The 57,465-nt window shown below is 52.4% G+C and carries 62 protein-coding genes (2 of these 62 only partly in view); 50 read left to right on the top strand and 12 right to left on the bottom strand.

Annotated elements, in window-relative coordinates; translation table 11 throughout:
- A protein-coding gene (locus tag KNP75_RS09180; RefSeq protein WP_215190412.1) for an alpha/beta hydrolase crosses the window boundary here: on the bottom strand, positions 1-1,456 show its 5' portion. Its footprint begins 170 nt before the window's first position; 1,456 of the gene's 1,626 nt are visible here — the first part of the coding sequence; the start codon lies at positions 1,454-1,456; its stop codon lies beyond the left edge, outside the window.
- A 1-nt stretch (position 1,457) separates the two neighbouring features.
- Positions 1,458-1,997 carry a peptide deformylase gene (gene def, locus KNP75_RS09175; protein WP_021066993.1) on the bottom strand — a complete coding sequence of 180 codons (540 nt, stop codon included), beginning with the start codon at positions 1,995-1,997 and terminating at the stop codon, positions 1,458-1,460.
- 330 nt (positions 1,998-2,327) lie between these two features.
- Here def and pdhA point away from each other — a divergent pair, with 330 nt between their 5' ends.
- The 4 genes from pdhA (at position 2,328) to lpdA (ending at position 7,180) form a co-directional block, all read left to right on the top strand.
- Complete coding sequence (gene pdhA, locus KNP75_RS09170) at positions 2,328-3,413, top strand: pyruvate dehydrogenase (acetyl-transferring) E1 component subunit alpha (protein ID WP_034777009.1); 1,086 nt, start codon at positions 2,328-2,330, stop codon at positions 3,411-3,413.
- Positions 3,414-3,416: 3 nt separating this feature from the next.
- Positions 3,417-4,394 carry an alpha-ketoacid dehydrogenase subunit beta gene (locus KNP75_RS09165; RefSeq protein ID WP_034777010.1) on the top strand — a complete coding sequence of 326 codons (978 nt, stop codon included), beginning with the start codon at positions 3,417-3,419 and terminating at the stop codon, positions 4,392-4,394.
- Between the two features lie 76 nt (positions 4,395-4,470).
- The gene (locus KNP75_RS09160; protein ID WP_113930475.1) at positions 4,471-5,763 is read left to right on the top strand and encodes a dihydrolipoamide acetyltransferase family protein; all 1,293 of its coding nucleotides are present in this window, start codon (positions 4,471-4,473) and stop codon (positions 5,761-5,763) included.
- Positions 5,764-5,767: 4 nt separating this feature from the next.
- A complete protein-coding gene (gene lpdA / locus KNP75_RS09155) occupies positions 5,768-7,180 on the top strand; it encodes a dihydrolipoyl dehydrogenase (protein WP_034777014.1) in 1,413 nt (470 codons plus the stop codon).
- Between the two features lie 17 nt (positions 7,181-7,197).
- Here the strand turns inward: lpdA and aac(6') are convergent, their stop codons facing one another.
- Positions 7,198-7,641: an aminoglycoside 6'-N-acetyltransferase gene (aac(6'), locus tag KNP75_RS09150; RefSeq protein ID WP_215190245.1), complete on the bottom strand. Its 444-nt coding sequence runs from the start codon at positions 7,639-7,641 to the stop codon at positions 7,198-7,200.
- Between the two features lie 75 nt (positions 7,642-7,716).
- Between aac(6') and KNP75_RS09145 the strand changes: the two genes are divergently transcribed.
- The gene (locus tag KNP75_RS09145) at positions 7,717-8,040 is read left to right on the top strand and encodes a DUF3055 domain-containing protein (protein ID WP_052090094.1); all 324 of its coding nucleotides are present in this window, start codon (positions 7,717-7,719) and stop codon (positions 8,038-8,040) included.
- A 107-nt stretch (positions 8,041-8,147) separates the two neighbouring features.
- Here the strand turns inward: KNP75_RS09145 and KNP75_RS09140 are convergent, their stop codons facing one another.
- On the bottom strand, positions 8,148-9,629 hold the full coding sequence (locus KNP75_RS09140; RefSeq protein ID WP_034777019.1) for an aminotransferase class I/II-fold pyridoxal phosphate-dependent enzyme: 1,482 nt from the start codon (positions 9,627-9,629) through the stop codon (positions 8,148-8,150).
- A 172-nt stretch (positions 9,630-9,801) separates the two neighbouring features.
- On the opposite strand from KNP75_RS09140, the gene KNP75_RS09135 reads away from it, so the two are divergent.
- The 3 genes from KNP75_RS09135 to KNP75_RS09125 all read left to right on the top strand — a co-directional run bounded on the left by KNP75_RS09135 (position 9,802) and on the right by KNP75_RS09125 (position 11,836).
- A complete protein-coding gene (locus KNP75_RS09135; RefSeq protein ID WP_034777021.1) occupies positions 9,802-10,068 on the top strand; it encodes a UPF0223 family protein in 267 nt (88 codons plus the stop codon).
- Positions 10,069-10,314: 246 nt separating this feature from the next.
- Positions 10,315-10,503 carry a hypothetical protein gene (locus KNP75_RS09130; RefSeq protein ID WP_015881266.1) on the top strand — a complete coding sequence of 63 codons (189 nt, stop codon included), beginning with the start codon at positions 10,315-10,317 and terminating at the stop codon, positions 10,501-10,503.
- Between the two features lie 79 nt (positions 10,504-10,582).
- Positions 10,583-11,836, top strand: a complete 1,254-nt coding sequence (locus KNP75_RS09125; protein ID WP_034777023.1) for an inositol monophosphatase family protein — start codon at positions 10,583-10,585, stop codon at positions 11,834-11,836.
- A gap of 61 nt (positions 11,837-11,897) precedes the next feature.
- On the opposite strand, the gene KNP75_RS09120 is transcribed toward KNP75_RS09125, so the two are convergent.
- The gene (locus tag KNP75_RS09120) at positions 11,898-12,074 is read right to left on the bottom strand and encodes a YlaF family protein (RefSeq protein ID WP_215190244.1); all 177 of its coding nucleotides are present in this window, start codon (positions 12,072-12,074) and stop codon (positions 11,898-11,900) included.
- Positions 12,075-12,237: 163 nt separating this feature from the next.
- On the opposite strand from KNP75_RS09120, the gene typA reads away from it, so the two are divergent.
- Complete coding sequence (gene typA / locus KNP75_RS09115) at positions 12,238-14,082, top strand: translational GTPase TypA (RefSeq protein WP_034777027.1); 1,845 nt, start codon at positions 12,238-12,240, stop codon at positions 14,080-14,082.
- Positions 14,083-14,169: 87 nt separating this feature from the next.
- Entirely contained in the window at positions 14,170-14,514 is a 345-nt protein-coding gene (locus KNP75_RS09110) for a YlaH-like family protein (protein WP_232939276.1), read from the top strand.
- Between the two features lie 42 nt (positions 14,515-14,556).
- On the opposite strand, the gene KNP75_RS09105 is transcribed toward KNP75_RS09110, so the two are convergent.
- Positions 14,557-14,757, bottom strand: a complete 201-nt coding sequence (locus KNP75_RS09105; protein WP_021067006.1) for a YlaI family protein — start codon at positions 14,755-14,757, stop codon at positions 14,557-14,559.
- Between the two features lie 112 nt (positions 14,758-14,869).
- Here KNP75_RS09105 and KNP75_RS09100 point away from each other — a divergent pair, with 112 nt between their 5' ends.
- Both KNP75_RS09100 and KNP75_RS09095 read left to right on the top strand, forming a co-directional pair.
- Positions 14,870-15,319: a PNPOx family protein gene (locus tag KNP75_RS09100; protein ID WP_034777031.1), complete on the top strand. Its 450-nt coding sequence runs from the start codon at positions 14,870-14,872 to the stop codon at positions 15,317-15,319.
- Positions 15,320-15,352: 33 nt separating this feature from the next.
- Positions 15,353-16,669 (top strand): PhoH family protein, encoded by a 1,317-nt coding sequence (locus tag KNP75_RS09095; protein ID WP_034777033.1) that lies wholly within the window; start codon positions 15,353-15,355, stop codon positions 16,667-16,669.
- A gap of 28 nt (positions 16,670-16,697) precedes the next feature.
- Here KNP75_RS09095 and KNP75_RS09090 read toward each other — a convergent pair whose 3' ends face one another.
- Positions 16,698-17,909, bottom strand: a complete 1,212-nt coding sequence (locus KNP75_RS09090; RefSeq protein WP_034777035.1) for a multidrug efflux MFS transporter — start codon at positions 17,907-17,909, stop codon at positions 16,698-16,700.
- 94 nt (positions 17,910-18,003) lie between these two features.
- The gene (locus tag KNP75_RS09085; protein WP_215190243.1) at positions 18,004-18,471 is read right to left on the bottom strand and encodes a hypothetical protein; all 468 of its coding nucleotides are present in this window, start codon (positions 18,469-18,471) and stop codon (positions 18,004-18,006) included.
- A gap of 172 nt (positions 18,472-18,643) precedes the next feature.
- Here KNP75_RS09085 and KNP75_RS09080 point away from each other — a divergent pair, with 172 nt between their 5' ends.
- The 4 genes from KNP75_RS09080 (at position 18,644) to KNP75_RS09065 (ending at position 25,121) form a co-directional block, all read left to right on the top strand.
- Positions 18,644-18,922 carry an Fpa/YlaN family protein gene (locus KNP75_RS09080; protein ID WP_021067011.1) on the top strand — a complete coding sequence of 93 codons (279 nt, stop codon included), beginning with the start codon at positions 18,644-18,646 and terminating at the stop codon, positions 18,920-18,922.
- Between the two features lie 86 nt (positions 18,923-19,008).
- Positions 19,009-20,244, top strand: coding sequence for an FtsW/RodA/SpoVE family cell cycle protein (locus tag KNP75_RS09075; protein WP_214832368.1), 1,236 nt, complete (start codon positions 19,009-19,011; stop codon positions 20,242-20,244).
- 31 nt (positions 20,245-20,275) lie between these two features.
- On the top strand, positions 20,276-23,713 hold the full coding sequence (locus KNP75_RS09070) for a pyruvate carboxylase (protein WP_138859662.1): 3,438 nt from the start codon (positions 20,276-20,278) through the stop codon (positions 23,711-23,713).
- Positions 23,714-23,765: 52 nt separating this feature from the next.
- On the top strand, positions 23,766-25,121 hold the full coding sequence (locus KNP75_RS09065) for a cryptochrome/photolyase family protein (protein ID WP_215190242.1): 1,356 nt from the start codon (positions 23,766-23,768) through the stop codon (positions 25,119-25,121).
- Positions 25,122-25,172: 51 nt separating this feature from the next.
- On the opposite strand, the gene KNP75_RS09060 is transcribed toward KNP75_RS09065, so the two are convergent.
- The gene (locus KNP75_RS09060) at positions 25,173-26,075 is read right to left on the bottom strand and encodes a COX15/CtaA family protein (protein WP_034777041.1); all 903 of its coding nucleotides are present in this window, start codon (positions 26,073-26,075) and stop codon (positions 25,173-25,175) included.
- 331 nt (positions 26,076-26,406) lie between these two features.
- Here KNP75_RS09060 and cyoE point away from each other — a divergent pair, with 331 nt between their 5' ends.
- The 10 genes from cyoE to KNP75_RS09010 all read left to right on the top strand — a co-directional run bounded on the left by cyoE (position 26,407) and on the right by KNP75_RS09010 (position 34,359).
- Positions 26,407-27,327 carry a heme o synthase gene (cyoE, locus tag KNP75_RS09055; RefSeq protein WP_034777042.1) on the top strand — a complete coding sequence of 307 codons (921 nt, stop codon included), beginning with the start codon at positions 26,407-26,409 and terminating at the stop codon, positions 27,325-27,327.
- Between the two features lie 60 nt (positions 27,328-27,387).
- A complete protein-coding gene (gene coxB, locus KNP75_RS09050) occupies positions 27,388-28,404 on the top strand; it encodes a cytochrome c oxidase subunit II (RefSeq protein ID WP_214791563.1) in 1,017 nt (338 codons plus the stop codon).
- A gap of 38 nt (positions 28,405-28,442) precedes the next feature.
- Positions 28,443-30,311: a cytochrome c oxidase subunit I gene (gene ctaD / locus KNP75_RS09045; protein ID WP_034777043.1), complete on the top strand. Its 1,869-nt coding sequence runs from the start codon at positions 28,443-28,445 to the stop codon at positions 30,309-30,311.
- Positions 30,312-30,938 carry a cytochrome (ubi)quinol oxidase subunit III gene (locus KNP75_RS09040; protein WP_034777044.1) on the top strand — a complete coding sequence of 209 codons (627 nt, stop codon included), beginning with the start codon at positions 30,312-30,314 and terminating at the stop codon, positions 30,936-30,938.
- A 1-nt stretch (position 30,939) separates the two neighbouring features.
- Complete coding sequence (locus KNP75_RS09035; RefSeq protein ID WP_034777045.1) at positions 30,940-31,269, top strand: cytochrome C oxidase subunit IV family protein; 330 nt, start codon at positions 30,940-30,942, stop codon at positions 31,267-31,269.
- Between the two features lie 134 nt (positions 31,270-31,403).
- A complete protein-coding gene (locus KNP75_RS09030) occupies positions 31,404-32,327 on the top strand; it encodes a cytochrome c oxidase assembly protein (RefSeq protein WP_034777047.1) in 924 nt (307 codons plus the stop codon).
- A 23-nt stretch (positions 32,328-32,350) separates the two neighbouring features.
- Positions 32,351-32,812 (top strand): DUF420 domain-containing protein, encoded by a 462-nt coding sequence (locus tag KNP75_RS09025; protein WP_034777049.1) that lies wholly within the window; start codon positions 32,351-32,353, stop codon positions 32,810-32,812.
- A 20-nt stretch (positions 32,813-32,832) separates the two neighbouring features.
- The gene (locus KNP75_RS09020; RefSeq protein ID WP_034777051.1) at positions 32,833-33,447 is read left to right on the top strand and encodes an SCO family protein; all 615 of its coding nucleotides are present in this window, start codon (positions 32,833-32,835) and stop codon (positions 33,445-33,447) included.
- A gap of 5 nt (positions 33,448-33,452) precedes the next feature.
- A complete protein-coding gene (locus KNP75_RS09015) occupies positions 33,453-33,725 on the top strand; it encodes a hypothetical protein (protein WP_034777053.1) in 273 nt (90 codons plus the stop codon).
- A 142-nt stretch (positions 33,726-33,867) separates the two neighbouring features.
- The gene (locus tag KNP75_RS09010; protein WP_215190241.1) at positions 33,868-34,359 is read left to right on the top strand and encodes a cysteine hydrolase family protein; all 492 of its coding nucleotides are present in this window, start codon (positions 33,868-33,870) and stop codon (positions 34,357-34,359) included.
- A 54-nt stretch (positions 34,360-34,413) separates the two neighbouring features.
- On the opposite strand, the gene KNP75_RS09005 is transcribed toward KNP75_RS09010, so the two are convergent.
- Positions 34,414-34,776, bottom strand: a complete 363-nt coding sequence (locus tag KNP75_RS09005) for a YugN family protein (protein ID WP_021067026.1) — start codon at positions 34,774-34,776, stop codon at positions 34,414-34,416.
- A 103-nt stretch (positions 34,777-34,879) separates the two neighbouring features.
- A complete protein-coding gene (locus KNP75_RS09000; RefSeq protein ID WP_214797049.1) occupies positions 34,880-35,635 on the bottom strand; it encodes an ATP-grasp domain-containing protein in 756 nt (251 codons plus the stop codon).
- A 130-nt stretch (positions 35,636-35,765) separates the two neighbouring features.
- Here KNP75_RS09000 and KNP75_RS08995 point away from each other — a divergent pair, with 130 nt between their 5' ends.
- The 5 genes from KNP75_RS08995 to KNP75_RS08975 are packed head-to-tail and all read left to right on the top strand — an operon-like array spanning position 35,766 to position 38,570.
- Positions 35,766-36,212, top strand: coding sequence for a YlbF/YmcA family competence regulator (locus tag KNP75_RS08995; RefSeq protein WP_034777059.1), 447 nt, complete (start codon positions 35,766-35,768; stop codon positions 36,210-36,212).
- On the top strand, positions 36,196-36,459 hold the full coding sequence (locus KNP75_RS08990) for a DUF2129 domain-containing protein (RefSeq protein ID WP_021067029.1): 264 nt from the start codon (positions 36,196-36,198) through the stop codon (positions 36,457-36,459). The genes KNP75_RS08995 and KNP75_RS08990 overlap by 17 nt, the downstream gene beginning before the upstream one ends.
- Before the next feature lie 53 nt (positions 36,460-36,512).
- Positions 36,513-37,079 (top strand): 16S rRNA (guanine(966)-N(2))-methyltransferase RsmD, encoded by a 567-nt coding sequence (gene rsmD, locus KNP75_RS08985; RefSeq protein ID WP_034777060.1) that lies wholly within the window; start codon positions 36,513-36,515, stop codon positions 37,077-37,079.
- 4 nt (positions 37,080-37,083) lie between these two features.
- Positions 37,084-37,581 (top strand): pantetheine-phosphate adenylyltransferase, encoded by a 498-nt coding sequence (gene coaD, locus KNP75_RS08980; protein ID WP_034777061.1) that lies wholly within the window; start codon positions 37,084-37,086, stop codon positions 37,579-37,581.
- On the top strand, positions 37,578-38,570 hold the full coding sequence (locus KNP75_RS08975; RefSeq protein WP_214707387.1) for a SepM family pheromone-processing serine protease: 993 nt from the start codon (positions 37,578-37,580) through the stop codon (positions 38,568-38,570). Before coaD ends, KNP75_RS08975 begins: the two co-directional genes overlap by 4 nt.
- Here KNP75_RS08975 and KNP75_RS08970 read toward each other — a convergent pair.
- Complete coding sequence (locus KNP75_RS08970) at positions 38,549-39,679, bottom strand: tRNA(Met) cytidine acetate ligase (protein WP_215190240.1); 1,131 nt, start codon at positions 39,677-39,679, stop codon at positions 38,549-38,551. The two genes, KNP75_RS08975 and KNP75_RS08970, sit on opposite strands and share 22 nt — an antisense overlap.
- Positions 39,680-39,836: 157 nt before the next feature.
- Between KNP75_RS08970 and KNP75_RS08965 the strand changes: the two genes are divergently transcribed.
- The 19 genes from KNP75_RS08965 to KNP75_RS08875 all read left to right on the top strand — a co-directional run.
- The gene (locus KNP75_RS08965) at positions 39,837-40,364 is read left to right on the top strand and encodes a YceD family protein (RefSeq protein ID WP_034777064.1); all 528 of its coding nucleotides are present in this window, start codon (positions 39,837-39,839) and stop codon (positions 40,362-40,364) included.
- Between the two features lie 22 nt (positions 40,365-40,386).
- Positions 40,387-40,560: a 50S ribosomal protein L32 gene (rpmF, locus tag KNP75_RS08960; protein ID WP_015881300.1), complete on the top strand. Its 174-nt coding sequence runs from the start codon at positions 40,387-40,389 to the stop codon at positions 40,558-40,560.
- A 106-nt stretch (positions 40,561-40,666) separates the two neighbouring features.
- On the top strand, positions 40,667-41,506 hold the full coding sequence (locus tag KNP75_RS08955; RefSeq protein WP_215190239.1) for a 2-dehydropantoate 2-reductase: 840 nt from the start codon (positions 40,667-40,669) through the stop codon (positions 41,504-41,506).
- Positions 41,500-41,859 carry a DUF3397 domain-containing protein gene (locus KNP75_RS08950; protein WP_084592783.1) on the top strand — a complete coding sequence of 120 codons (360 nt, stop codon included), beginning with the start codon at positions 41,500-41,502 and terminating at the stop codon, positions 41,857-41,859. Before KNP75_RS08955 ends, KNP75_RS08950 begins: the two co-directional genes overlap by 7 nt.
- A gap of 24 nt (positions 41,860-41,883) precedes the next feature.
- On the top strand, positions 41,884-43,440 hold the full coding sequence (gene bshC, locus KNP75_RS08945; RefSeq protein ID WP_034777066.1) for a bacillithiol biosynthesis cysteine-adding enzyme BshC: 1,557 nt from the start codon (positions 41,884-41,886) through the stop codon (positions 43,438-43,440).
- Positions 43,441-43,608: 168 nt separating this feature from the next.
- A complete protein-coding gene (gene rsmH, locus KNP75_RS08940) occupies positions 43,609-44,541 on the top strand; it encodes a 16S rRNA (cytosine(1402)-N(4))-methyltransferase RsmH (protein ID WP_034777067.1) in 933 nt (310 codons plus the stop codon).
- Between the two features lie 23 nt (positions 44,542-44,564).
- Positions 44,565-44,927, top strand: a complete 363-nt coding sequence (gene ftsL / locus KNP75_RS08935) for a cell division protein FtsL (protein ID WP_235420168.1) — start codon at positions 44,565-44,567, stop codon at positions 44,925-44,927.
- A 38-nt stretch (positions 44,928-44,965) separates the two neighbouring features.
- Positions 44,966-47,074 (top strand): penicillin-binding transpeptidase domain-containing protein, encoded by a 2,109-nt coding sequence (locus KNP75_RS08930; RefSeq protein WP_353049025.1) that lies wholly within the window; start codon positions 44,966-44,968, stop codon positions 47,072-47,074.
- 58 nt (positions 47,075-47,132) lie between these two features.
- Positions 47,133-48,440, top strand: a complete 1,308-nt coding sequence (locus KNP75_RS08925) for a UDP-N-acetylmuramoyl-tripeptide--D-alanyl-D-alanine ligase (RefSeq protein ID WP_251128223.1) — start codon at positions 47,133-47,135, stop codon at positions 48,438-48,440.
- A 21-nt stretch (positions 48,441-48,461) separates the two neighbouring features.
- Complete coding sequence (gene mraY, locus KNP75_RS08920) at positions 48,462-49,421, top strand: phospho-N-acetylmuramoyl-pentapeptide-transferase (RefSeq protein ID WP_034777072.1); 960 nt, start codon at positions 48,462-48,464, stop codon at positions 49,419-49,421.
- Positions 49,422-49,436: 15 nt separating this feature from the next.
- Positions 49,437-50,774, top strand: coding sequence for a UDP-N-acetylmuramoyl-L-alanine--D-glutamate ligase (gene murD, locus KNP75_RS08915; RefSeq protein ID WP_251128222.1), 1,338 nt, complete (start codon positions 49,437-49,439; stop codon positions 50,772-50,774).
- Entirely contained in the window at positions 50,771-51,847 is a 1,077-nt protein-coding gene (murG, locus tag KNP75_RS08910; protein ID WP_215190237.1) for an undecaprenyldiphospho-muramoylpentapeptide beta-N-acetylglucosaminyltransferase, read from the top strand. The genes murD and murG overlap by 4 nt, the downstream gene beginning before the upstream one ends.
- Positions 51,848-51,859: 12 nt before the next feature.
- The gene (locus tag KNP75_RS08905; RefSeq protein WP_215190236.1) at positions 51,860-52,630 is read left to right on the top strand and encodes a cell division protein FtsQ/DivIB; all 771 of its coding nucleotides are present in this window, start codon (positions 51,860-51,862) and stop codon (positions 52,628-52,630) included.
- A 227-nt stretch (positions 52,631-52,857) separates the two neighbouring features.
- Positions 52,858-54,147, top strand: a complete 1,290-nt coding sequence (gene ftsA, locus KNP75_RS08900) for a cell division protein FtsA (RefSeq protein WP_034777079.1) — start codon at positions 52,858-52,860, stop codon at positions 54,145-54,147.
- Between the two features lie 48 nt (positions 54,148-54,195).
- Positions 54,196-55,341, top strand: a complete 1,146-nt coding sequence (gene ftsZ / locus KNP75_RS08895) for a cell division protein FtsZ (protein ID WP_034777081.1) — start codon at positions 54,196-54,198, stop codon at positions 55,339-55,341.
- A gap of 54 nt (positions 55,342-55,395) precedes the next feature.
- Positions 55,396-56,157, top strand: coding sequence for a peptidoglycan editing factor PgeF (gene pgeF, locus KNP75_RS08890; RefSeq protein ID WP_215190235.1), 762 nt, complete (start codon positions 55,396-55,398; stop codon positions 56,155-56,157).
- A complete protein-coding gene (locus KNP75_RS08885; protein WP_034777085.1) occupies positions 56,154-56,807 on the top strand; it encodes a YggS family pyridoxal phosphate-dependent enzyme in 654 nt (217 codons plus the stop codon). Before pgeF ends, KNP75_RS08885 begins: the two co-directional genes overlap by 4 nt.
- 23 nt (positions 56,808-56,830) lie before the next feature.
- Positions 56,831-57,298, top strand: a complete 468-nt coding sequence (locus tag KNP75_RS08880) for a cell division protein SepF (RefSeq protein ID WP_029595732.1) — start codon at positions 56,831-56,833, stop codon at positions 57,296-57,298.
- 4 nt (positions 57,299-57,302) lie between these two features.
- Positions 57,303-57,465 carry the 5' portion of a YggT family protein gene (locus KNP75_RS08875; protein WP_021067051.1) on the top strand. The gene runs 110 nt beyond the window's last position, so the window shows 163 of its 273 coding nt (coding positions 1-163); the start codon lies at positions 57,303-57,305; its stop codon lies off the right edge, out of view.

Here is a 57,465-nt window from a genome sequence, read left to right as displayed (position 1 = left end):
AGTTGAACTCGCCACCGCGTCCCGAGAAGGAGAACACTTGGACGGAGCGTGGCCACGTCTCAAGTTTTTCTTGGAACGCCTGCAACCCGTCAGAACTCGGGGACAAATCCCGGATGGCAGGACTGCCGGTATTGATCCCGAAATTACTGGCGGACAGACCGAAGTTGGCAAGTCGTGTTCCGGCGAACGGACTATCATACGTCACGAACTTATCGACGATGTATTCGTCTTGATTCAAGATATAGTTCGCTGCCGCCACACCGCCCATGCTGTGACCGATCAAATACATCCGGTCGAACGAACGGTTTCGTTCCTGTTTATAGCGTTCGATCGCCGCATTCAACCACTTCGTCTGGTTGTTGAGCGATGCCTCGGCATCCTCATATTCAATCCGGACAATCGGTCGGTTCGAGCTGTAGTCATTGATGACGCAATCGGCCGCGCCTTTCACCGTCACGGTACAGAGGGCACCATCTTTCGCCAGCCCACGCTGTTCCATATACTGCGAGAAGCGGAGGAATGTGCGGTCGGTCCCGAGCAAGCCGTGAACGGCGAACGTCGGGATGAACTCGTCCGTCTGCGCCGCTTGGCGAATCGCCTCAGATTTCCGTTCCGTCGTCAACTCTTCTCGAATCGTCACGATAATCAACGCGAGGGTCAAGACGAGGATGAAGCCGCCGAAGATGCGAGAACGAATCGACGTCTTGTCCGGATTACCGACGTTTTGACGATATTTCCGCCAAACAAAGAAAGCGACTAGGCCAAGGACGACGATGATGACGCCTGTGATAATCCACGCCTTGACGTTCGGCACGTGGGCGACGAGCGTCATGTTGTTTTGACGGCCACCGTACACTTGCCACTCGACATGTTTCATCGACCGTACATCGAGTCCAGTACCGTCTTCGACGAACACCCCGGTCGGCACGGTCAGATTGAACCGGATATCGGCTTGACGAACGTAACGTTCGGCCAGTTGTTTCGGGGAGCCGCTTAAATTCAGACCTGGCAAATCGACGCGGTCGAGCCGCAGGTCGAGGTTCGTGTTCATGACGTATGAGTCAAACCAAATCCCATCTTCTTTGTCGACATCAAACTTCATATCAGGTGGGACGAGGATACCGGCCGGACCGGTCTTCCACTCCTCTTTAATGTTTTGGAGGTCATCGACGTTGTCGAACGTCTTCTTGAGCACCATGCCTTCATAGTCGTCTTGACTCGAGTAGTCACGTGTCGCATATCCGTTCTCATTCGCCTGTTGTTTCCATGTATCCCAATCGAGCCGCAAATTGAGCAGCTTCATGACCGGATGGTCGCGGAAAGCATACGTCGTCTCTAACGTGACCGATTGGTCGTAGTGGACGGTCGCATCATATTCGATTCGGACACATCCCCCGATTAAAAGAAACAGAAATGGGAATACTAACAACAGTGCCTTTTTCTTCAAGCTCGTCACCTCAAATCGGCTCACCGTAGGTCTCTAACGGGTTGGTCGTGTTGATGCGGTCGTAAAAGAGCACCCCATCTAAATGGTCGAGCTCATGTTGACAGACGATGGCGCGCATACCGCGGAGCCGCAATTTAATCGGGGCGCCGTCACGGTCGAACCCTTCAATCGTGATGCGTCGGTATCGGGGCACGTTGCCTTTGACGACACGGTCGACAGATAGACAGCCTTCACCGCCATTCAAGTACGTCTGTTCGACCGAGTGGCTCGTAATCTTCGGATTGAAGATGGATAGTTTGAACGTCTCTTCTTCTTCGTGGAGCAGGACCGTGAAAAAGCGGCGATTGACGCCGAGTTGTGGTGCGGCGATGCCGACACCGCCCCGAAGTTCATACTTCGCGCTCATCTCTGGATCCTGGCTATTGACGAGGAACGTCTCCATCTCGTCGAGTAGCGCGAGGTCTTCTGCCGTCGGTGGGACCGGCACTTCGATTGAGCGGGCGCGGAGCCGCTCGTCTCCTTCACGAATCACATCTTTCATCGTTAACATGCAAAACTTCCTTTCCCATTGCGATATGACCAATTATATCATATTTATTAGTCATTTCGCTTAGATGGTACAGAAGGTGAAATGAAAATGATACAGAGGCGAAATAAGGGAAAAGACGTGTTGATGTAAGCGTTTTTATAAAGTGAGCATATTTTTTGCGTTATTATAACAACCCGTTTTATACTGACTAGGAAACGGCAGGATAAGTGTAACTTTCCTGAATCACGTTAATACAGATTGCTTTTTTGGACAGATACACTTAAGATTTGAGGTAGTGTTTGATCACAAAAAAGACAATTGTCTCATAGTTGAAAGGATGAGGTGAAACGAATGAACAACGTTCAGGTACTTCAAAACGTGGAAGAAAACTTCCAAACGTTCCGTATTCTCGACGAGAAGGGCGAGGTCGTCAACCAAGACGCAATGCCAGATGTAACGGACGAGCAACTTCAGGAGCTTATGCGCCGCATGGTTTATACACGAATCTGGGACCAACGTGCCATCTCGCTCAACCGTCAAGGACGCCTAGGTTTCTACGCGCCAGTGGCTGGTCAAGAAGCAACGATGATCGGGACGCAATATGCGCTCGACAAACAAGACTGGATTCTTCCAGGCTACCGTGATATCCCGCAACTCGTATTCCACGGACTTCCGCTTTATCAAGCGTTCTTGTTCTCACGTGGTCACGTCGCAGGTAACCGTATTCCTGAAGACGTTAACGTCTTGATGCCGCAAATCATCATCGGGGCACAAATCATTCAAACTGCGGGTGTGGCAATGGGCCTCAAACGCAACGGCAACACAAACGTCGCCATTACTTACACGGGTGACGGTGGTTCATCACAAGGTGACTTCTACGAAGGATTGAACTTCGCAGGTGCATTCAAATCACCAGCCATCTTCGTCGTTCAAAACAACCGCTTCGCCATCTCGACACCTGTTGAGAAGCAAACTGCAGCTAAAACGATCGCGCAAAAAGCTGTCGCAGCGGGAATCAACGGAATTCAAGTTGACGGAATGGACGTTCTTGCTGTCCTCGCCGCAACACAACAAGCGCGTAAAGACGCACTTGATGGAACTCCGACGCTCATCGAAGCACTCACATACCGTTACGGACCACATACGCTCGCTGGGGATGACCCAACACGTTACCGTACGAAAGAACTCGATACAGAGTACCAAGAGAAAGATCCGCTCGTACGTTTCCGCCTCTTCCTCGAAGGCAAGAAGCTTTGGAACGAAGACATGGAAAACGAAGTCATCGAGCAAGCGAAAGCAGACGTGAAAGAAGCGATCAGCCTCGCCGACAAAGAACCAAAACAAAAAGTTTCGGACTTCATCAACAACATGTACGAAACACTTCCTTCAAACTTGAAAGAGCAGCTTGAAGAATATACAGCAAAGGAGTCGAAGTAAGTTATGGCTCAAATGACAATGATCCAAGCGATTACTGATGCGATGCGCGTAGAAATGAAGCGCGACGAGAAAGTACTTCTCTTCGGAGAAGACGTTGGTAAAAACGGTGGGGTCTTCCGTGCGACGGAAGGACTTCAAGATGAGTTCGGCGAAGACCGTGTCTTCGATACGCCACTCGCTGAGTCGGGTATCGGTGGTCTTGCAATCGGTCTTGGTCTCACAGGCTTCCGTCCAATCATGGAAGTTCAGTTCTTCGGATTCGTTTTCGAAGTCTTCGACTCGGTTGCTGCTCAAATGGCACGTATGCGTTACCGTTCAGGCGGCGCTTACAGCCAACCGGTTACAATCCGTTCACCATTCGGTGGCGGTGTTAAAACACCAGAACTTCACGCGGACAGCCTTGAAGGCTTGATGGCTCAGACACCTGGTCTTAAAGTCGTCATCCCGTCAACGCCTTACGATGCTAAAGGTCTTTTGATCGCATCGATCCGTGACAACGACCCAGTCGTATTCCTCGAGCACATGAAACTTTACCGTTCATTCCGTGGCGAAGTTCCTGAAGGCGACTACACGATCGAGCTTGGAAAAGCAGACGTGAAACGCGAAGGAACTGACGTTTCGATCATCACTTACGGTGCAATGGTCCACACGTCACTCAAAGCGGCAGAAGAGCTTGAGAAAGAAGACATCAACGTCGAAGTCATCGACCTTATGACAGTTAGCCCGCTTGATATCGACACAATCGTCGAATCAGTCAAAAAGACTGGTCGCGCCATCGTCGTTCAAGAAGCACAACGTCAAGCAGGTATTGCGGCAAACGTCGTAACTGAAATTCAAGAACGCGCAATTCTTCACCTCGAGGCACCAGTGCTTCGTGTAACTGCACCAGACACGGTCTTCGCTTTCGCACAAGGGGAAGACGCATGGTTACCTGACCATAAAGATGTCGTTGCAAAAGTTAAGGAAGTTATCAACTTCTGATCGTGTTCAAGTAACGATGAGGGAGAATTGTCTCCCTCGTTGTGTTTACATGATGAATTGATGGGAGGAAAAACCAGTGGCAGTATTTGAATTTAAATTACCAGACATCGGTGAAGGAATTCACGAAGGTGAAATCGTCAAGTGGTTCGTAAAAGCAGGGGACACAGTAAAAGAAGATGACATTCTTCTTGAAGTTCAAAACGACAAAGCCGTCGTTGAAATCCCTGCTCCAGTTGATGGAACAGTTAAAGACGTTAAAGTCTCTGAAGGTACAGTTGCGGTCGTCGGTGACGTCCTCATCACGTTCGATATCGAAGGTGACGCGCCAGCAGGCGAAGAGGAAGCAGCTCCTGAACAGCCAAAAGCTGAAGAGAAGACGGAAGACGTGAAAGAAGACGTAAAAGAAGACGGCCCGCGTGAAGTACAACTTCACAAATCGGAGCGCGTCATCGCTATGCCTTCAATCCGCAAGTACGCTCGTGAAAAAGGCGTCGACATCCGTGAAGTCAAAGGTTCTGGCGACAACGGCCGCGTCTTGAAAGAAGACATCGATGCATTCGCAAACGGTGAAGCACCAACAGCCGAAGCTACAACAGAGAAAACAGAATCTGTAGCTCCAGCAGCAGCTGCTAAAACGGAAATCAAGCCTTACGAGTCAGCGACGCCTGAACTCGAAACGCGTGAGAAAATCCGTGGAATCCGTAAAGCGATCTCGAAAGCAATGGTCAACTCGAAGCATACAGCTCCACACGTTACACTCATGGACGAAGTCGACGTCACGAAACTCGTCGCACTCCGTAAAGAGTTCAAACAAGTGGCTGCTGACCAAGGCGTGAAACTCACGTACTTGCCATTCGTCGTTAAAGCATTGACAGCTGCAGCGAAAGCTTACCCAGCCATCAACGCATCAATCGATGATGTCAACGAAGAGATCGTCTACAAAAACTACTACAACATCGGTATCGCTGCCGATACGGACAACGGTCTCGTTGTTCCTGTCGTCAAAGAAGCGGACCGTAAGTCAATCTACGCACTCGCTACAAACATCAATGAGCTTGCCGGTAAAGCACGTGAAGGCAAACTTGCTGGGGACGACATGAAAGGCGGATCGATCACAATCACGAACATCGGTTCTGCTGGCGGACAATGGTTCACACCTGTCATCAACCACCCAGAAGTTGCGATTCTCGGTATCGGCCGTATCGCTGAAAAAGCTGTCGTTAAAGACGGTGAGATCGTCGCGGCACCAGTCCTCGCCCTCTCATTCAGCTTTGACCACCGCCTCATCGACGGTGCGACTGCTCAAAACGCACTCAACATGGTGAAACGCTTGCTTCAAGATCCAGCACTTCTAATGATGGAGGGATAAGAACATGGTAGTAGGAGAATTCGCACAAGAAACTGATTTGCTTGTCATCGGCGCCGGTCCTGGTGGATACGTCGCAGCCATCCGTGGCGCACAACTCGGCCTCAAAGTCACAATCGTCGAAAAAGGTAACTTTGGTGGCGTCTGCTTGAACGTCGGTTGTATCCCATCAAAAGCGTTGATCACGGCTGGTCACAACTTCCAGCACGCAAAAGGTCACTCGTCAATGGGTATCACGTCTGACAACGTATCAGTCGACTTCACAAAAGTCCAAGACTGGAAACAGTCGGTCGTCAACAAATTGACTGGCGGCGTCAAAGGCCTTTTGAAAGGTAACAAGATTGACATCGTTCAAGGTGAGGCTTTCTTCGCATCTGAAGACACAGTTCGTGTTATCACAGAAGACAGCTCGACTCCTTACAAGTTCAAAAAAGCGATCATCGCGACTGGTTCGACACCAATCGAGATCCCATCGTTTAAATGGTCAAAACGCGTCCTTTCTTCAACTGGCGCATTGGCTCTTCCTGAAGTACCGAAGAAACTTGTCGTCATCGGCGGCGGTTACATCGGTATGGAGCTTGGCACAGCGTACGCGAACTTCGATACAGAAGTCGTTGTCGTTGAAGGCGCAAGCGACATCTTGTCTGGCTTCGAGCCGCAAATGACGCAAATCGTCAAGAAGAAACTCAAACAAAAAGGTAACGTCACGATTCACACGAACGCTCTTGCAAAAGGCGTCGAGGAAACAGAAGACGGCGTAACAGTTAAGTTTGAAGTGAACGGTGAAGAGCAGTCTGTTGAAGCGGACTACGTTCTCGTCACAGTCGGCCGTCGTCCAAACACTGGCGACATCGGTCTCGAAAACGCGGAAGTTAAAATCAGCGACCGCGGCATCATCGAAATCGACGACCAGTGCAAGACGTCGAACGAAAACATCTACGCAATCGGCGACATCGTACCAGGACCACCGCTCGCGCACAAAGCTTCTTACGAAGCGAAAGTTGCGGCGGAGGCAGCTGCCGGTAAGCCAGCATACCTCGACTACTCAGCAATCCCAGCGGTCGTCTTCACTGACCCTGAACTTGCAACAGTCGGTTACACAGAGCCACTCGCAAAAGAAGAAGGACTTGAGATCACTGTATCGAAATTCCCATTCGCAGCGAACGGCCGTGCCCTCGCTCTCGACGAGCCAGACGGCTTCATGAAGCTCATCACGCGTAAAGAGGACGGTCTCTTGATCGGTGCTCAAATCGCGGGTACAGGCGCTTCAGATATGATTGCCGAGCTTGGTCTCGCCATCGAAGCAGGCATGACTGCAGAAGATATCGCGCTTACAATCCACGCTCACCCATCACTCGGTGAGATGGCAATGGAAGCGGCAGAAATCGCAATGGGTATGCCAATCCACGTCGTTAAATAAGTCAAAAGCTCTCTCGCTTACTCGCGAGAGAGCTTTTTCACGTAATGAACGGTCCGTTCGACTTCTTGAAAGCCGATCCGTTCATGGAATTGTTGGCTGCCGACGTTTTCGATTTCCGTATCCGAAGCGAGCTCGTCGCATCCTTTCGACCGGGCGAACGCGGAGGCTGCTTCGACGAGGCGTGTCGCCACGTCCTGTTGCCGCGCGGCTTCGACGACGTAAATCCCTTCTATAAACGCGGTCGGGGAGGTGGAGGTGCCAGGGACATAGTCATGACGGAAGCTGAGCTGACAAAATCCGACCGGTTCATCCGTTTCCGCGATAAAATAGTGCATCTTGCCGGAGCGGATCCCGAGCCGGACCTCAGGGGTCAGTTCAGCAACGGGTGCGTCTGGCCATAGTTGTCGCATGAGAGCTACCAGTTCAAGGCAATCTTGTTCATTCGCTTTTCGAATCTTCATCAGTCGTCCTCCTTATGTTTCGTACGTTCAGTATAAAGGAAAATAAAGAATGAAGTGAGAAAGGAGGGAACGATGATGGCGTTCGATGAAGAATTGTTATACACCGTCTCTGAGACGAGCCGCGTCCGATTCACGGGGATCGAGACAGAGACGTCACGTTATGATTTCGGTTTTGTGTATACACATCAATTTATGGGGAAAGTGCTCGTCGTCTGCATGCAGACCGGACAGTCTGCCCTTCTTGACGTCCATGCGCTCGAAGAACCGAGACAGCTCTATCCAATGCTCGGCATCGCCTTGCGAGACACCGGACACGTCGCCGAGTTTTTACGCCTTTGTCTAACTGAAAATGAGACTGAATCCAACCAAACTGAAAATTCACCCCTTGAAAAAATGTAAGCGTTTTCTTATAATGGAACGTAGGGGAAGCAATTCGATCATCATAAGCCACCTTTTCTTCTGATGACACAAAGCGAGCCGGTCCATTGGACCGGCTCGCTTTCGTCTTAGCGGATAGCTTTTGTTTGTTGGATGACTTTAATCATTTGGAGCGACTCGTCTTCTAGACCTTGGACCGGTAGACCGGCCTCGATGTTGGCCATAATATATTCGAGCGTCGATGTCGTGATGAGCTCTCCCGGAATAATGATTGGGATTCCTGGGGGATATACCATGATGAACTCGGCCGAGATACGTCCGACGGCGTTCTCGAGTGGAATCGTCTCCGTTTCCTCGTAGAAGGCGTCACGCGGGCTGAGCGCGAGTGGCGGGATCTCAGGGAGCATGATCGACAACGAATCGTTTCCAGACTGGTCGTAGACCGATACGACGTCACGCATCCCGTCAATCAACGCTTGAATCGTCGACTCGTCGTCGGCGCTCGTCACGATGAACAAGACGTTCAACAGATCTGACATCTCGACTTCGATGCGGTGCGTCTCGCGCAAGTACTTCTCGACTTCAAAGCCGGTAATCCCGAGCTCGCGGACCGAGACGAGGATTTTCGTCTCATCGAGCGCGTACGTCGACTCTGAATGAAGTTCGGCGTGACCGTATACCGACAAGTGCGGCATGTTGTCGATGGCCACTCGAGCCAATCGTGCGAGCGTGAGGGCACGTTCGTTCATCGCCTCTCCTTTTGTCGCCAATTGGCGACGGGCCGCATCGAGCGACGCGAGGAGGAGGTAAGACGTCGATGTCGTCGTGATCATCGAGAGCATCGCGTGAATCCGTTCTGGTGAGACGAGTCCGCGGCGGACGTTCAAAATGGAACTCCCGGTCATCGAGCCGCCGAGTTTGTGCACACTCGTTGCCGCGACGTCCGCGCCGGCCTGCATCGCCGAGAGCGGGAGTTCGTCGTGGAACGGCAAGTGGACACCGTGTGCCTCATCGACGAGGACAGGTACGTCTTGGGCATGGGCGACGGCGACGATCCGTTCTAAATCACCAGCGATCCCGAAGTAAGTCGGGTTGATGACGAGGACGGCTTTCGTGTCAGGGTGCATCTCGAGGGCGCGTTCGACGGCACTTGCCGTGATTCCGTGGGCGATTCCGTATGTCTCATCATATTCAGGGTGAATGAAGACAGGGTGGGCCCCGGTCAAGACGAGCGCGGACATAACAGATTTATGGACGTTGCGCGGCACAATGATCTTCTCGTTCGGTCCGACGACGCCCATGATCATTGCCATGATGGCGCTTGATGTCCCTTGAACTGAGAAGAACGTCTCGTCGGCACGGAACGCTTCGGCTGCGAGGCGCTCGGCCTCGGCAATCGACGCTTTCGGATGATGAAGGTCATCGAGCGGGGCGATGTTGATCAGGTCGATCTTCAAAGCGTTCTCGCCGATGAAGTCGCGGAACTCAGGGTCCATTCCTTTCCCGCCTTTATGGCCTGGGATGTGGAATGCGATCGGATTCGTGTCCACGTGCGTGAGCAACGTGTCAAAGAGCGGTGTCTCGAGCTGTGTAGCACCTTTAAGTTTCAATAGTAAGTCCTCCTTGATAGCAGTGTGTATATGGGTTGTCGGTTTAGGTTCAATCTCATGTCATTTTAGACGTTTCGTTTTAAAAAACAATGCAACAAAAAAACTATAGTGATTTCTATCCCAACTTGCAATAGTTTTTTTTGTTGATACAATGGTTGTCGAGGTGAAGAATATGCAAATCAACTATCCGATTAATCCGGACTGGACGACGGATGAGCTCATAGAAGTCGTCGAGTTCTACAATCAAGTCGCCCTTGCCAATGAAGGCGGTGTCGACCGCGAAACGTTTTTGGATGCGTATCGGTCGTTCAAACAAATCGTGACATCGAAATCAGAAGAAAAACAACTGAGCGCCGTGCACGACGAACAGACCGGATACTCTACCTATCGTACGGTCCAAGCGGCCCTAAAATCAAATGCAAAGATTATAAAATTGTAACTGCTGGAAAGCATGGGAGAACAGAACAGTTTTCTCATGCTTTTTTTGTTATTTGTCTTTTAAATAGGGTACATATTATTAACAGTTATTTCAGGTTTAGCGTCAGTTGAAATGGGAATATACTCACTAAGATAAAAAATTCAAAATAGTCAGACAATTCTCTTTCCTTTTTGAATCTCATCTGATATACTCAATTCAACTCACTAAACCGTAACTTGTAGCCCAACTAAAGGAGTGTGGCATCTCATGAAACAAGTGATCGAGGCATTCAAAAGAAAAGACGCAGAAAAACGGATTCCGGTGCTGCGCTTAGAGATTGATTATGAATTGGCAACTCTCTTCGATGCGATGGCGTCACAAGACGATGCCACTGTCCAGGCTAGCAAGCATCGGTTAGAGAAATATCGCCAAGAACTTTTGCGTCTCGAAGCCTGACCCACAACCACTCATTCAACCAGTATTCCATGCGGATACTGGTTTTTGTTTGGTACAATACATAGTAGAGGTGATAAACATGTTGGAATGGTTCGCGATTGACTTGATTAAACAAGCAGGGGAATATATTCGGCAAAAAATCGATGAGAGCTATCGCATCGAACGAAAGACAGGTAAAGGGGATTTGGTCACAGAAATCGATCGAGCCGTCGAACAGTTGATTGTCGACCGTATCCGTGAAACGTACCCCGAGCATCACATCATCGGGGAAGAAGGAATCTCGACAGGACCGGACGACTTGTCCGGAACGGTCTGGTTTGTCGATCCGATCGATGGGACGTTGAACTTCATCCATCAGAAGCGCATGTTCGCCATCTCAGTGGCCGTCATGATCGATGGGGTCGTCGAATACGGCTTCGTCTATGATGTGATGGCGGATGAGCTGTTCGTGGCACGTCGCGGCGTTGGGACGACGCTGAACGGTCGTAAGCTTCCGGCCATCCAAGAACATCATGTCCGTGACGCCTTCCTGAGCATGAACGCGACTTGGGTCACACCGAATCAGCAGATCGCTCCGGAAGTACTCGCCCCAATCGTGCGCGACTCGGTCGGCACGCGGGCCCATGGCGCCGCGTCGCTCGAACTCGCGTGGCTCGCCGCGGGTCGGGTCGACGGGTACATCACGATGCGGAATATGCCGTGGGATTATGCGGCTGGAAAACTGCTCGTCGAGGAAGTCGGAGGCAGAGTCGTCTCAATTTACGGGGAACCGGTCCGTTATGACGGGAAGACGTCGGTCCTTGCCGGTAGCGAGACGTTCGTCAAAGATGTCGTCAAACACTATGTCATCGCCAAAGGGGCGGCGCCGGAAGTGAGACCTGATCTTCAGATTGGGATTAACGGCTCCTACGACCGTGTCCGGGACTTGCTCGTCTTGGCCAATCCGAACGAGGCGATGGTGCGTGAGCAGTATGAAGCGGGGGAGACATATGAAGCGACGCTCGGCGGAGAACGCGTCGGAGCGTATATGTTGGTGCGGCGCAGTGAAACGCTGCTCGAGCTCGTCAATATCGCCGTCAAGCCGGAGCGGCAAAACCAGACGATCGGACAACGGCTGCTCCAAGACGCGATTCGTCGGGCCGAGCAAAGCGGTGCGAAGCAGATGCTCGTCTGTACGGGCAACTCGAGCATCGTCCAGTTGCGATTTTATCAACAAGCTGGCTTCCGCTTCGACTCGGTCGAGCGCGACTACTTCCCGAGCCATGGTTATCCGCCAATCGAAGAGGACGGGCTCGCCTTGCGTGACCGCATCTGTCTGACACGCGACTTATAAGCGTGTCAGACAGAAGGACAAGCTCATAAACAAGGCCCGGGCGCAGCGCCCGGGCCTTCTGTTATGGACGTCGGTCAGAGAGGACGCGACGGCGTAAGTTGATACCGAAGAACGTGGCGATGCCGTTCAAGGCGAGACTGCCGATGATGATGGCGGCACTTCCTTCGGCCACCCCAATTCCGATGCCGACGAAACCGGCGACGACCGCGGTCGCGATTAAAACGAACATGAGTTGCATGGAGATTCCCCCTTTTTTCTCTAGTCTTCTTTATTGTAGTCAAAAATGATGCGTTTGGAAACGTTAACAGTTGATAACACTCGACAAAGGTGGTGGGACGTGTGCTATACTCTTAAAGTTGAATAAAAGATGAAACTTTTTTAAATAAGAGAGGACTAACTACATGAATGTAAGAACTAACCTTCGGAACGTAGCCATCATCGCCCACGTTGACCACGGTAAAACAACGCTTGTCGATGAATTATTGAAACAGTCTGGTACTTTCCGGACAAACGAAATGGTCGCAGAACGCGCCATGGACTCGAACGACATCGAACGTGAGCGCGGAATCACGATTCTCGCGAAAAACACGGCAATCGATTATAAAGATACACGCATCAACATCGTTGATACACCAGGTCACGCCGACTTCGGTGGTGAAGTTGAGCGGATCATGCGTATGGTTGACGGCGTTATCCTCGTCGTCGATGCACGTGAAGGCTGCATGCCACAAACGCGTTTCGTATTGAAGAAAGCACTCGACCAAGGTCTCCGTCCAATCGTTGTCGTTAACAAAATCGACAAGCCGATGGTACGCCCACTCGACGTTGTCGATGAAGTTGTCGACTTGTTGATCGACCTTGGAGCAGATGAAGATCAACTTGAATTCCCTGTCGTCTATACGTCTGCTGTCAGCGGTTCAAGTTCGTTCGATCCTGATCCAGAGAAGCAAGAAGATACAATCACGTACGTGCTCGACACGATTCTTGAGAACACACCGGCACCAATCGATAACTCGGATGAGCCGCTTCAGTTCCAAGTCACGATGCTCGACTATGACAACTACCTTGGCCGGATCGGTGTCGGTCGCGTCTTCCGTGGGAAAATCAAAGTTGGCGAGTCAGTCTCACTTTGCAAAACAGACGGATCAATCAAACAATTGCGCGTCACTAAATTGTTCGGTTACTTCGGCCTCAAACGTGTTGAAATCGAAGAAGCCAAAGCTGGTGACTTGATCGCCATCGCCGGGATGGAAGACATCAACGTCGGTGAGACGGTCACGCCAGTCGGTAAAGAAGAGCCACTTCCGCTCCTTCGCATCGATGAGCCAACACTTCAAATGCGTTTCATGACGAACAACTCTCCATTCGCAGGGCGCGAAGGCGATTTCGTGACGGCACGTAAAATCGAAGAGCGTTTGATGAAACAACTTGAGACGGACGTTTCACTCCGTGTCGAGAACACAGATTCTCCTGACCAATGGATCGTATCAGGACGCGGTGAGCTTCACCTCGGGATCTTGATCGAGAACATGCGTCGTGAGGGCTACGAACTTCAAGTTTCGAAACCACAAGTTATCATCCGTGAAGACGAAGATGGTACGAAGATCGAACCGTTCGAGCGCGTCATCGTTGACGTCCCAGAAGAGTACACGGGTTCAGTCATGGAATCAATCGGTCTCCGTAAAGGTGAACTTGCCAACATGAACACGAACGACAACGGTCAAACACGTATGGAATTTATCGTTCCTTCACGTGGCCTCATCGGATATCGTAACGAGTTCTTGTCAGCGACACGCGGATACGGAATCTTGAACCACACGTTCGAAGAGTACCGTCCGTTCATCTCTGCTGACATCGGCGGCCGCCGCAGCGGTGTCATGGTTTGTATCGAACCTGGTAAGTCGACGGCTTACTCGATCGGTGCCCTTGAAGATCGTGGAACGATCTTCATCGAGCCAGGTGTAGAAGTATACGAGGGAATGATCATCGGTGAATGTAACCGCGACGTCGACCTCGCGATCAACGCTGTCAAAGGCAAACAGTTGACGAACATGCGTGCTTCAGCAAAAGACTCGACACAAGTCTTGAAACGTCCACGCGTCTTCTCACTCGAAGAGTCGCTCACGTTCTTGAACGATGACGAGTACTGTGAAATCACGCCGGAGTCAATCCGTCTCCGTAAAAAAGTCTTGAACAAGAACGAACGCGAGAAAGCTGACAAGCGTCGTAAACTTGGTAAAGAATAAGTCAGAAAAAAAGGGAGCGCCTAGGCGTTCCCTTTTGTTTTGGATAGTGTAGAATGATTGTGAAGGAAATAAAGGGGGATTATCAGCTTGAAAGCTTCTCAAACGATGGACATCACACAAATCGATGTGCCGTGGATTGCCTCGCTACTTGGCGTCGGCAGTGACGCGAACGACTTCTCGGTCGGGTTTAACGCCTTGATCATCACGGTCATCTTATTGACGATACTCGTGTTTAAATTAGGTTTTGCCAAACAATTGACATGGTGGAAGTCGCTCGTCGTCTATATGCTGCTCGCACTCGGGGCAGGCACGATGGCGCTCGTCTTCTTCACATGGCCGATTCCAGAAGTTCTCCTTGTCATGGCTGTCGTCTTGGCAATCTACCGGGGCCGCCTCTGGTGGAACCGTCGACAAGGCGTCGAATCACACTGAAAAAATGGACGTTTCGCCCGAGGGCGAAACGTCCATTTTTGATTACCATCTCCGTTTTTGACGGAACGATGGATATAGGTGGAATTGGCCGGTCGCGGCACGCTCCGCGGTTCGCGCGGTGATGCGTTCTTGACACGTCTGGCACATGTACGTTTTAGCAGGTTTATTACGAAGTCGTTTCGCTTCGAACGACCACGAATCAATCGTATCGATTTTGTCACAAAGAGAGCACTTTACGCGCATGGTCTCACCTTCCTCTTCGTTGATTATAGCATGATTTCAGGAGAGAAAAGCAGGGAAAGAGGTTTGTAAGGGCGAATCCATTTCGTATACCCGTTCGGGAGGAGGGGAGTATATGGCGAGCAAAGCCGCGTTCGAACTCTCAAAGGCACAACAAGGTACGTTGAATGATATGCCATTGACATTTTTAATCACATTTGACGAACCGAAACGGTGGCCGATCACCCATGCCATCAGCTGGGTGCAAGCGCCGAATGAAGTAACGATACGTTTCGCCTTGACGAAAAATTCGCATTTGATCACGTTGCTTGGGAATGAACGGACCGCAAGTCTCATCTTTATAGAAGGAGGCCTGGCTTACAGTGTGGCCTTGTCGCATGTGGCCGAGTTCGAGCCAAGCGTGAAGCCGGGATTGCACCTTCGCTTTTTTGAAGGGCACGTTGAAGAAGTCCGTAACGTCTCCTTTTACGGGGCGACATATGGACAACCGGACATCGTCAAGACGTACGATGTCGAAGCAGCAGAAAAGCTGGACCGTGAAGTCAAGGAGAGTTTGAATTCTTGATCACCATCCTATTTTCGAGGGGCGGCAAAGTCTATGAAAAAAACGTATGTGCTCGATACGAACGTACTCTTACACGATCCACTATCCTTGTTCCAATTCGATGAGCACGATGTCGTCATCCCCGCCATCGTATTAGAAGAGCTTGACGGCAAAAAACGCAATATGGACGAGGTCGGACGTAACGCCCGTGAGACGGCGCGTGTACTCGACCAACTCCGCACGACCGGGAAACTGCATGACGGGGTACCGCTCGAGAATGGCGGTCACTTGTTCGTCGAGATCGGCCATGAACATACCGTCGATTTCCCGTTCGACGTCATGACGAACGATAACCGCATTTTGACCGTGGCGCTCGGCCTGATGAAACAATACGAGCACGACCGGACCCGTAAAGTCGTCGTCGTCTCGAAAGATATACTTGTCCGCGTCAAGGCGGACGCGATCGGTATTGAAGCCGAAGACTATTTGACCGACCATATCGTCGATACGACGAACCTATATGCCGGCTACCGGGAGATCGAGGTCGATCAAGCCGTCATCGATGAATTTTACAAAGTCCGTCAGCTGCCGCTGTCTGCGTTGACGAAAAATCAACTGTACCCGAATTCATTCGTCGTTTTAAAAAGCAACGTCTCGAAAGCGAGCGCAGTCGCGGTCGTCGATGCGCTGCAACCGATCCTTCGTCCGCTCTCCCTAGACGTCGAACACGTCTGGGGCATCCATCCGCGCAACGTCCAACAGCGGATGGCACTCGACTTGTTGCTTCGCGACGATATCCCGTTCGTGACGTTGCTCGGGAAAGCCGGAACCGGGAAGACACTTCTCGCGCTCGCGGCCGGGTTGTCGCTCGTTGAAGACGAGCGTCGTTTCAATAAGCTCGTCGTCGCCCGTCCGGTCGTCCCAATGGGGAACGATATCGGCTACTTGCCGGGGGAGATGGAAGAGAAGCTGCGGCCTTGGATGCAACCGATTTACGATAACTTAGAGTTTTTGTTTAATGCCAATTCGAAAGACGAGCTCGGGAACATCTTGGCCGGCATCAAATCGATTCAGCTCGAGGCGCTCACGTATATCCGTGGCCGCAGCATGCCGGACCAGTTCATCATCATCGATGAGGCCCAGAACTTGACGAAACACGAAATCAAGACGATTCTGACCCGCGTCGGGGAGAATTCGAAAATCGTCCTCGTCGGCGACCCGTATCAAATCGATCACCCATATTTGGATGAATATTCGAACGGTCTCACGTACGCCGTCGAACGGTTCAAAGGGCAAAACGTATTCGGCCACGTCCAACTTATCAAAGGGGAGCGCTCGTCGCTCGCCCGGTTGGCCGCCGATTTACTATAACGAAAAACGCCGAGCGGCTGCTCGGCGTTTATTTCGTATTCGGATGAAGTGCCACTTGTACGTTCGATTTTTCGAGCAAGGCGTTCGTCAACATAATCAAACCGGTCACGATGAAGAGGGCGGAGAAGCCGAAATGCGCGACGACTTGAGACCCGAACAACGGTCCGAGCAGGTTACCCATGAACTGGGCCGACTGATTATAAGAGAAGATGCGCCCGGCCGCTCGGCTCGGCGTGTGTTGTCGCAAAAGCGACTGCACGGACGGCATGAGCGCCGCGGTGGCGAAACCGAGGCCGAATCGCAACACGACGAGTTGCGTCGTCGACGTCACGAACGCCTGTGGAATCAAGAAGGCACTATAGACGATGAGCGCCCAAAACAAGATACGTTCGGCCCCGTACCGGTCCGATAGCCGCCCGAGCCGCTGTGCGGAAATGAGCGCGGCCACACCCGGTGCCGAGGCGACGATGCCAGCGATAAAGGCGAGCGATGTCGTATACGGGTTCAATTCCCGGACATACAGTGTCAGTAACGGACCGACCGACTGCGTCGAGAAGGTGATTAAAAACGTCGTTAAAAAGAGACTTAAGATCAGTTGCGGATGGCGGAGCGAGGCGATGATCGATTTGGTCGAATCTAGCCGTTCGCGCGCCACCGGGACGAAGTCCTCTTTGACGAACACGAGTGTGATGATGAACGTGATAAATAGGGCACTGCCGGTCAAGAGAAAAACGGGTCGAAGCCCAATCCAGTCGGCGAGGAGTCCTCCAATCAATGGACCGAGGAGTCCGCCGGTGATGCCACCGGTCGACAAGGTACCGAGCGCCCAGCCACTTTTCTCTTTTGGCGTTTGTGAAGCGACGAGGGTGATCCCCGCCGAGATGAACCCGGAGACGGCACCCATGAGAAGCCGAAGCCCGACGAGTTGATACACGTCTTGGACGAAACTGATGAGCGTCATCACGACGGCCATGCCGAGACTTGCCCGAATGAGCATCAGCTTGCGGCCTTTTTGGTCGGCGAGCCTTCCCCAAAGCGGGGAGACGATGGCGGCCACGAGGAACGTGGCCCCGAAAGCGACGGCTGACCAGGTGACGACGTGATCGGGATTCGTGACCCCGAGTTCTTCGATAAATAAGGGGAGGAACGGTAAGACGAGGCTCATCGAGGCCGCCGTCAAAAAGCTACCGATCCAAACGATGATTAAGTTTTTCTTCCATAAAGGATACGTAAGCGTCACGACCTTTCAAACATGAAGTTTTTCCATAACTTATATGTTACACTTTGTGAAGTAAAAAGTCCAAAAAAATGAGAAGGCGCTATGGCCTTCTCGATCAAGCTTCTGTTCGCACTGCGATATGGTGGACGCCGCGCAAAACTTGCTGATTATGCAAGACGTATACCGGGCCGTCCGTGAGCACTTTCCCGTCCTTCGAAAACTGGAGATAGACGGTGCGCGCCTCATCGATTGGTAGCGTGAGCACCGATTCCCCATAAAAGCTGACGTGTGTCGCCGTAGCGATTGGTTCAGCGTTTTGCAGGAACGGAGCGAACGGCATCGCGAACGAGTCGCGAAGCGCCGCGTCTTTATCGGCCCGAGTCATCGGTTTATTGTGGTCGACACGTGTCCCTTGTGTCAAGCCGTCGTCCCATGCCTTCCCCATCTTGGCATAATACGCTTCATTATCATTCTCAACCGCGCGGTCGAGTTCCTCGATGTTCCGCTTGCGGTCGTCGAAAATCCATACGGTCGGGTCGATCGTCAACGCGTGACGAACCGCTCCTTCTAGTGGAAAAATCATTGATACGCCCCCTTTATTCACGATACACTGTACATTATACAGCTCTTCCGGGGAAAAAGGGAAACTGCGAGAAACTCATAGTGAATCCAGACTGTTCATTGAATTATGATGAAATATAATGTACAGTTGAGTTATGACAAACAGTCTGTCATTGTACGGAGGAGGGGTCGTAGTGGCGACAAATTTGGCTGCAGTCCAACGGGAGCAAGCGCTTCAACTATTAGAGGCAGACGCTGAAAAAATCCGTTGTTTGATTGAAGTGCAGTTAGAAAACCTAAAAATGCCGAAGTGCCCGCTTTATGAAGAGGTGCTTGATACACATATGTTCGGTCTATCACGCCAAATTGATTTTGCGGTCCGTCTTGGACTCATTTCAGACATTGAAGGTAAAGGACTGCTCGATTCATTGGAACAAAAGCTGTCCGCCCTCGCGGAAGCTTCAGATTTATGAACCTTATACTCAAACTGTGCAAGCGGCGCTGTTTGAGTATTTTTTTATAATGGGTCAAGGATTGTTGTACATAAGGAAGTGAAAACATGAAAACTCGGTTTCGGTACTTTGATTTCTCACTGTTCATTGCGGTGCTCATGCTTGTCGGAATCAGCTCGATCATGATTTACAGTGCGAGCGTATGGAATCGCGGGGATTACGCGAACAGCGGTTTGTTCTATCGGCAACTCTTCTACGCCGGACTCGGGATTGTCGTCTACTTGATTGCGACGATGTTCCGCTATGAGAACTTTAGAAAACCAAATATTTTGTACGGCCTCTATTTCGTATCGGTCGTGCTCTTGTTCATCACGTGGGCGATGATACCGCTCAACGGGGCGCGGGCGTGGCTCATCATTGGCGGATTCACGATGCAACCGGTCGAGATCGCCAAGTTCGTGTTGATTTTATTGCTCGCGAACTATTATCACCAGCTGTGGAACAATGAACTGAAAGGGTTGCCGGGACGACTCGGCCGAGCCGCGATCACGAAAAAAGGATTACGGGCCCAAGCCGGTGCCTTCTTCGTGATTCCGGTCATCTACTTCTTTCTCCCGTATGCGATTGCCATCAACGGCCAACCGGATATGGGGGGGTTGTTCGTTCTCGGCGCCATCATGTTCCTCATGTGGCTCGCTGTCGGGGCGCCGCTCCGAATCATCATCCCGTCGGTGCTCGCTGGGATCGGGGCCGTCTATTTGATGTTCACGACCATCTTCTCGGAAAACCAGCGCAGTCGAATCGAAGTCGTCTTCAATCCGTTCATGGACCCTGAAGGCTATGGTCACCAATTGCTCATGTCGATCATCTCGATCGTGCACGGAGGAGTGACCGGTGTCGGTCTCGGGAACAGTTATCAGAAATATGGGTATCTGCCCGAACCGGAGACGGATTACATCATGTCCATCATCGCGGAAGAGCTCGGCTTTGTCGGTGTCGTCGTCGTCCTCTTCCTGCTCTTTTTCATCGCGTTCCGCGCCGTCAATATCGCCAATCATAGCGATAATCACTTCGCGATGTTCGTCTCATTTGGCATCGCTGCCCAAATCATGGTCCAAACCGGGATCAATATCGGGGCGATGTCGGGCTGGTTCCCGGGGACGGGGGTCACGCTCCCGCTCGTCAGTTACGGCGGGACATCACTCATCATGACGATGGGCATTCTCGGAGTGCTCAGTAGCATCTCGATGCGAAACCGGCACCGGGAAGCAACAAGACGGGCTGAGATTCGTGAGAAATCAGCCGAAAATGTCCAAGGTTCATCGTTACATGTTGTCAGGTAAGAAGGTTCGAACTACTTAAATGGGGGGATTTATGTTGAAACCAATTAGCAAATTACTTGTAGCCAACCGTGGAGAGATCGCCATTCGTGTATTTAGGGCAGCCACTGAACTAGGAATGCGCACAGTCGCCGTCTATTCACAAGAAGACAGCGGCTCGTTACACCGCTTTAAAGCGGACGAGGCATATTTGATCGGTCTCGATAAAAAGCCGATTGACGCCTATCTCGATATCGAGGACGTGATTCGAATCGCGAAACAGTCGGGGGCTGACGCGATTCACCCAGGATACGGTTTCTTATCTGAGAACATCGAGCTCGCACGTCGTTGCCGCGAAGAAGGTATCATCTTCGTCGGTCCGAATGAATCGCATCTTCATGCGTTCGGGGATAAAGTTCGGGCCCGTCAAAGCGCAATCGCGGCCGGTCTCCCGGTCATTCCAGGTTCGAACGGACCGCTCACATCATACGAAGACGCGCTCGAGTTTGCGAACGAGCATGGGTTCCCACTCATGGTCAAAGCGGCGATGGGCGGTGGCGGCCGCGGGATGCGTGTCATCCGCACGGAAGCCGAGATGAAAGATTTGATTGAACGTGCCAAGTCAGAGGCGAAGCAAGCGTTCGGTTCAGACGAAGTGTACATAGAAAAATTAGTGGAGCGTCCGAAACACATCGAGGTCCAAATCCTCGGGGACGACCACGGCAACATCATCCACTTGTTCGAACGTGACTGTTCGGTCCAACGCCGACACCAAAAAGTCGTCGAGGTCGCACCGTGTGTGACGTTGTCTGAGGAATCGCGCCAAGCGATTTGTGACGCGGCGGTTAAGCTCATGCGTCACGTCGGCTACATCAACGCCGGGACGGTCGAGTTCCTCGTCACGGAAGACGAGTCGTTCTACTTCATCGAGGTCAACCCGCGCATCCAAGTCGAGCACACGATCACAGAGATGGTGACCGGCTTCGATATCGTGCAGACCCAGCTCATGATCGCGCAAGGCGAGTCGCTCCACGGCGACGTCATCCATATGCCGAAACAAGAAGACATCAAATTGCTCGGTTACGCGATCCAGTCACGTGTCACGTCAGAAGACCCGGGCAACAACTTTATGCCGGACACGGGCAAAATTATGGCGTACCGCTCTCCGGGCGGCTTCGGGGTCCGACTCGACGGCGGGAACGCTTACGTCGGAGCCGAGATCTCGCCGTATTATGACTCGCTTCTCGTGAAGCTGTCGACACACGGCATGACGTTCGAACAGGCGGCTTCGAAAATGGTCCGTAACTTGAACGAGTTCCGGATTCGCGGCATCAAGACGAACATTCCGTTCTTGATTAACGTGATGAAGCACCAGAACTTCATCAGCGGTGACTACAACACGTCGTTCATCGACGAGACGCCAGAATTGTTCGTCTTCCCGAAACGGAAAGACCGTGGAACGAAGTTGCTCAACTATATCGGCGACGTCACCGTGAATGGATTCCCGGGTGTCGGATTGAAAGATAAGCCGATCAGCCGCTCGGTCCGGATTCCGCAAGACCTTCCGGCTGAAGCCAAACCAGGTACGAAACAGATTTTGACGGAGCTCGGTCCGGACGGCCTTGCCGATTGGATCAAACGTCAACCTGAACTGTTGTTGACGGATACGACGATGCGAGACGCGCACCAGTCGCTTCTTGCGACGCGGATGCGGACACAAGACATCGTCAATATCGCCGAACCGACGAGTAAACTCATGCCAGAGTTATTCTCGGTCGAGGCATGGGGCGGGGCCACGTTCGACGTCGCCTATCGTTTCCTCTCGGAAGACCCATGGGTTCGCCTCATGCGGCTCCGCGAGAAGATGCCGAACGTCTTGATTCAAATGTTGCTTCGCGGCGCCAACGCGGTCGGGTATAAAAACTATGCCGACAACGTCATCGAACAGTTCGTCCATGAGGCGGCCTATGCGGGTGTCGACGTGTTCCGGATCTTCGACAGCTTGAACAACCTCGAGTCGATTCAACTTGCGATCGACGCGACGTTACCGACAGGAAAAGTCGCGGAAGCGGCCGTTTGTTATACAGGCGACCTGTACGATGGCAACCGTCCGAAGTACCACTTGCCGTATTACGTCGATTTGGCGAAGAAACTCGAAGCGAGCGGGGCCCACATCCTTGCCATCAAGGACATGGCCGGTCTGCTCAAGCCAGAGTCGGCATACGCGCTCGTCTCAGCCTTGAAAGATGCCGTCGATTTGCCGATCCACTTGCACACGCATGACGCTTCCGGCAACGGAATCTTCACGTATGCCCGGGCGACGGATGCGGGCGTCGACATCGTCGACGTGGCTGCGAGCTCGATGTCAGGCATGACGTCACAACCTTCAGGCGGCAGCTTGATTTATGCGCTCGATCACCATGAACGTCAACCGAAAATCGATGCGAAGCATTACGAGGTCATCAGCGACTACTGGCAAGACGTGCGTCATAACTATGAGCCGTTCGAAAGCGACATGCGTGCTTCGAACCCATCGGTTTATGAGCATGAGATGCCGGGCGGTCAGTATTCAAACTTGCAACAACAAGCGAAAGCGGTCGGGTTAGGCGACCGTTGGAGCGAAGTGAAGGCGATGTACGCCCGCGTCAACATGTTGTTCGGCGATATCGTCAAAGTGACGCCGTCGTCAAAAGTTGTCGGGGACATGGCACTGTTCATGGTCCAACATAACTTGAACGAACAAGATGTGGTCGAGCGGGGTCACCAACTCGACTTCCCAGACTCGGTCGTCGAAATGATGCGCGGTGAGCTCGGAACGCCTCCAGGCGGATTCCCGACAGACGTGCAACAAGCCATCTTGAAAGGCGAGAAACCGCTCGACGTACGTCCGGGTAAACTGATCGAGCCGTATGATTTCAAGGCGGCGCAGACGAAATTGTTCGAGAAGCTCGAGCGCCCGGTGACGGACTTCGAACTGCTCTCGAACGCGTTGTATCCGAAAGTGTTCGAGGATTACGTCACCCATTCGACGACGTATGGCGATGTATCCGTCCTCGACACGTTAACGTTCTTCTACGGCTTGAACGTCGGAGAGACGATTCAAGTCGAGATCGAGACCGGGAAGACGCTCATCATCAAACTCGTTCAAATCAGTGCGGCGAACGAGGACGGTATCCGTCTTGTCTCGTATGAGATGAACGGGGTACCGCGTGAAATCGAAATCAAAGACGTGAACGTGAAGTCGGCGACGACGAGCCGACCGAAAGTTGATCGGACGAACCCGAAACAAGTTGGTGCTTCGATGCCGGGATCGGTGTTGAAAGTGCTCGTCGAACCGGGTAGCCGTGTCCATCGCGGGGAACAGCTCCTCGTCACGGAAGCGATGAAGATGGAGACGACGGTCCAAGCCGCTCAAGACGGTGAAGTCAAAGCGGTCCATATTAAAGAAGGCGACACAATCCAAAGTGACGACTTATTGATTGAGTTTGTATAATGGAAAGAAGCATAGCGCGGCTATGCTTCTTTTTTAGATAGGAGTGGGAGAGATGAGACGAGTCTGTTGGTTTCGATCGGATTTTCGATTGACTGATAATCATATGTTACACCGGGTATTGAAAGACGCTGCTTCAGGCGATGAATTGGAGTTCGTCTTTTGGCTCAACCCGAACTATTGCGAGCCGTTCGAGACGCGGCACGATTACTTTTTCGCGACGATGCGACAATTTATGGGTGAGCTCAAGGAGAACGGCCTCGGCCTGCGTGTCATCGTCGCCGACACGGCCGAAGCGTTCGTCGAAGCGCTCGGTCAGTTTGACACGCTGTACTTCAACGCCGAGTATGTTGAACCGTTCAAGCAGCGCGACGATGCCGTCATCGAGGCGCTCGGGCAAGACGTCAAAGTCATCCGTCTGCTCGATCGGCATTTGTTCGCCCCGAACGCGTTCACGAAAAAAGACGGCGACCCGTACAAAGTGTATACGCCGTTCAAAAAGGCGGCCTACGCCGAAACGCCGCCCGCACCGTATGATGTCGATGTGACAGCGCTGAAGCAACTCGTCGCGACCGAACATGTCGTGCCTGCTGAATTGCGGCGTCAGTTCGACCGGTGCGAGCGTTCGTGGAAAGCGCTCGGAGAAGCGGCCGCGAAACGACGCTTGCATGACTTTGTCGCCAACCGGATCGACGCCTACGATGAGGACCGCGATATCCCGGCGATCGCCGGCACGAGCCGGCTCTCTCCATATCTACGGACCGGGGTGTTGTCGATCCGCACAGTGGCGGAAGCGGTGCTGTCGGCGCCGAAATCGAGCGGACGCGACACGTATTACGATGAGCTGTTATGGCGCGAATTTTATTATATGATCATGGTTCAATTCCCGGGACTGAAAGACCGTCCGTTCAATGATAAATATAAGCATCTCGACTGGGAAGACGATGCCGAGAACTTTCAGGCGTGGTGTGAGGGGAAGACGGGCTACCCGATCGTCGACGCGGCGATGCGGCAACTGAACGAGACGGGTTGGATGCACAACCGGCTCCGGATGATCGTCGCCTCGTTCTTATCGAAACATTTACTGATCGACTGGCGGAAAGGGGAACGCTATTTCGAACAGAAACTGATCGACTACGAGGCGGCCTCGAATATTGGCGGCTGGCAATGGGCCGCCTCGGTCGGGACGGATGCGGTTCCGTACTTCCGCATCTTCAATCCGACGACGCAATCCGAGAAGTTTGATACCGAAGGGACGTTCATTCGGAAGTATGTGCCTGAACTCGCCGACCTCGATAAAAAGTCGATTCACTTTCCCGACCTCAGCGAGCGGGACGGATACGTCGACCCAATCGTCGACCATAAGGAAGCGCGGGCCCGAGCGCTCGAACGGTTCAAGGATGCACAGTAAATAGGCATAGAAAAAAGGAGCGATGAACGTCGCTCCTTTTCGTGTGTTCGATTAAACTGATTTTTGTCGAGCGGACGCGGTCGTCTGCTTCTGACTCCGATACGCATGATATGCCAAGTACGAGACAATCCCGAAATAGCAGGTAATCAAGAACGCGTGGAGGAGCGGTACGTATGTGGCATGTCCCCCAAGGACAATCCACGCCCCCGTGCCGACTTGGAGCAAGATGAAGAACAAGGACGCCCACATCCCGGTCTCGACGAGTTGATTCGTCTCCCGTCGCGCCAAGTACAACACGTACAGCGTATAGAAGACGAGCAGTCCCGCCATGATGCGGTGCCCCATTTGGACGTACGACTCGAACGTCCACACGTTCTGGTCACAGATCGGCCAGCCCACGCACGCATACGTCGCGCCGAGGTGACGGACATATGCGCCCGTGTAAACGACGACCATCGTATAGATCGTCAAGCCGTAAAGGTGAATCTTCAATCGTTCGGAGACGGCCCGATGCAGACGTTCTCCTTCGAACAAGAGAATCGTCAAAATGAGAAGCGACGCGAACGAGACGAGCGAGATGCCGAAGTGGAGCGCGAGAATCGCGTCCGACTGTTGCCAGATGACGGCACCGGCGCCGATGATGGACTGGATGAGCATAAAGATGAACGCGAGGAACGCGAACACTTTGACGTCATAGCGGTTCTTGACGACCGCGAACGTCCAAACCGTCAATGCGATGATGAGCAGTCCTTCGATGCCGGAGACGACACGGTGACTGTACTCGATCATCGTCTCGACGCTCGGATTGGTCGGAATCAGTTTCCCGTGGCAGAGCGGCCAGTCTGTACCGCACCCGTCGCCGGAGTCGGTCTTCGTCACGGTTCCACCCATGATGAGAACGAGCATCATCCCGAGCGTGACGAGTGCTGAAAATAGTGCGAGTTTTTTATGCATTCGTTTCCACCTGCTTTTGAGAAAAATCACTAGAATTGTGCCTTGTCAGTTTATATTTTTTTCGCCATACTTATTATACGGCTTTACGTCGTAAAAACGAAACGGAAAAGCTTGCAATCGCTATCAAAATCGTTATTCTAGTATTAGCGTAGCGTTTTTACTGTGACAATTATCACACGTCTGTCACAAAAAACTAGCTATTTTACAAGCATAAACGACGTATTCTTTTTGAAAATATGGTATCTTTGTTATGAGTTAGGTGAACTTTGTTCATATTGTGTTTTTTCTGTGAAAAGAATACGAGGATTTCGTGATTAGTAGGGGGGTCAGTATGACAAAAGTCAACCCAGGGACAATGGCAGAAGTAGAATATACAGAATCCGCCTCGTTCCGCGACTATGTTGCTCTGGCAAAAATGGGAATCGTCCGCGCCAATCTATTGTTGGTGTTCGCCGGTTTCTTTGTAGCAGCAACATATCAGAGTGATACGCCAGTACTTTATTTGTTTGAAGTTTGGCCACAACTCTTATTAACGATGTTAGGAAGCGCGCTCGTCATCTCCGGGAGTTGTTACCTAAACAACTTCGTGGACCGTGATATCGATTACTTGATGGGACGTACAGACAACCGACCAAGTGTCACCGGGAAAATTTCGGGAGAACGGATTTTGCTCCTTGGATTAACGCAACTCGCGATCGGGACATTGCTCTTATTGATCGTGTCGTATGTGGCAGCAGTCTTCGGTTTAATCGGGGCATTTTTTTATGTCGTCATTTATACGATGTGGCTTAAACGAACGCACACGTTGAACACGGTCGTCGGCAGCATCTCCGGAGCGGTACCACCGCTCATCGGTTGGGCAGCCATCGATCCCGCGCTTCATATCGATGCGTGGCTCATGTTCCTCGTCATGTTCTTGTGGCAACCGCCACACTTCCTCGCGCTCGCCATGCGGCGTGTCGAGGAGTATCGAGCGGCCGGCATTCCGATGCTACCGGTCGTCAACGGCTTTGCGATCACCAAGCGCCAAATCATTTGGTGGATCGCGACACTCATTCCAGCGTCGCTCTTGTTCTTGCATTACGGTTTGATCTACGTGATCGTCGCGGCCGGTCTTGGGGGCTACTGGTTATATCTCGGCTTGAAAGGTTTCAAGGCCGAAGATGAGATCAAGTGGGCAAACAAAATGTTCTTTTATTCATTGATTTATTTAGTCGTGTGGATTGTCACGCTGGTATTGACGGCACTTTGATAGTCGCACTCACTATATAGAAACCATTGCACATCATTTTGGGAGAAAGTGGGGATTGTTGTGAAATCATTTAAGAAGCTTCTGTTTGGCATCGTCCCGATGATGATGTTCGCACTACTGTTATCAGGGTGCGGCGTAGAGGGATTGTCTGCATTGAAGCCGATGGGAGAGGGAGCTGAGATTCAGCTTCGCATCATTCTCATCAGTTTGGCAATCATGCTCTTTGTACTTGTCATCGTAACGATTATTTACGTGTACGTGCTCATGAAATTCCGTCGGAAAGATGAATCGATTCCGAAGCAAGTCGAAGGAAGCAGCACGCTTGAGATGATTTGGACAGTCGTTCCAATCATTTTATTGATCATTCTCGCTGTTCCGACGATCACGACGACAGTCGAGCTCGCGAAAGCGAAAGAAGCGAAAAAAGAAGAAGAAATCAATGTCACGGCCAACCTTTACTGGTGGGAATTTGAATATCCGAACGCAGGCGTGGTCACGGGTCAAGAACTCGTCATCCCAGTCGGTAAGCGTGTCGGCATCAACTTGACATCGAAAGACGTCATTCACTCGTTCTGGGTACCGGCCTTGTCAGGTAAGACGGATACGAACCCAGGCCTTGATAACGAAATGTGGTTGCATGCAAATGAACCAGGTACGTTCTACGGGAAATGTGCCGAGCTTTGTGGACCTTCACACGCACTCATGGACTTCAAAGTCATCGCACTCGAGCAAGAAGAGTACGACCAATGGCTCGAAGACATGAAAGCACAGCAGGACGCAAACACAGAAAACCTCGTTGCAGATAACCAAAACTTGACGACAGGCGAAGCCGTGTACGTCGAGAGCTGCTTGAGCTGTCACGGTGGCGGGAAAGTCGCGCCGAGCTTGACGAACTTTGGTGATCGCGAATGGTTGGCGGGCTACCTCGAAAACAACGAAGAGAAGTTGAAAGAATGGATTCGCGACCCACAAGAATTGAAACAAGGCGCGCTCATGCCTGGCTTCGGTGAAGGCCAAATCAGTGATGAAGAGTTAGATGCACTCGTTGACTTCTTGTACGATCAGAAGATTGACTAACGGGAAAAGGGGGATTTCACGTGGCACAGACCACTGCTATGCAGCAACCGCGTAAATACAATGGCATCATGGATTGGGTTACGACGGTTGACCACAAAAAAATCGGTATTTTGTATTTGTTCTCAGGAATCTTCTTCCTCCTTCTCGGTGGAATTGAAGCTTTACTTATTCGCTGGCAACTCGTTCGTCCGATGAACGACTTCGTAAGCGGCGAAACGTTCAACCAATTGATCACGATGCACGGGACGACGATGATCTTCCTAGCGGCCATGCCGATGCTATTCGGATTTATGAACGCCGTCGTACCGCTACAAATCGGGGCACGCGACGTCGCGTTCCCGTTCATTAACTCACTTGGTTTCTGGTTGTTCTTCTTCGGTGGTGTCATGCTGAACCTTAGCTGGTTCTTCGGCGCTGCACCGAACGCAGGGTGGACGGCGTACGCGCCGCTCTCGACACAACCTGAAGCGTCAGGGGTCGACTTCTACGCCCTCGGTCTTCAAATCTCAGGTTTCGGTTCACTCATGGCCGGGATTAACTTCCTCGTCACGATTTTGAACATGCGTGCACCAGGCATGAAACTCATGCGGATGCCGCTCTTCACGTGGACGACGTTCGTCGCTTCGGCGTTGATCGTCTTCGCGTTCCCGCCGCTCACAGTCGGCTTGTTCATGTTGATGTTCGAGCGCTTGTTCGGTGCCGTCTACTTTGATCCGGCAGCCGGCGGTAACGTCGTCATCTGGGAACACCTTTTCTGGATCTTCGGACACCCGGAAGTATACATCTTGATACTCCCTGCGTTCGGTATTTTCTCGGAAATCATTCCGACATTCGCTCGTAAACGTCTGTTCGGTTACACAACGATGGTCTTCGCAACGATGCTCATCGGTTTCCTCGGATTCATGGTTTGGGTCCACCACATGTTCACGGTCGGTCTCGGACCGGTCGCCAACTCGATCTTCGCTGTCGCCACAATGGCCATCGCCGTCCCGACAGGGGTCAAGATCTTCAACTGGTTGTTCACGCTATGGGGCGGACAAATCAAGTTCAACGTCGCGATGCTCTACTCGGTCGCATTCATTCCATCGTTCCTCGTCGGGGGGATGACAGGGGTCATGCTTTCGGTCGCACCGGCCGACTATCAGTATCACGATAGTTACTTTGTTGTCGCTCACTTCCACTACGTTATCGTAGGTGGGGTTGTCTATGGTCTATTCGCAGGACTTTATTACTGGTTCCCGCTCATGTTCGGCAAAGCGCTCTCTGAGAAGCTTGGCTACTGGCAGTTCTGGTTGTTCTTCATCGGGTTCCACTTGACGTTCTTCCCGCAACACTTCCTCGGATTGTTCGGGATGCCACGCCGCGTCTTCACATACCTTCCTAACCAAGGGTTTGAGACGATGAACTTACTGTCGACGATCGGTGCCTTCTTCATGGGTGTATCGACAATCATCTTGCTCGTCGCTGTTGTCAAGGCATTCTTGTCGAAACAACGCGTCAAGCCAGACCACTGGGAAGATGGACGTACATTGGAGTGGACGCTTCCTGTACCGACACCAGAGTACAACTTTGCACAAACACCGCTTGTCAAAGGTCTCGATACGTTCTGGCTCGAGAAAATGGCGGGCAACAAACGGGTCTCTGTTGCTGAACCGGTAGCAGACATCCACATGCCGAACAACTCGTTGATTCCATTCTTCATGTCACTCGGTCTTTTCATCGCCGGACTTGGAGCGATCTTCCAAATGGATAACGCGGTTGTCGGTTGGTCACTCATCGTGATCGGATTACTCATCACATTCGTGTCGATGTTCCTCCGTTCATGGATCGACGACCATGGCTTCTATATTCCAAAATCACAGATTGAAGCGGATTTGAAAGCGATTCGTGAGAAAGGAGACCAATAAATGGCACATGCAGTCGAAAAACACCCGGTGACCGGTATTCCGGCCAATCCAGAGAAAGCCACGCTGGAAGGGAAAAATAAATATGTGGCCTTCTGGTTCTTCCTCGGTGGAGAGACTGTTCTCTTCGCCTCGCTATTCGGAACGTACGTCGGTCTACTGAACTCTGGTGCGCCAGAGGAACTTCGTTCGTACAATATCTTTGAGATGGGGCTCGTCTTCTTGATGACGATGCTCCTCCTCACAAGTTCGCTCACAAGTGTTCTCGCCATGATGAACATGAAAGCGAACAATCCAGGCCGCATGAAGTTTTGGTTGGTCGTCACGCTTCTCCTCGGGGCTGGATTCCTTGGAGCAGAGATTTATGAGTTCATCCACTACTACCACATCGGTCACACGTTCACATCGAGCGCGTTCGGATCTGCGTTCTATACGCTCGTCGGATTCCACGGCGCACACGTCACGTTCGGTCTCCTTTGGATCACGACGCTTTTGATTCGCAACTGGAACCGTCCAATCGATGTGTACAACGCACCGAAGTTCTACGTGTCGAGCCTGTACTGGCACTTCATCGACGTCGTATGGGTTTTCATCTTCTCAATCGTCTACCTCTTAGGGATGGTGAGCTAATATGGAAAAACAACCAATGAACGAAACGCACAAACAGTTAGAGCTTGAAGTAAAAGCCGAATCAAGACGCGAGTATCAACTTCAGTTGATTAGCTTCGCGATGATGATTTTGCTCACATTCGTCGCGTTCGGCGCCGTATACGCTGAACTCATGCCGGTGTGGGCGGCAGGTGGCTTCTTGATCATCCTCGCCATCATCCAAGTGTTCTTGCAGCTTTATATCTTCATGCATATGAACAACCGTGGCAACACGTGGATCGTCGGAATGATGTGGCTCGGCATCTTTGTCGCCATCATCACGGTCGCGGCCCTTCGCTTGCTCATTTGGTAAATGTGACAAAGGATTGAACATCTGTGGAAACATAGATGATTCAGTCCTTTTTGCTTTACTTCAAAAATAAAGGAATAGTAATCTTGAAGTGAACGGTTTCATCGGTTTGGGAGAGAAAGAAAAGGGGTGAAGGGATGCTCTGGAATACATCAGAGCTACTCAAACAGTTCGATTGGACGACGCTTTGGAGTCCATGGTTCGGATTGTTGATGGTAGGGTTGTACGTCCTCTATGCGGTCGTCACAGAGAGCATGGCGAAGCGAGGGTACGAGTCGACCACGTTGCTACAAAAGTTCAGCATGTTATCCGCTATTTTATTGTATTACATCGGTTTCGGAAGTCCGGTCGATGTCCTTGCACACATCATCTTCTCGGTGCATATGTTGCAGATGGTGCTCGTCTACGTGCTCGCACCGGCGCTCGTCGTGTACGGGATGCCATATTGGGTGTTTGAAAAATTATTTAGCTATAAGGTGATTGGGCCGACGCTCAAATTTATGACAAAACCTTTGATCGCACTCGTTTTGTTCAATGCATTATTCACGTTCTACCATATGCCATTCATTTTTGACTACGTGTTGACGAACTATGGTGTGCACCGCATCTTCCACGGCGCTCTCGTCGTCTTCAGTTTGACGATGTGGTATCCGGTCATTGCACCATTCCTCTCGGAAGAAGAGGAAGGCATGTCTGATTTGAAGCGGATGGTATACATCATCGCGAACGGGGTGTTGTTGACACCGGCGTGTGCGTTTATCATCTTCAGCCAAGGCATCTTGTATGACGCCTATACAGACGCAGAAACGTTTGCTACCGTGCTCGGCTACTGTATGCCGAACGGGGACGTATCCGGCCTTGATTTGAACGCGCTCATGGGCGCGACGAACAGCGCCCTTGAAGACCAACGCTTCGGTGGGGTATTGATGAAGCTCGGTCAAGAAGTTGTCTACGGTTTCTTCTTCGGCTGGACGTTCTTCGGCTGGGTGCGCCGGACAAAATCGCTTGCGCTCGATGAAGGCATGTCGTTCACACCGCAAGAACCAAAAGAGAAAAAATGAACTAAGTCAAAGGGGAAACTACGATGAACTATCTTGCCTTGATCAGTGTGACATTCATTGTCATTAGTGCTATTTTAGTCGCAATCGGATGGACGATCATCGCGCGTGATCGTCGCAACGTCGACAAACATAAAAAAGTCATGACGGCTGCCGCGATTGCCGCGACAACATTCTTCATTCTTTACGTCTCGCGTACGATTTTTGTCGGCAATACCGCTTTCGGCGGACCTGATTCAGTGAAGCCATACTATTTGGCGTTCATGATCTTCCATATCTTACTCGCGACGACAGGCGGGGTCCTCGGCTTGATCACGCTTTACCTCGGCTATAAAAACAAAGTCGAGAAACACCGGAAAATCGGACCGAAAGCTTCGGTCGTCTGGTTCTTCACGGCGATCACAGGGGTGACGGTATACGTCCTCCTCTACGTCGCCTATGACCCAGGTGAGACGACGAACGTCTTCCGTGCCATTATCGGTGGGTGAATCGAGAGAGGGGGAAGAGGATGAAACGGAATAGCTATATGACGGTCGGTTTGACGGTCGCCATTTTGGTGGCAATCGGCGTGGCCTCGTACTTCTTATTCTTTAAAGAAGAGGACTTGCCCGTCATCCAAGAGCCGACCCCGTTCACGTTGACGAACGCGCTCGACGGTCAGTCGTACAATTCGGACAACGGTAAAGTTAAAATCGTCACGTTCTTTTACACGAACTGCCCGGACATCTGTCCGCTCACGTTGCGCGACTTCATGAAGCTCGAGCAAGAGCTGAAAGCGAACGATCTATACGGGACGGACGTTGAGCTCGTCGCCATCACGGTCGACCCGGAAGTCGATACGGTCCCCGTCTTAGAGAACTACGGGGCGGCGTTCCAAGCCGAACCGACGGGCTGGAAGATGTTGACCGGAGACAAAGCCGACATCGACCGTATCACGCGTCAGCTTCAGTTCTACTATTCGAAAGCGAACAGTGGCCTCGTCACGCATGCGACGACGATGTATATCATCGATCGCAAGCATGACGTGCGCGCGGTCGCCCAAATGGCGACGGCAGGAGAAAAACCTGTCGACATCGAAACCATTATGGAGGACGTGTTAGTACTCGCGGCAGAAAAGGAGTGAAGAAGATGAATGATACGATGGCTGTCATCGGAAATGATTATTCCTACGGAGATGTGACGATTGCCGAACGGGCGATCGAGGATTTGATCGCTTGCAGCGCGATCGAATTCGGATTGCGTGAAGTGAAAGTCGTGTCTCTGTCGAAAGAGCAATACGATTATCAAATCATCGCACCCGTCTCGCTCGTCGAGGCTGAACGCTTGTATCGGTATGTGCGTGATCAGTTCGACTTGTTGCTCGGACAGGTCGATGTGACGCTTAATGTGATCGCTATATGAGAGAAGGGAGGACCCGCTGAGGGCCTCCCTTTTTCTATGGAAGAAGATGTCGTCTTTGTTTATTTTTCCCAAAAGTGAACTCGGGTATCTGGTATGATGGAATGAGTAGTCACGGTACGCGACTCATCGAGGGGGAAATCAGATGCAACATAAGGCATTGATCGTCATTGATATTCAAAATGACATCACGAAACATTACAAAGCAGTCATCGACAACATCAACACATCAATCGATTGGGCGGTCGAGAAGGGGATTCATGTCGTCTATATCCGGCATGAGAACTTATCAGCGGGGACGAGAACGTTCAAAACGGGAACACGCGGAGCGGAATTAGCGCCAGAGTTGAAAATCGTGTCCGATCACGTATTCACCAAATATAAGGGCAACGCCTTGACGAGTGAAGCGTTCGCGGAGTTCATTCAACAACATGGCATCGACACGTTCTATATCACTGGGGCCGACGCGACCGCCTGTGTGAAGTCGACGTGCTACAATCTGCGGAAAGCAGACTATGCGGTCAGCGTCCTGTCGGATTGCATCACGAGCTATGACTTGAAGAAAATCGACGACATGATCGCGTACTATGAGGGCAAAGGCTGCACCATTATTCAATCGGGAGACTTGTCGGCATAACCTGTTCTGCCGACGTCGGCTTGTCATATGTGGTCAAAAGAAAAACCCCTTCGCTTATGCAAGGGGTTTTACTTCGAGTGTCTCAGCGAGTGCGGCAAGACGACGCTCGCAATCACGGACGATTTCTTCTGGGAACTCTTCGTCGTACTCGACGCCGTGCGGGTAGTAATGTTTTCCGAGAATCGGTGTCAACATTTTAACGACCGCATGACGGTCCTCGATTTGTCCTTCAATCGCATATACCGGTAAGCGAAGGTAGAACGTCTCGCCTGTCGATTGTTTCTCGTACTTCATGTCATACGTTGCACGCTCATAGTCCCAAGCGCCTTCACGGATGAAATGATGATGATCCATGATCGTCTCGAGCAAACCGAAGCGGATCTCTTTTCCCTCGATGTGGAACTGCTCAAATTTCATCATAATCCCCCTTTTCCCTAATAAACCTCATATGTCATCATATCATATTCGAAAACGTTCTTGGAATAACGTGTGTTCAAATTGTGAAAAAAAGATGAACGCCTCAAGCCTGGGTGTCGAGGTAGTGGGCAATCTTGTCTGTAAGCCTCACACCGAGCGGCAGGAGCCCTTCCGAACCGAAGAAGACGTTGAACTCTAAAATGTAAAATTCACCGTCCGTGACGATGACGTCGAAGGCAGCGTGATTGATGTGAAGCGTCTTGGCGATGTCGAGCACTTCCGCGACGACGTCTTCCGGGATGTCGTCATACGAGAAGTGGGCACCTTGGGCGACGTTGTTCAAGAACGCTTCGCTGACGCGCCAGTACGAACCGACGACTTCTTCACCGATGACGATGATCCGCAGGTCGCGGTCATTCGGGATGTATTGCTGGACGTAGAACGTCTCGTGCTTGTCGACGTATTCGAGCCAGTCCTGTTCATGCTTGATGAGCCAGACGCCTTGTCCCATCGACGACTTGGCCGTCTTGGCGACGAACGGGTACTCGAACTCTTCCAAGACGCGCTCAATCGTGTAAGGGTTTTTCCCGTAGATGAGCGTCTTCGGGATGCGGTGCGGGAACGTCGCCTTGAAGGCGCGCGTCATCTCAATCTTATCGTGCCCGAGGTGATACGTGGCCGGGGACGGGAAAATCGGTTTATTCAGTCCGTAGATGATCGAGTTGACCATCCAATATTCAGGGAACAAGACGAGGTCGGCCGCTCTTACTTTATCGAGCTGGTCGTAATAATATTCAGGTTTCGCATAGTCGGTCTTGATGCCGGCCGAACGAATCATGTTAAATGAGACTTTTTTCATAGCGAGGTACACGGATGCACCTGTTCACTTCCTTTCTGGTTGGACGCTTGACAGTCACGTTCAATTATAAAGCCGATTGCTTACAGAGGGAATCAAATGTGTTAAAATCATGGCAGAAAGGGTGAAAGCCATGATTATTACTGAACAGACGATCGCCCTGCTCGATCAAACGGAATCGTTAGCCGATTTGATTGAAGCGAGCGAGTCGTTCCAAACATATATCGCCACGAAACAAGCGCGAGCCCAATCGGAGGAAGCGCGCCTCGTGGAACGTGAGTTCTTGCGGATGAAAGAAGATTACGAGTACGTACAGCGGTTCGGGAAACATCACCCGGACCACGACCGCATTAAAAAAGAGATGCATCTCGTCAAACGGCGTCTCGATGTCCAGCCAGAAGTGGCCGCATTTAAAAAAGCGGAACGCAGTTTAGATAAACTGCTCGGGGAAGTGAGTGAGCTGTTGGCCTTCTCGGTTTCTCCAAAAATCAAAGTCCCGACCGGAAACCCGTTCTTCGATGAAGGCGGATGTTCAGGCGGAGGAAGTTGTGGAGGCGGAAGCTGTGGATGTGCCATCTGAGACGTTTGAGTTGAATGGTCGAATCGGGTTCGTCGTCTACGTCCAATCGTTGAAGCAAGTGAAGGCGTTGCGTCGCTATGCGAACCTGTATTACGTGTCAAAGCGGGAGAAGTACGCCTTCTTGTATACCGACCTCGATGGACATGAGGCGATTCTCGAACAAGTGAGCGCGTTGCCGTTCGTTGAAGCGGTCGTCCGCAGTGAGCGGCCGTTCGTCGCGGAGACGTACGAATCGAAGCAGAAATAACACAAAGATGAAGGCGGCACCGCCTTCATCTTTTGTGGTGAAGGAGAACGGAGATGCGAGTGATTTCAGGAGAACGAAAAGGGACCCGACTCAAGGCGGTCCCGGGGTCGGCGACACGACCGACGACAGATAAAGTGAAAGAATCATTATTCAACATCATTGGCCCTTATTTCGCCGGGGGAGATGCGCTTGACCTATACGCCGGGAGCGGCGGGTTAGGGATTGAGGCGTTGTCACGGGGATGTGACCATGCCGTGTTCGTCGACAAGCAACGAAAGGCGATCCAGACGGTCACAGACAATTTGAAGACGACACACTATGAGTCAAAAGCGACGGTGTTGCAACAAGACGCCCGGTCGGTCCTCGACCAACTCGTCTTAAAAGGACAGCCGTTTAAATTGATTTTTATGGATCCGCCATATCATGCGGAAGAACATGTGCCGTTTTTACACATCATTGAGTCGAACCGACTATTGACGGACAACGGGGTCGTCGTCTGCGAACATGGCAGCGATGTGACGTTACCGGATCAGGTCGGGCAGTTGGAAAAAATCAAGGTGCAGCGCTACTCGGACGTGATCACGATCAGCTTCTACGAGTATGCGGCGACCGAGGAGTGAGAACATGTCAAAACGTATCGCGATTTGCCCGGGGAGCTTTGACCCGATTACGAACGGTCATTTAGATATCATCGAGCGGGCGGCAGCCATCTTCGACGAAGTCATCGTCGCCGTGCTCGAAAATTCGAGCAAGGCACCATTGTTTAATGTAGAAGAGCGTTTGTCGCTCATCCGTGAAGTGACGACCCATTTGCCGAACGTCACCGCCGACGCGTTTGGGGGATTGCTCGTCGAATATGCAGCGAAGCGTGAGGCGGCAACGATCGTCCGTGGGCTGCGGGCCGTCTCTGATTTTGAATATGAACTTCAAATCGCATCCATCAATAAAAAGTTGAATGAGAACGTGGAGACGCTCTTTATGATGACAAACAGCCAATATTCGTTCCTAAGCTCGTCAATCGTGAAAGAAGTCGCCAAATACGGGGCGTCCGTCGCTGAACTCGTCCCTGAACAAGTCGAGCACGCCTTGCGTCAAAAGTATAAAGTGAGCCAAGGGCAATGAAGTCGCTCAAAATCGGCTTCGGGTTGCTCGTGGCCGTCTTGATTTTCTTGTTTGTGCCGCTCCCGTATTACATCACCTACCCGGGGGAAGCAACGACGATTGAAGAATTCATGACGGTCGAAGGCGGGGACAAAGAACCCGGCGAGCTACAGATGGTGACCATCTCGCAACGTCGGGCGACTCCGCTTTGGCTCGTCGGCAGTTGGTTCACGCCGTTCACCGATGCCAGCCCGGCCAGTCGATACTTGTATGAGGGAGAAGGGGAAGCAGACTACGAGCGAAGACAAGAACTGTTGATGGCATCGTCCCAGCAGGCGGCGATTCAATACGCCTATGAGTTGGCGGACGCCGACGTGACGGTTTCGTTCGAAGGGATGTATGTCTCCGCCCCAATCAGCGGGTCGCTCGCGGCGAACGTCTTGAAACCGGGTGACGTGATCACCGCCATCGACGGCCAGTCGTTCGCGTCGCGTCTCGACTTCATCGAACGTGTCGCTTCGTTCGAAGCCGGCGATGAAGTGTCCGTCACGCTCGAACGGGATGAACGGGAGCTGGAGGTCGATACGCTTATCCAGCCGCTCGACCGGACCGGCGACCGGGTCGGTCTCGGGATTTATGAACCGTTACCGATTCAAGACGTGCGCACAGTCCCGGAAGTCTCGTTCGAACTGACGAACGTCGGAGGACCTTCGGCCGGTCTTATGTTCACGCTTGAAATCTTTGATCAGTTGACACCGGGTGATTTGACAGGTGGGGCTGTGATCGCCGGTACCGGCACGGTCGATGAGACCGGGACCGTGGGACCAATCGGCGGGGCGTGGCAAAAAATCGTCGCCGCCGATCGGGCCGGTGCGTCGGTTTTCTTCGTGCCGGACGGATCAAATTACGATGAGGCGATGGAATCGCTCGACCGCCTAGACAGTGACATCAAAGTCGTTCCGGTCAAGACGGTCGAGGAGGCCATCGATTATTTGGAGTCAATGAATTGAGGGGTTTGTACGTGTTCGACGAGTGACCGATTTCCGAGAGGAAGGCGATACGCCTCGGTCACTCGAGCTTCGAACGCAAGGTCAGGATGGTACTTGCTCATGAGCGGTACGTCTTTTTTTATGCCTTTCAACACGGTTCGTCCAATCGCGTTGAATGCGAGCGGGCGGACGTAAGGCACCTCATCGAAACGCTCTGGCAGCTCATCGCGGCGCCAATGGACGAGCACAGAGACGAGAGCACGTTGAATGGCGGTCCGAGTGTAGCGTCTCGTCAACAGTCGAGCGAGCGCCTGCTCGAACGTCGGCTCGAGACCGGCTTGAATCAAACGCGGTGATAACGAACTGTCGATGCCGACAAGTTGGTCGAGCACGTCTTTCGGGGTCGTCCGTAACTTGTACTGCAAGACGGGCCAATAGAGTGACCAGTGTGCCACCGACACGTCCGCAAACAGGGCTCTCGTGGCGTCAGGGACGGCCCGGACCATACCTGTCTCCAAATAGTGGCCGCGCACTCCCGTGGCCGACATGACGTCTGAGACGCTTGGGTCATGGTATCCCGCACCGAGGCGACGAATCGTATGGAGCTCGATAGTCGTCGCCGCTTTCGCATAGTGATAGGCGAGGATATTGTTCGGGAGCGTCAAGTCGAAATCGGGATAGAGCGCACCGAACGCCTCGCTCGACGCTTTGGCCGAGGATCGTCCTTGGTCAAGCGCTTCTTTTAGTGCCGTCTGATAAGCTGGCGTCGCCTCGATGTTTGCGGCCGCGGCCCGTCTCACGGCTGTGATGTCTCCGCTCTCGCTTCCGAACGACAGCGTTTGGCACTGCATGCGTTCGGCGATGGCGACGGAGGCGCTTGCGAACCGGTCGGCACGTTGTACCCCGTAACGGGTCGGCAGTTCGACGACGAGGTCAATCGCGCCCGTCTGGACGGCCGCTTTCGCCCGGCTCCATTTGTCGAACGCCGCCGGTTCCCCACGTTGGGTGAACTGGGCGCTCATGACGGCGATGACGGCATCGGCGCCCGTTTCGATCCGTGCTCGTTCAGCTTGATGGAGATGCCCGTTATGGAACGGGTTGTACTCAGCGATGATGGCCGTTTTTCGCATAAAATTACTCCTTTGCATTGTCGATTGGATTGGTGTAAGATGGATAAGTACGCTTTGGCAAAGCGCCGTCGTCAACTGATTTTAGTGTAAAGAAAAAACATTGACAAAACAAGTTGGCCTATCTATAATTCATATTGTTGCAATTGAGGTGATTCGGATGAAGTGGTCTATTGCACAGCTACTTAAGCTACGAAACCAGGGTGACAGTTTTGCCATCGATGAGATGGTCGAACTACCAGAGCTTACTCAGCTCCATCCGGATATCCGTTCGATTCGCCCGGTGCATGTGCACGGGGATGCGTCGTTCACATCTAATCAAGTTACATTCAATTTGAAGGTTCAAGGTGACCTGACGTTGCCAGATGCGCGTACGTTGGACGATGTCATCTATGAATTTGATATTGAATCGCTCGAGCCTTTCTTTTTGGAGAATGGGCGTTATACGGAGCAATTCGATGATGTCAATTTGCCAGAAGGAAATACGATTGATCTGCGACCAATCGTAAGAGAGCTCATCATGTTAGACGTCCCGATGCAAGTTTTCGGGAACGAAACAGACAAAACTCAGGTTGAAGGGGAAGGCTGGTCCGTCATTGACGAGCAGCCGGACGACCAACCAAAAATTGACCCGCGCCTCGCGGGCCTCGCCGACTTGTTCTCTAAAAAAGAGGACGAGAACGGCTAACTTTTCAAGGAGGTGGACAACGATGGCAGTACCATTCCGTAGAACGTCGAAAACTCGCAAACGTCTTCGTCGTACTCACTTCAAACTCAACGTACCTGGTATGAACGAGTGCCCGAACTGTGGCGAAATGAAGCTTTCTCACCGTGTATGCAAATCTTGCGGACACTACAACGGTAAAGAAGTAACAAGCAAATAATGCGAAAAGAAGCGGTCTCCTCGGAGATCGCTTCTTTTTTCTTTTTGGGTCGTGGAAACAGATTGTGGTAAACTTTTGAGTGCAGACTAGACGTGGAGGGATGGCAATGAAGCCGATTAAACGAATTGGGATTATCGGGAACGGCGCCGTCGGCATGCTGATGGCTTCGCTGTTCGAACCGGATTATACGGTGACGCTCTATGGCCGTGTCGACGAGGCGACGACCGTGACGATCGAACGAATCGGCGTCACGAACGGGAAGGCTCATGTAAGCCTTTGTCCGGTGACGTCACTCGTCGAGTCGGAGCAGGACGTTTTTTTTGTGACGACGAAAGCACATCAGGTCGAGGCGGCGACGGAACGATTGTCAGGGGATGTGCCCGTCTTCATCTGTTCGAACGGGATCGCCCATCTCGACTACGCACGGAAACGAGGGTTTCATCTCGGCGTGGTCGAACATGGCGTGAGCCGCGACGGCGCCCGGCTCCAGCATACCGGGCTCGGGCGCATCCGGATTGGCAGCCTCGGCTCGCTCGAAGAGATGTCGTTCAACGCATCTCCACTCGATGTCGTCTGGGAAGCAGACATCGAGCAAGTCGTCACCGAGAAGCTATTCGCGAACGCGATCATCAATCCGATCACAGCGCTCTGTCGTGTCGAAAATGGTGCGGTCGCTTCGCCGCCTTGCCGTGACATCGCCAATGCCGTCTATGCGGAATTGTCCACATTGTTTGATCGTCACGTGCCGTATACATATATCGAGACCATCATTGAAAAAACGGCCCATAACCGGTCTTCCATGTTACATGACATCGAAGCAGGGCGCCAGACCGAGGTCGACGCCATCTTGACACCGCTGTTGAAACGGGCCGACGAGCGAGGCATCACATTGACCGTCATTCCCGTCCTACAAAAATTAATTTTAGGAGCGAGCGTATCGTGCTAGTGTATATCGTTTCATTTCCACTCGTCATTTGGTTTATGGTGTATATGATACTTAGAAAAATTATGCCGAAATCGGTTAATACGTTCAAACTCGTCTGTGATGCCGGCGTGGTCCTATGGTTCTATGCGTGTGGGATTTTGCTCGAGGCGATTGTCGGGGTCGATGTGTTCTGGCTGCTGCTAGCCGTCTGTGCCGCCATCTTCCCTGCCAACGCTATTTGGCAGCGGGTGCGTCATGAGGATGTCGTCTATTCGAAGATGTTCGTGCACGGGTGGCGCCTATTGTTTTTGTTGCTCGTCCCGGCCCACTTCGTCTTGTTCACGATCGGCATCGCACGCGAGATGATGTATTAATCGTTTGAAAGGAAGTCGTTATACGTGAGGATAGAGTCGCTAGATGCCATGTACGCCCCGTCGTCTCCGATGATGCAGGTGGAGACAGGCTATTCGAAATGGCTGGACTATAAAGGGATGGACGAACTCGAGGCGAGGGCTGACGAACTGACCGGACGTTCGTTCACGCATTTGCCCGCGCTTGTAACTATATTGCGAGACCAACAAACCGTCCACGGTCCGATGTCTCCCGCGCTCGAATCAAAGCTCGACGCGTTGGCTCGAGGCGAGGCGTTGACGATGGTGACCGGACAGCAAGTCGGGGTATTCGGTGGTCCGTTGTTCGCGGTGTATAAACTGTTGACCGTGATCAAAAAAGCCAAACAGGCAGAAGCGAAACTGAACAAACCGGTCATCCCGATCTTTTGGATGGCGACCGAGGATCACGACTATGCGGAAATCAACCACGTGTTCGTGAGCCAACCGTTGTCGCGGCAATTGCGTAAAGAGGCGCTATCGACGGTCCCGCTCGCCGGCAAGGCATCGATCGGGGAGTTAGAATTCGATCGACTGAAAATTGAGCTCGTGCAAATGCTACAGCGTGTGCTGTTATCAGAGACGGAGACGCCATACACGACGACACTTTACCATGAGCTCGTCGCCGTGCTCCAAGCGAGCCATTCGTTCGCCGAATTTTTCGGGCGGATGATGCGCCGGTTCGTCGGAGAAGACTTCATCCTGTTCGACCCGCACCAACCGGAAGTCCGGGCGCTCGAGCGCGACGCATTCAAGCGGTTGATTCGTGAACACGATCGTCTGAACACGGCGCTGCGAGAGGCGTTCGAGGATGGCATGCCACACGTCGACTTGAACCGGGACGCGGCCCATCTGTTCTATCACGACGGCACACGCGAGTTGTTGACGAAACAAGACGGGGTGTTCACGACGAAACGAGGCCATCGATTCACCGAGGCCGAGTTGCTGCAACAAGTCGAGGAGCACCCGGAGCGGTTCTCGAACAACGTCGTGTCACGTCCGCTCATGCAAGACTTCTTGTTCCCGACGCTCGCTTATATCGCCGGCCCGGGGGAAATCGCCTACTGGCTACAGTTGCGCCCGCTGTTCCATCTCTTTGGTTGGAACATGCCGCTCCTCATCCCACGGCTCGGGGCCGTCCTCGTTTCGACGAACGATGAGAAGAAGCTTGCCCAAGAAGGCGTGACGCTCGTCGATTACTTGACGAACCCGTTGCCCGACCATACGTTCGATGACGAGGCGTTCGACCAGAGTCTTTACGCCTACCGAACGCTCACGGAAGCGCTCGGTCGCGAAGCCGGGAAGCGGGGCCATCGGTTTGACGCCAAGGCGCGACACGTACTTGATCGGCTCGCTGACGAGATGCGGGCCGAGGCGAAACGTGACCAATATCGGTTGAACAGTCGGCGGATTCATCTGTCGACAAGGCTCTTACCGATGGATGCGCCGCAAGAACGGATCTGGTCGATGGTACCGCTCTTGAATCGTCATGGCCTCGATGTGTTCAAACGGCTATTTGCCGCCTACGAACAGTCTGAATCGGAGCGATGTCTCGTTAAACTGTAAAATAAATACTAATGTTTTTTGATGGTTCCCTGAGCAATCAGGGAATCTTTTTTGTTTGTTACCTTTTTGTTTCCTCTTTTCGCTAAAAACCTATGCGGCGCTTGACATTTTTATGATAAAGTAAACGTAATAAAATAGTTGAAAAATGTAGGTTGAGAGGGTTTTTGCATGTTTGAGCATGAAACGGTTTTAAAAATGGAGTCCATTGAGGGATTGAATATTAAGCCAGACGGGATTTATGTCGATTGTACGTTAGGAGGAGCCGGTCACAGCGAAGAGATTGTCAAGCGTTTGACGACAGGCCATCTGTACGCCTTTGACCAAGACGACGTCGCGCTCAAGCACGCGAGTGAGCGGTTGGCTCCATATGAGGACCGGGTTACGTTCATTAAAAGCAACTTCGTCCATTTGAAAGATGAACTGCTGGCACGTGGAATCACCCAGGTCGACGGGGTATTGTTTGATCTTGGCGTGTCTTCGCCGCAGCTCGATGAGGCCGAACGTGGCTTTAGCTACAATTACGACGCGCCGTTAGATATGCGCATGGACCGTTCGCGTGAGCTATCGGCTTACCATGTCGTCAACGAATGGCCGTTCGGGGACCTTGCCCGCATCTTCTTTACATACGGGGAAGAGAAATTCTCGAAACAGATCGCCCGCAAGATCGAGCAAGCCCGTGCCGTCAAGCCGATTGAGACGACGTTTGAACTCGTCGAGTTGATCAAAGACGCGATTCCGGCGCCGGCACGACGAAAAGGCGGACACCCTGCGAAACGAACGTTCCAGGCGATCCGCATCGCCGTCAACGATGAATTGAACGTGTTCGACCGCGCCGTCCAAGACGCGATCGATCTACTCGCCATCGGTGGACGGATTTGTGTCATCACGTTCCACTCGTTAGAAGATCGGATTTGTAAGCAAGTCTTCAAAGAGAGAAGCCAGCATCCGCCGTTACCACCAGGATTGCCGGTCATCCCGAAAGAGTTTGAACCCGAGTTGAAGTTGATCACGCGCAAGCCGATCACGGCCGGGGACGTTGAACTTGAAGACAACCGCCGGGCCCGTTCAGCCAAGCTTCGGGTCGCAGAAAAACAAAAATAGACTGTACGTAGGAGGGATACCTGATGCCAGAAGCTGCTCGCAAGGCTTTGCAGCCTCAAATTTCGCCGAATCGCAATCCGATTCCGCAAGAACGACCAATACCAGCTCCAAAACGACGTACGTTGACTTTGTTCGAATCCATCCTGTACCCGACCATGATCTGTTCAGTTGTCTTGTTCGGTGGCATCACGGTATCGAAACATAATGAAGCGTACAACATCATGCGCGACACGGCTCTGATCACACAAGAGACGAACACGATCGCGAAAGAGAATGAAGAATTGAAGTATGAGATCGCCCAACTAAGCTCACCTGAGAGAATCTATGCGATTGCTGAAAAGCTCGGAATGCAATTCAATGAGAACAACGTCAAGGTGATTGACTGATGAATTCTCTACAACAGAGTAAAAAAAGAGTGGCGTGGGTGGCGATTGTTTGCTTCACACCACTCTTTTTATTTTTTGTCGGTTGGTTCCTTTATTTGTCCGTCTTCCAGACGTACAAAGGGGAAAACATGCTCGCCTTCGCCGAGGAAGAACGCTGGAAAGCGGTCAGTACGTTAAAAGCGGAGCGGGGCGAGATTTTTGATCGGTTCGGACAACCAATCGCCATCAACATCCCGTCGTATCGAGTCGTGGCCGTGTTGAAGCTCGGCGGCGAGCGGGTAGAAAACAAGACGCTCATGCCCGAAGCGTTTCCTGAGGCCGCGAAGCAACTTGCGACCGTGCTTCCGATGACGGAAGGTGACATCTTGAAACGGCTCGAGCAAAACAAAGACCGTGGGCAAATCGAGTTCGGCGTGCCGGGTCGTGATTTGACGGTCGAACAAAAAGAAGAGATTGAAACGTTCAAGATTCCCGGGATCACGTTCGTCGAAGAACCGAAACGCTATTATCCGAACAAAGTGTTCGCATCAAGCGTCGTCGGATACGCCCAAAAGATTGACCAGAATGGGCGGATCGAACTCGTTGGAGAACTCGGGATTGAAAAGTCACTCAATGACGTCTTGAGCGAGTCGTATGGGCTGTATCGGTTCGAGAAAGATTTGGCCGGCCGTCAACTCGTCTCGAGTGACGAGCAATTGAAGGTTGACCCGGAAGATGGGGCGGACGTCCAACTGACGATCGATCACCGCATTCAACAGCTGCTCGATACGAAGATGGAAGAGCTGTATAAAGAGTACAAGCCGAAGAATGCGACGGCGATCATTATGGACCCGAAGACCGGCGAAATCATCGCCTTGTCGGACCGCCCGTCATTCGATCCGAACACGCGTGAAATCAGCTCATACAGTAACTTCTCGGTGTCGTCTCGCTTCGAGCCGGGGTCGACGATGAAAATCTTCACGTTGGCCGCTGCCATCAACGAAGGTGTCTACAACCCGAACGAACTGTACAAGTCGGGTTCATATAAGTATGGCAAGACCGTATTCAATGATTACAACATTACCGGATGGGGTACGATTCCTATGGTAGAAGGCGTCTGGCACTCGTCGAACGTCGCCTTTTCGATATTGGCGAACGAACGGCTCGGACTCAGTCGCTACGAGGATTATTTCAAAGCGTTCAAGTTCGACCAACGCACGGGCGTCGATTTACCGGGCGAGGTCAACAGCCAGTTCGATTTCGAGAGCCCGCTCAACGTCTTGATCACAGCATGGGGTCAATCGACGGCCGTCACGCCAATGCAAATCTTGCAAGCGACGTCGGCGATCGCGACCGATGGGACGATGAAGCAACCTCATGTCATTAAAAAAGTCGTGAACCGTGAGACGGGCGAGACGATTCGGACGACGAATCCGAAAGTCGTCGGGCAACCGATCACGGCCGAAGCGGCGAAGCAGACGCGGGAAGCGCTTGACGGCGTCGTCAACAGTGACGTCGGGACGGGGCAATTGTACGCCCTCGACAACTACCGCGTCATCGGGAAAACCGGGACCGCACAAATCGCGGAGAACGGGAAGTATTTGAGTGGACAATATATCCATTCGTTCGTCGGCATGGCGCCGGAGGACGACCCTGAACTCGTCATGTACATCGCCGTCGACCGACCGAACAGTGACTCGTCGACGACGGGGCCGCGTATCATGGCACCGCTGTTCAAAGATGTGATGGACGTCGCGCTCCGTTACCGGAGTGTCGAGCCGGACAAACAGGCGAAGACGATCGATGCGTCGACGAAGACGACAGAGTCATTCGTCGGGCAAGGCCGTGACGAGGCGGTGAAGGCAGCCAAGGCGGCGGCATTCACACCGGTGTCACTCGGCAGTGACGAAACGGTCATCGCGCAAAGTCCGGTCGAGGGTCAACCGTACGTCGTCGGCGAGCGCTTGCTGTTGAAGACGGATGAGTCGTTCACGATGCCGGTCTTGAAAGGTTGGTCGCTCCGTGATGTGAAACGGTTGGCGACGCTTTACCAATTGAATTTAGAAATAGACGGTACCGGCTTCGTCACGTCCCAGTCGATTGGGAAAGACAAGCCCGTCAAGACCGGGGCGACGTTAAAAGTGAAGCTCCAGTCACCGTCGAACTAACGCAAAGGGATGAAGAGGGCCTCGGCTCTCTTTTCCTTTGTCACAGGAGGAAATGGTTATGGAACAGTTGACGATACAAACACTCGCATCTTGGTTCGGCATGAAGACAGATGATACGCGTGAGGTGCGCCACGTCGCAACCGACTCGCGAGACGATAACGCCGACGGCTTGTTCGTCCCAATCATCGGGGCGCGTGTCGATGGACACGATTATATCGAGGCTGCCGTCAAACAAGGTGCGATCGTGACGTTTTGGGAGCAAGACCGGCCGTTGCCGGAAGGGATTGTCGCCATTCCGGTCGCATCGCCGCTTCAGGCGCTTCAAGAGGCGGCAGCCCGCTACTTGGCAGAGATTGATCCAAAAGTCGTCGCCATCACCGGATCGAACGGAAAGACCTCGACGAAAGACATGATCGCCGTCGTGCTCGGCGAGACGTTCAAGACACACAAGACGGCAGGCAATTTCAACTCGGATGTCGGCTTGCCGCTCACCGTGTTACGGATGCCACGCGATACGGAAGTAGCTGTCCTCGAGATGGGGATGAACGGATTCGGTCAAATTGAATTGTTGTCGAAGCTCGCTAAACCGGATATCGCTTTCGTCACGAATATCGGAGAGTCGCACGGAGAACAAGTCGGGGGGCGCGAGGGGATCGCCAAGGCGAAACTCGAGATCAAAGCCGGTCTGAAACCGGATGGCGTCTTGATCGTCGATGCCGACGAGCCGCTCCTCAGTGAAGCTGGCGGGTACCGCGTCGGTTATGAGGCGACGGCTGACGGGAAGCTCGAGGTCGTGGAGGCGACGTTTGACGCTTCGATTTTCCGTTACAACAACGAGTTATATGAATTGAAAGTGCTCGGCGCCCATCAAATCCGCAACGCCGCCTATGCGATCGCTTGCGGACTCAAGTTCGGATTGGGACACGATACGATCCAACGCGGACTCGATCGGGTCCAGTTGACATCGATGCGGATGGAGAAGCGGATGTTCGGTGATGCGCACTTGATCAATGATGCCTATAACGCCAGCCCGACTTCGATGATCGCCGCCATCGAGACGATGAAAACACTTGAAGGGTTCACGCGACGTGTCCTCGTCCTCGGTGACATGTATGAACTTGGCGCAGATGAAGTCATGCAACACGAAAGTGTCGGCCGTGTCATCACGGCCCCGGTCACGGATTGCGTGCTCATCGGAGAGAAGGCGAAATGGATTGCGAACGGCATTACCGACCCGCGTGTGAACGTGACAACGGTGCCGACCGTCGAGGAAGCGAAAGTGCTTCTCGGCAGTTATCAACGCCCCCAGACTGTGATATTGTTAAAAGCATCGCGAGGACTGGCGCTTGAGCGCTTAGTTCAATAAAGAGAGTAGTGAGGTACGAACATGCTAATCAGTTTAATCGTCTTAATCAGTTCATTATTGACCGTATTGGTCGTCATGCCGCGGGCCATCCCGGCACTGCGTAACTTAAAGTTTGGCCAAGAAATCCGTGACGAAGGTCCGGGTTGGCATCAAAAGAAATCAGGCACTCCGACGATGGGAGGCATCGTCATCTTGCTCGCCCTCATCATCGGATTCCTCGTCTCGGTCGTCTTCGGAGAAGCCGTCGCCGGATTCGGGACGCTCTTGTTCGTGACACTCGCCTTCGGTGTGATCGGCTTCCTTGACGACTACATCAAAGTCGTCAACAAACGTAACCTCGGTTTGACATCGCTCCAGAAATTGATCGGTCAAATCGTCGTCTCCGTCCTGTTCGTCTGGTTCCTCTCACTCGGTGGGGAGCTCGACACGACGATTCAAATCCCGTTCACCTCGATCGCGTTTGAAACGGGTTGGTTCTATGTGGCCATCGTCATCTTCTGGCTTGTCGGTTTCTCGAACGCGGTCAACTTGACGGACGGTCTCGACGGTCTCGTCTCGTTCTCGGCCATCCCGACGTTCGCCTTCTTCGGCATCTATGCCCTCGGGCAAGACGAAGCCGGAATCGCTTGGTTCGCCTTCAGTGCCGTCGGCGCCTTGCTCGGTTTCCTCGTCTTCAATAAATACCCGGCAAAAATCTTCATGGGCGACACGGGGTCGCTCGCCCTCGGTGGTGCGGTCGCGGGTCTCGCCCTTATGCTCAAGCTCGAGTTGTTGCTCGTCTTTGTCGGTATCATCTTTGTCATCGAGACGCTCAGCGTCATTTTGCAAGTGCTCTCGTTCAAGACGACGGGCAAACGAATCTTTAAGATGAGCCCGATCCATCACCATTTCGAAATGGTCGGTTGGTCAGAATGGCGCATCGTCTTGACGTTCGGTGGAATTAGTTTGATCACGGCAGTCTTGTCGTTACTACTCATGTAATGGATGGTGGAAGACATGCAACAACAGTGGAACGATAAACGAGTCCTCGTACTCGGCGCGGCACGGAGCGGCATCGCCGCTGCCGCTTACTTAAGAAATGTCGGCGCGAACGTGACCATCAATACCGGGAGCGAACCGTCAACGGAAGAACGGATGAAAATCGAAGCGCTCGGCATCAACGGCGTCTTCGGTTCCCATCCGCTCGAATTGCTCGACACGACGGACATGATCGTCAAAAATCCGGGTATCCCGTATCACATCCCGCTCCTCCAAGCAGCGCTTGAGCGGAACATCCCGATCTATACAGAAGTGGAGCTCGCCTACTTGGCGACCGATGCCACGTTTGTCGCCATCACCGGTTCGAACGGGAAGACGACGACGACGACGCTCGTCCACGAATTGCTCAAAGGGGGAAGTCGTCCGGTGCATGTGGCAGGGAATATCGGTTTCCCGGCCATCGAAGTGGCATCGAAAGCGAAGCAGGGTGACGTCATCGTCATCGAGCTGTCGAGCTTCCAACTGATGGGCGTCGAACAGTTCCATCCGCAAGCGGCGGCACTGTTGAACTTGTCACCGGCGCATTTGGATTACCACGGCGACTTTGACTCGTATGCCGATGCCAAAGGAAACTTGTTCCGGAACATGACGGCCGCAGACCGTGTCGTCGTCAAAGGCAGCGACACGGAAGTGATGAAACGTGTCCCGTCCGGTCTTCCCGCCTCAACGTTCGGTTACGATAGTGGAGACGCACACGTAGTGGACGGCTGGATCACGCTTCATGGAGAACCGGTCATCCGCGTCGAGGACCTTGCCCTTGGTGGGGCCCATAACGTCGAGAACGTGTTGGCAGCCTTGTTGCTCGTCGAACCGTTCGACATTCCGCGAGCACACATCGAACGCGTCCTTCAGACGTTCGGCGGAGTGGCCCACCGTACAGAGAGCCTCGGGCGAGTGCTCGGCCGCCGGGTGTATAACGACTCGAAAGCGACGAACAACGTGGCCGCCGAAGCCGCATTGAACGGTTTCGAGGCCCCGATTGTCTGGGTGTGCGGAGGACTCGAACGTGGCGCCGACCTCACTTCTCTCGTTCCGGCGCTCGGCCGGGTCAAAGCGATTGTCGCTTACGGCGAGACGGCGGAGCGGTTCAAGTCGTTAGGTGAGGCCGAGCAGATTCCGTCGTTCGCGGTCGCTACGCTCGAGGCGGCGGTCCCGCTCGCGTTCGAACAGTCGGCGACTGATGACGTGATCTTATTATCGCCGGCTTGTGCAAGTTGGGATCAATATAAGACGTTCGAAGAGCGCGGCGAACATTTCGTCCGACTCGTGAATGCATATGAGGAGGCCAATCGATGAAAGTTATGATTTCTGGTGGAGGGACGGGTGGACATATCTACCCGGCACTCGCTCTTCTCGACACACTCAAAGCGAGGCACCCGAACCTCGAGGTGCTTTATATCGGGACTGAGAACGGTCTCGAGGCTGACCTCGTTCCACGGGCGGGCGTCCCGTTCAAATCGATCCGGATTGCCGGACTAAAACGTTCTCTATCGCTAGACAACATCAAGACGGCGTATTGGTTCATTCAATCCGTCCTCACGTTACGTAAAGAGATGAAGACGTTTCGTCCGGATGTCGTCATCGGAACGGGCGGCTTCGTCTCAGGACCGGTCGTCTTCACCGCACAACAACTCGGCATCCCGACGATTCTGCATGAACAGAACAGCATCCCGGGCTTGACGAACAAGTTCCTCTCGAAGAAAGCCGACCGCGTCGCCTTGTCGTTCGCCGGTTCTGAGTCGCAGTTCCCCGGAGCGAACGTTCGCGTCATCGGGAACCCACGTGGGAGCGAAGTGTTGAAGACGACCGTAAATGAGGCGGCCGTCCGTGCCGAGTACGGGATCGATGAGCGGCCGATCGTCTTGATTTACGGCGGAAGCCGCGGGGCAGAAGCGATCAATCGCGCTGTCATCGAAGCTATTCCCGAGCTCGCGGCTGAACCGGTGAACGTGCTCTACGTGACCGGGAACGTGCACTACGACAACGTCGTGGCCACCGCGCCAACAGCTGAAAACGTCCATGTCTTGCCATACGTCTACGATATGCCTGAGCTCCTCGCTTGCGCGAGCCTCGTCGTGTCACGGGCCGGCGCGTCGACGATCTCGGAGTTGACCGCGCTCGGTCTACCGAGCATCTTGATTCCGAGCCCGTATGTGACGGCCGATCATCAGACGAAAAATGCGTCAGCCCTCGTTGAGAGCGGCGCGGCCGAATTGATCAAAGAAGGAGACTTGACGGGCGAGACACTTGTCAAGTCGATCCGTCACGTATTGGCACATCATACTGAGATGGCAGAAGCATCGAAACGGCTAGGATTCCCGCAAGCTGCGGAATCACTCGCCGACCTCGTCGAAGAAGTCCGCCGATAAAGGAGAATAGACATGGAGACACGTCAGAACACCGTTCGTAGTTTAGAAGACCGTATCCCGTATATGAAAGATCAGCGTCGTAAAAAAGCGAACCGACGCTTGTCGACCATCTTGATCTTATTCGCGGTGCTGATCGCACTCGTCGTATATATGCAGACATCGGTCTCTGACGTGAAGGCGGTGAACGTGAACGGTCTGTCCTGGCTGACAGAAGCGTACGTGCTCGCCGGGACGGACATCGATACGTCCACAAAAATCGTTCAAGTGTCACCGAAGGAGATTGAACGAGAACTCCGCGCCGTGCCTGGCGTGAAAGATGTCGACGTCGACCGCTCATGGTATAACATCGTGACAATCGATGTCGAAGAAGAAAAGATGATCGCGTACTCGCGGACGGATCAAGAAGAAGTCGCGGTACTTGCCGATGGCTCGCTTCATCCGACTGGCGGCATCACCGACCCTGAGAAGTTAAAGGACGGTCCACTCTTGCGTGAATTCACGGACAAAGCGGAACTCGAGAAAATCGCGACTGAGCTTGAACAAGTCGATGACGCGATGCGGGCCCGGATGTCGGAAATCGTGTTCTCGAAACAAGACGGGGAATCGACTCGATATGAGATTTATATGAACGACGGCAACACGATTCAAACGCCGACGTTCAAGCTCAGTCAAACCGTGTCCAAATACGGTGAAATCTATGAAAACATTCCAAAAGGACAACGAGGAACTGTCGTCATGGATGGCGGATATTATTTCGTCCCGTATGAAAAACCGAAAGAATAATCTGATATTTTACAGTCCTTAGACACATAAGGGCTGTTTTTTTATCGATTGTAATCGAATTGACACCCCAAAACCGCTTAATTTGTAGGATTCTACCTTTTCTCACTATCTTATTTGTTGTAAACTTAGACGTGAGATATCTTGCCGGACCTAACAATATTTTTGGATATCTGTAACAATGTAACGGAATTCAAGTATAGAAATTAAAGCGCGGAGGTGTTTCCCTTTTGGAAGCGAATGGTTATGTGGCCGCATTGGATATAGGAACGTCAGAAATTAAGCTCGTCGTGGGTGAATTACTCGGGGGAACGCTTAACATTTTGGCGGAGGGGTGTGCCCCGTCTGCAGGAGTAAAACGTGGCGCCGTCGTCGACATCGATAAGACGGTTCAAGCCATCAAACAAGCCGTCGAACATGCCGAAGCGGCACTCGGTGATCAAATTCGGTCGGTATATGTTGCCATCGAAGGGGAACATATCCAAATCGCCCCATGTCACGGAATCGCGTCGGTCAAACGAGAAGACCAAGAAATCACGGATACAGATGTCATCGAAGTCATCAACTCAGCGCAAGTCATGCGCTTGCCGGACGAGATGAGCGTCATCGATGTGATCCCGTCGTCGTTCACGGTCGATCAACAGACAGGTGTCGTCGATCCTCGGGGAATGCTCGGCTATCGTTTAGAGATGCACGGGAAGATGGTAACTGGTTCGAAGACGATTTTACATAGCATTCGTCGCTCCATCGAACGAGCGGGTCTGAAACTCGAAGGATTCGTCCTCGGCAACTTGGCACTCGGTATGAGCGCGGCATCTGTCGACGAAATCGATCTTGGTATCGGATTGATCGATATCGGACATGAAAAGACAACCGTCTCTGTCTTCTATCGGGGCGACCTTGTCTACTCATATATCCTTCCTGTCGGAGGCGATCATATGACACGCGACTTGGTTTACAAGCTCAACTGTAAATACCAGGACGCCAAAGTGGCGAAAGAAGAATACGGACTCGCCCTTGAAGAAATGGCCGACGCATCCGAGGGCTTCTCGTTCACGAACATTAACGGAGAAGTCACGTTCGAACCGCAAGCAGAAATTAGTTATGTTTTAGAGGCAAGAATAGAGGAAATGTTTACGCTTGTGTTGAATAGAGTGCAAAAGGTAGGCGTCCCGACGCTCAGTGGAGGATATCTCCTCTGCGGTGGGGCCGCTGCTTTACCTGGCATCCAAGAATTGGCGACTCGTGTTATGGGTCAAACGACGAGACTGTATCAGCCTTCGTCGATTGGCGTCAGACACCCGAAATACGCGACCGCGGTCGGCGTCCTCAAGTACGTGCTTATGAGCGATCATCACGTCTCGAAGTCACGACTTGAAAAGCCGGAAGAGCGCGTGACCGTCACGAAACCGGACGGCACGATGCCAAACGACCACGACCACGACGTGGATGTGGAGCGGGACGATCGCGAAACGAAAAATGGATTTGGCCGCTTAATGGAAAAACTATTTGGCGTGTAAACTTGACGTTGTGTTAACAATTGGAAATTACGTAGGGGGATACCTGAAATGATGTACTTTGATGAGGCGATTGACGCCGTAGCAAAAATTAAAGTAATTGGAGTCGGTGGTGGCGGTTCAAACGCCGTCAACCGCATGATCGAGCACGGAGTGCAAGGTGTCGAGTTCATCGCCGTCAACACAGACGCGCAAGCACTCAACATGTCAAAAGCAGACGTGAAGCTTCAACTTGGCGCGAAATTGACGCGTGGCCTCGGTGCCGGCGCAAATCCTGATATCGGGAAAAAAGCGGCAGAAGAGAGCCGTGAACAGTTGATTGAAGCGCTTGATGGCGCCGACATGGTCTTCGTCACAGCAGGTATGGGCGGAGGAACCGGGACTGGGGCTGCACCTGTCATCGCTGAGATTTCGAAAGAAATCGGAGCGCTCACGGTCGGTGTCGTCACGAAACCGTTCATGTTCGAAGGACGCAAACGGATGCAACACGCCCAACACGGGATTCAAGCGTTCAAAGAAAAAGTGGATACACTCATCGTTATTCCGAACGATAAGTTGCTTGAAATCGTCGAGCGCAATACGCCGATGATTGAAGCGTTCCGTGAAGCGGATAATGTCCTTCGTCAAGGTGTCCAAGGGATCACAGACTTGATTGCCATCCCTGGACTCATCAACCTTGACTTCGCTGACGTGAAGACAATCATGACAGAAAAAGGCTCGGCCCTCATGGGTGTCGGTGTCGCGACAGGCGAGAACCGTGCCGTCGAGGCAGCGAAGAAAGCCATCTCATCTCCACTTCTCGAGTCTTCAATCGAAGGCGCGAAAGGTGTCTTGATGAACATCACAGGCGGACTTAGCCTCAGCTTGTTCGAAGTCACGGAAGCTGCTCAAATCGTACAAAGTGCCGCTGATGAAGAAGTGAACTTGATTTTCGGTTCGGTCATCAACGAAAACTTGAACGACGAGATCATCGTAACCGTGATCGCAACTGAATTCGCAGAAGAAGCGCAAGGGACGAACCCGTTCCTCCAGCAACCGAAGAAAAAACCGGAAGCTGAAGTGAACCGTGAGGCTCAACCGAAAACGCAAGAAGCTGCGCCACAAGATGAAGGGAACTTCCATAGACCGGTCTATGGCGGGGACGTCCCAGACGAGACGATCAACATCCCAGCGTTCGTAAGACAACGCCGTAACTAAACAACAGGGGGGTGCCGGTTCTCGGCATCCCCTTTTTCTAAAAAGGAGAATCATATGCGACTGTTACATACATGGGAAACCGAGACGGATCGCTACCGCGCCTACGTCACGACCCGGACCGATGGGCATAACGAAGGCAACGTCGGACTCCACGTCGGAGATGACCCGGATCGAGTCGTCGCCAATCGAAAGCAATTTTTTGAAGCGGCCGGTCTCGACCTCGCTGATTCGGTATGGGCCGACCAAGTGCATCAAACAAACGTCGAAGTCGTCGGAGACGCTGACCGCGGCAGAGGAGCGTACCGTTACGATGAGACGATTCCGGCGACGGACGGTCTCGTCACGACGGTTAACTCGTTACCGCTCGCCCTCGTGTTCGCTGATTGTGTCCCCCTGTTCTTTTGCGCCAAAGACCATGGCGTCATTGGTGTCGCACACGCAGGCTGGAAAGGGACGGTCGGTAACATCGTGGCCTCGATGACCGATGCATTTGCAACATTGGGCGTACCGGAACAAGATATTGATATGTTTGTCGGACCAGCCATCACGGCCGACCATTACGAGGTCGACCGCCGTGTCCTTGATGCGGTCGAAGCTGTCTCGCCGGCAGCTTATGAAGCATCAGTCTCGGACGAACAGGCAGGCCATGCCCATCTATCCCTGCAACGAGTGAACGAGACGCTCGCCGCTGAACGAAATATCGAGGTGACCCAATCGAACTTGTCGACCGTAGCCGATCGAAGCTTTTTCTCGTATCGGAACGGAGATGCCAAACGTCGATTTGCGGCTGTCCTCGTCAAGGAGAAGAAATCTTGAGTATAGCGAATAATGTGAATCAAGTCAGACAGACGATCGACGCGCATCGGACCGATCAAGCGGTGACGCTCATCGCGGTCACGAAATCGGTCGGTCCCGACGTGGCGAACGCCCTCTATGCGGAAGGCATCCGTGACTTCGGCGAAAATCGTCCCGAAGGATTGCTTGAAAAAGTCGAGCAGTTGCCGCCTGATGCCAAGTTTCATTTCATCGGCAGTCTGCAGACACGTAAAGTGAGACAAATTATCGACCATGTGGCAGCGATCCATTCGCTCGACCGCCTCTCGCTCGCCGAAGAGATCAATAAGCGCGCCCAAGGCGTGATCGATTGTTTCGTGCAAGTGAACATATCGGGCGAAGCATCAAAACATGGTCTCGAAAAAGAGGAAGTCATCCCATTCATCGAGAACTGTAAACAGTATCCTCACGTGCGGATCATCGGACTGATGACGATGGCACCGTTCACAGAGGACGAGACGGTGATTCGGGAGACGTTCCGAAACTTGAGACAATTGCGCGATGACGTCGCAGGTCTTGCCTATCCGCATGCACCATGTACCGAACTGTCAATGGGGATGTCGAACGACTACACGTTGGCGATCGAAGAAGGCGCATCGTTTGTTCGTATTGGAACCGTACTTGTGCAATAATATATTTTAAGGAGGAATCCGTTATGTCAATCAAAAACAAAATGAAGGACTTCTTTGGACTCGAGGAAGATCCGAACAACCAGTTCGAAGGAGACGAGTATGCTGTCGCCGAAACGAAGACACAACCGATGACGGAGGCAATCGTCAAAACTGAGGACCGTCCGAAAACATCGAACAATATCGTCGCGTTGAACACGAAGAAGAAAGAACGTTCAAAAGTCGTCTTGGCCGAACCGCGTGTATTCGCCGAAGCCCAAGACATCAGCGACCAATTGAAAGAAAACCGGGCCGTCATCGTCAACCTCCAACGGATGTCGAAAGAGCAGTCTCGTCAAGTCGTCAACTTCTTGTCAGGTGTCGTCTATGCGTTAGAAGGGACGATGACGTCGATTGGACATAACACGATTCTATGTACTCCAAACAACATCGAGTTGACGGGATCGATCTCGAATTTGATTTCGGAGGACGAACTCAACAGTAAAGGGTGGTAACTGAATGGAAAATGCTATACCTGCGTTAGGCAACACGATCGTTACATTACTTGGGTATTATAGTTGGGTCTTGATTGCCTATATTTTATTATCGTGGTTCCCAAATGCGCGCGAATCTAAATTTGGTCAAATTTTATCGTATCTATGCGAGCCGTTTTTAAACCCGT

Source organism: Exiguobacterium sp. s6, assembly GCF_018618155.1.
Taxonomy (GTDB): domain Bacteria; phylum Bacillota; class Bacilli; order Exiguobacteriales; family Exiguobacteriaceae; genus Exiguobacterium; species Exiguobacterium mexicanum_A.
The sequence above is the reverse complement of the archived record's forward strand: the minus strand, read 5'-3'. Positions and strand labels throughout refer to the sequence as shown.

Coding starts and splice junctions, on each gene's coding strand:
- KNP75_RS09070 (WP_138859662.1), top strand. CDS start 20,276: ATGTTGAAACCAATTAGCAAATTACTTGTAGCCAACCGTGGAGAGATC.
- ftsL (WP_235420168.1), top strand. CDS start 44,565: ATGCCAGAAGCTGCTCGCAAGGCTTTGCAGCCTCAAATTTCGCCGAAT.
- KNP75_RS09165 (WP_034777010.1), top strand. CDS start 3,417: ATGGCTCAAATGACAATGATCCAAGCGATTACTGATGCGATGCGCGTA.
- KNP75_RS09125 (WP_034777023.1), top strand. CDS start 10,583: ATGTTGGAATGGTTCGCGATTGACTTGATTAAACAAGCAGGGGAATAT.
- KNP75_RS09010 (WP_215190241.1), top strand. CDS start 33,868: ATGCAACATAAGGCATTGATCGTCATTGATATTCAAAATGACATCACG.
- KNP75_RS09135 (WP_034777021.1), top strand. CDS start 9,802: ATGCAAATCAACTATCCGATTAATCCGGACTGGACGACGGATGAGCTC.
- KNP75_RS08995 (WP_034777059.1), top strand. CDS start 35,766: ATGATTATTACTGAACAGACGATCGCCCTGCTCGATCAAACGGAATCG.
- KNP75_RS09040 (WP_034777044.1), top strand. CDS start 30,312: ATGGCACATGCAGTCGAAAAACACCCGGTGACCGGTATTCCGGCCAAT.
- KNP75_RS09020 (WP_034777051.1), top strand. CDS start 32,833: ATGAAACGGAATAGCTATATGACGGTCGGTTTGACGGTCGCCATTTTG.
- typA (WP_034777027.1), top strand. CDS start 12,238: ATGAATGTAAGAACTAACCTTCGGAACGTAGCCATCATCGCCCACGTT.
- rpmF (WP_015881300.1), top strand. CDS start 40,387: ATGGCAGTACCATTCCGTAGAACGTCGAAAACTCGCAAACGTCTTCGT.
- KNP75_RS09015 (WP_034777053.1), top strand. CDS start 33,453: ATGAATGATACGATGGCTGTCATCGGAAATGATTATTCCTACGGAGAT.
- pgeF (WP_215190235.1), top strand. CDS start 55,396: ATGCGACTGTTACATACATGGGAAACCGAGACGGATCGCTACCGCGCC.
- mraY (WP_034777072.1), top strand. CDS start 48,462: ATGCTAATCAGTTTAATCGTCTTAATCAGTTCATTATTGACCGTATTG.
- KNP75_RS08970 (WP_215190240.1), bottom strand. CDS start 39,679: ATGCGAAAAACGGCCATCATCGCTGAGTACAACCCGTTCCATAACGGG.
- ctaD (WP_034777043.1), top strand. CDS start 28,443: ATGCAGCAACCGCGTAAATACAATGGCATCATGGATTGGGTTACGACG.
- KNP75_RS09095 (WP_034777033.1), top strand. CDS start 15,353: ATGAAAAAAACGTATGTGCTCGATACGAACGTACTCTTACACGATCCA.
- KNP75_RS08965 (WP_034777064.1), top strand. CDS start 39,837: ATGAAGTGGTCTATTGCACAGCTACTTAAGCTACGAAACCAGGGTGAC.
- KNP75_RS09105 (WP_021067006.1), bottom strand. CDS start 14,757: ATGCGCGTAAAGTGCTCTCTTTGTGACAAAATCGATACGATTGATTCG.
- KNP75_RS08925 (WP_251128223.1), top strand. CDS start 47,133: ATGGAACAGTTGACGATACAAACACTCGCATCTTGGTTCGGCATGAAG.
- KNP75_RS09005 (WP_021067026.1), bottom strand. CDS start 34,776: ATGAAATTTGAGCAGTTCCACATCGAGGGAAAAGAGATCCGCTTCGGT.
- KNP75_RS09000 (WP_214797049.1), bottom strand. CDS start 35,635: ATGAAAAAAGTCTCATTTAACATGATTCGTTCGGCCGGCATCAAGACC.
- def (WP_021066993.1), bottom strand. CDS start 1,997: ATGTTAACGATGAAAGATGTGATTCGTGAAGGAGACGAGCGGCTCCGC.
- KNP75_RS09065 (WP_215190242.1), top strand. CDS start 23,766: ATGAGACGAGTCTGTTGGTTTCGATCGGATTTTCGATTGACTGATAAT.
- pdhA (WP_034777009.1), top strand. CDS start 2,328: ATGAACAACGTTCAGGTACTTCAAAACGTGGAAGAAAACTTCCAAACG.
- KNP75_RS09145 (WP_052090094.1), top strand. CDS start 7,717: ATGGCGTTCGATGAAGAATTGTTATACACCGTCTCTGAGACGAGCCGC.
- KNP75_RS09075 (WP_214832368.1), top strand. CDS start 19,009: ATGAAAACTCGGTTTCGGTACTTTGATTTCTCACTGTTCATTGCGGTG.
- KNP75_RS09035 (WP_034777045.1), top strand. CDS start 30,940: ATGGAAAAACAACCAATGAACGAAACGCACAAACAGTTAGAGCTTGAA.
- KNP75_RS09025 (WP_034777049.1), top strand. CDS start 32,351: ATGAACTATCTTGCCTTGATCAGTGTGACATTCATTGTCATTAGTGCT.
- KNP75_RS08955 (WP_215190239.1), top strand. CDS start 40,667: ATGAAGCCGATTAAACGAATTGGGATTATCGGGAACGGCGCCGTCGGC.
- KNP75_RS08880 (WP_029595732.1), top strand. CDS start 56,831: ATGTCAATCAAAAACAAAATGAAGGACTTCTTTGGACTCGAGGAAGAT.
- KNP75_RS09120 (WP_215190244.1), bottom strand. CDS start 12,074: ATGCAACTCATGTTCGTTTTAATCGCGACCGCGGTCGTCGCCGGTTTC.
- KNP75_RS09030 (WP_034777047.1), top strand. CDS start 31,404: ATGCTCTGGAATACATCAGAGCTACTCAAACAGTTCGATTGGACGACG.
- KNP75_RS09100 (WP_034777031.1), top strand. CDS start 14,870: ATGGCGAGCAAAGCCGCGTTCGAACTCTCAAAGGCACAACAAGGTACG.
- murG (WP_215190237.1), top strand. CDS start 50,771: ATGAAAGTTATGATTTCTGGTGGAGGGACGGGTGGACATATCTACCCG.
- KNP75_RS08905 (WP_215190236.1), top strand. CDS start 51,860: ATGGAGACACGTCAGAACACCGTTCGTAGTTTAGAAGACCGTATCCCG.
- KNP75_RS09060 (WP_034777041.1), bottom strand. CDS start 26,075: ATGCATAAAAAACTCGCACTATTTTCAGCACTCGTCACGCTCGGGATG.
- KNP75_RS09085 (WP_215190243.1), bottom strand. CDS start 18,471: ATGATTTTTCCACTAGAAGGAGCGGTTCGTCACGCGTTGACGATCGAC.
- rsmH (WP_034777067.1), top strand. CDS start 43,609: ATGTTTGAGCATGAAACGGTTTTAAAAATGGAGTCCATTGAGGGATTG.
- coaD (WP_034777061.1), top strand. CDS start 37,084: ATGTCAAAACGTATCGCGATTTGCCCGGGGAGCTTTGACCCGATTACG.
- cyoE (WP_034777042.1), top strand. CDS start 26,407: ATGACAAAAGTCAACCCAGGGACAATGGCAGAAGTAGAATATACAGAA.
- murD (WP_251128222.1), top strand. CDS start 49,437: ATGCAACAACAGTGGAACGATAAACGAGTCCTCGTACTCGGCGCGGCA.
- lpdA (WP_034777014.1), top strand. CDS start 5,768: ATGGTAGTAGGAGAATTCGCACAAGAAACTGATTTGCTTGTCATCGGC.
- ftsZ (WP_034777081.1), top strand. CDS start 54,196: ATGATGTACTTTGATGAGGCGATTGACGCCGTAGCAAAAATTAAAGTA.
- rsmD (WP_034777060.1), top strand. CDS start 36,513: ATGCGAGTGATTTCAGGAGAACGAAAAGGGACCCGACTCAAGGCGGTC.
- KNP75_RS09130 (WP_015881266.1), top strand. CDS start 10,315: ATGAAACAAGTGATCGAGGCATTCAAAAGAAAAGACGCAGAAAAACGG.
- KNP75_RS08975 (WP_214707387.1), top strand. CDS start 37,578: ATGAAGTCGCTCAAAATCGGCTTCGGGTTGCTCGTGGCCGTCTTGATT.